Annotated in this window: 55 protein-coding genes (2 of these 55 running past the window's edge); 33 read left to right on the top strand and 22 right to left on the bottom strand. The window is 72.7% G+C overall.

The window, feature by feature from the left end; all coding sequences use genetic code 11:
• Positions 1-410, bottom strand: the start of a protein-coding gene (ctaC, locus tag Sco07f_RS04615) for an aa3-type cytochrome oxidase subunit II (RefSeq protein WP_108987013.1). It extends 550 nt beyond the left edge of the window; the window shows 410 of its 960 coding nt (coding positions 1-410); its start codon is at positions 408-410; the stop codon falls past the left edge of the window.
• 327 nt (positions 411-737) lie between these two features.
• Between ctaC and Sco07f_RS04610 the strand changes: the two genes are divergently transcribed.
• Positions 738-2,120 (top strand): cysteine desulfurase/sulfurtransferase TusA family protein, encoded by a 1,383-nt coding sequence (locus Sco07f_RS04610; RefSeq protein WP_108987012.1) that lies wholly within the window; start codon positions 738-740, stop codon positions 2,118-2,120.
• 96 nt (positions 2,121-2,216) lie between these two features.
• Here Sco07f_RS04610 and Sco07f_RS04605 read toward each other — a convergent pair whose 3' ends face one another.
• Positions 2,217-3,191: a carbohydrate kinase family protein gene (locus Sco07f_RS04605; RefSeq protein WP_007448776.1), complete on the bottom strand. Its 975-nt coding sequence runs from the start codon at positions 3,189-3,191 to the stop codon at positions 2,217-2,219.
• Positions 3,192-3,323: 132 nt separating this feature from the next.
• Between Sco07f_RS04605 and Sco07f_RS04600 the strand changes: the two genes are divergently transcribed.
• Both Sco07f_RS04600 and Sco07f_RS04595 read left to right on the top strand, forming a co-directional pair.
• Entirely contained in the window at positions 3,324-3,533 is a 210-nt protein-coding gene (locus Sco07f_RS04600) for a hypothetical protein (protein WP_007448786.1), read from the top strand.
• A 153-nt stretch (positions 3,534-3,686) separates the two neighbouring features.
• Positions 3,687-5,249, top strand: coding sequence for a hypothetical protein (locus tag Sco07f_RS04595; protein ID WP_108987011.1), 1,563 nt, complete (start codon positions 3,687-3,689; stop codon positions 5,247-5,249).
• A 117-nt stretch (positions 5,250-5,366) separates the two neighbouring features.
• On the opposite strand, the gene Sco07f_RS04590 is transcribed toward Sco07f_RS04595, so the two are convergent.
• Positions 5,367-5,723 (bottom strand): HesB/IscA family protein, encoded by a 357-nt coding sequence (locus tag Sco07f_RS04590; protein ID WP_007448690.1) that lies wholly within the window; start codon positions 5,721-5,723, stop codon positions 5,367-5,369.
• A gap of 360 nt (positions 5,724-6,083) precedes the next feature.
• On the opposite strand from Sco07f_RS04590, the gene nadA reads away from it, so the two are divergent.
• On the top strand, positions 6,084-7,268 hold the full coding sequence (gene nadA / locus Sco07f_RS04585; protein ID WP_007448701.1) for a quinolinate synthase NadA: 1,185 nt from the start codon (positions 6,084-6,086) through the stop codon (positions 7,266-7,268).
• A 183-nt stretch (positions 7,269-7,451) separates the two neighbouring features.
• On the opposite strand, the gene Sco07f_RS39700 is transcribed toward nadA, so the two are convergent.
• Positions 7,452-7,589, bottom strand: coding sequence for a hypothetical protein (locus Sco07f_RS39700; RefSeq protein WP_159106923.1), 138 nt, complete (start codon positions 7,587-7,589; stop codon positions 7,452-7,454).
• A 72-nt stretch (positions 7,590-7,661) separates the two neighbouring features.
• Here Sco07f_RS39700 and Sco07f_RS04580 point away from each other — a divergent pair, with 72 nt between their 5' ends.
• Positions 7,662-8,219 (top strand): hypothetical protein, encoded by a 558-nt coding sequence (locus Sco07f_RS04580; protein WP_007448702.1) that lies wholly within the window; start codon positions 7,662-7,664, stop codon positions 8,217-8,219.
• Between the two features lie 16 nt (positions 8,220-8,235).
• Here the strand turns inward: Sco07f_RS04580 and Sco07f_RS04575 are convergent, their stop codons facing one another.
• From Sco07f_RS04575 to Sco07f_RS04540, 8 genes are all read right to left on the bottom strand, one after another.
• Entirely contained in the window at positions 8,236-8,943 is a 708-nt protein-coding gene (locus Sco07f_RS04575) for a hypothetical protein (protein ID WP_108987010.1), read from the bottom strand.
• Positions 8,936-9,538 (bottom strand): hypothetical protein, encoded by a 603-nt coding sequence (locus Sco07f_RS04570; protein WP_108987009.1) that lies wholly within the window; start codon positions 9,536-9,538, stop codon positions 8,936-8,938. The genes Sco07f_RS04575 and Sco07f_RS04570 overlap by 8 nt, the downstream gene beginning before the upstream one ends.
• Entirely contained in the window at positions 9,516-9,953 is a 438-nt protein-coding gene (locus Sco07f_RS04565; protein WP_007448719.1) for a hypothetical protein, read from the bottom strand. The genes Sco07f_RS04570 and Sco07f_RS04565 overlap by 23 nt, the downstream gene beginning before the upstream one ends.
• Positions 9,954-10,188: 235 nt before the next feature.
• The gene (locus Sco07f_RS04560) at positions 10,189-13,314 is read right to left on the bottom strand and encodes an efflux RND transporter permease subunit (protein ID WP_108987008.1); all 3,126 of its coding nucleotides are present in this window, start codon (positions 13,312-13,314) and stop codon (positions 10,189-10,191) included.
• Positions 13,315-13,494: 180 nt separating this feature from the next.
• Complete coding sequence (locus Sco07f_RS04555; RefSeq protein ID WP_007448721.1) at positions 13,495-14,178, bottom strand: response regulator; 684 nt, start codon at positions 14,176-14,178, stop codon at positions 13,495-13,497.
• Complete coding sequence (locus tag Sco07f_RS04550; RefSeq protein WP_007448722.1) at positions 14,175-15,416, bottom strand: sensor histidine kinase; 1,242 nt, start codon at positions 15,414-15,416, stop codon at positions 14,175-14,177. Before Sco07f_RS04550 ends, Sco07f_RS04555 begins: the two co-directional genes overlap by 4 nt.
• A 194-nt stretch (positions 15,417-15,610) precedes the next feature.
• Positions 15,611-15,895: a PspA-associated protein PspAA gene (pspAA, locus tag Sco07f_RS04545; RefSeq protein WP_007448724.1), complete on the bottom strand. Its 285-nt coding sequence runs from the start codon at positions 15,893-15,895 to the stop codon at positions 15,611-15,613.
• Positions 15,896-15,929: 34 nt separating this feature from the next.
• Positions 15,930-16,727, bottom strand: a complete 798-nt coding sequence (locus Sco07f_RS04540; protein WP_256975177.1) for a PspA/IM30 family protein — start codon at positions 16,725-16,727, stop codon at positions 15,930-15,932.
• Positions 16,728-17,011: 284 nt separating this feature from the next.
• Between Sco07f_RS04540 and Sco07f_RS04535 the strand changes: the two genes are divergently transcribed.
• The 3 genes from Sco07f_RS04535 (at position 17,012) to Sco07f_RS04525 (ending at position 19,600) form a co-directional block, all read left to right on the top strand.
• Positions 17,012-17,650 (top strand): DUF3043 domain-containing protein, encoded by a 639-nt coding sequence (locus Sco07f_RS04535; RefSeq protein WP_063739970.1) that lies wholly within the window; start codon positions 17,012-17,014, stop codon positions 17,648-17,650.
• A gap of 83 nt (positions 17,651-17,733) precedes the next feature.
• Entirely contained in the window at positions 17,734-18,435 is a 702-nt protein-coding gene (locus Sco07f_RS04530; protein WP_042826003.1) for a class I SAM-dependent methyltransferase, read from the top strand.
• A gap of 76 nt (positions 18,436-18,511) precedes the next feature.
• Positions 18,512-19,600: a S1C family serine protease gene (locus Sco07f_RS04525; protein ID WP_108987007.1), complete on the top strand. Its 1,089-nt coding sequence runs from the start codon at positions 18,512-18,514 to the stop codon at positions 19,598-19,600.
• 43 nt (positions 19,601-19,643) lie between these two features.
• Here Sco07f_RS04525 and Sco07f_RS04520 read toward each other — a convergent pair whose 3' ends face one another.
• The gene (locus Sco07f_RS04520; RefSeq protein ID WP_007448727.1) at positions 19,644-19,880 is read right to left on the bottom strand and encodes a hypothetical protein; all 237 of its coding nucleotides are present in this window, start codon (positions 19,878-19,880) and stop codon (positions 19,644-19,646) included.
• A 171-nt stretch (positions 19,881-20,051) separates the two neighbouring features.
• Between Sco07f_RS04520 and Sco07f_RS04515 the strand changes: the two genes are divergently transcribed.
• Positions 20,052-21,251: a bifunctional adenosylcobinamide kinase/adenosylcobinamide-phosphate guanylyltransferase gene (locus tag Sco07f_RS04515; protein ID WP_108987006.1), complete on the top strand. Its 1,200-nt coding sequence runs from the start codon at positions 20,052-20,054 to the stop codon at positions 21,249-21,251.
• 26 nt (positions 21,252-21,277) lie between these two features.
• Here the strand turns inward: Sco07f_RS04515 and Sco07f_RS04510 are convergent, their stop codons facing one another.
• Positions 21,278-22,006, bottom strand: coding sequence for a class I SAM-dependent methyltransferase (locus Sco07f_RS04510; RefSeq protein ID WP_042825999.1), 729 nt, complete (start codon positions 22,004-22,006; stop codon positions 21,278-21,280).
• Positions 22,007-22,166: 160 nt separating this feature from the next.
• On the opposite strand from Sco07f_RS04510, the gene cobT reads away from it, so the two are divergent.
• Complete coding sequence (gene cobT / locus Sco07f_RS04505) at positions 22,167-23,240, top strand: nicotinate-nucleotide--dimethylbenzimidazole phosphoribosyltransferase (RefSeq protein WP_108987005.1); 1,074 nt, start codon at positions 22,167-22,169, stop codon at positions 23,238-23,240.
• A gap of 207 nt (positions 23,241-23,447) precedes the next feature.
• Here the strand turns inward: cobT and Sco07f_RS04500 are convergent, their stop codons facing one another.
• Positions 23,448-24,188, bottom strand: coding sequence for a hypothetical protein (locus Sco07f_RS04500; RefSeq protein WP_108987004.1), 741 nt, complete (start codon positions 24,186-24,188; stop codon positions 23,448-23,450).
• 71 nt (positions 24,189-24,259) lie between these two features.
• Here Sco07f_RS04500 and Sco07f_RS04495 point away from each other — a divergent pair, with 71 nt between their 5' ends.
• Positions 24,260-25,042 (top strand): adenosylcobinamide-GDP ribazoletransferase, encoded by a 783-nt coding sequence (locus Sco07f_RS04495; protein WP_108987003.1) that lies wholly within the window; start codon positions 24,260-24,262, stop codon positions 25,040-25,042.
• Between the two features lie 30 nt (positions 25,043-25,072).
• Here the strand turns inward: Sco07f_RS04495 and Sco07f_RS04490 are convergent, their stop codons facing one another.
• Complete coding sequence (locus Sco07f_RS04490; protein ID WP_007448820.1) at positions 25,073-25,885, bottom strand: endo alpha-1,4 polygalactosaminidase; 813 nt, start codon at positions 25,883-25,885, stop codon at positions 25,073-25,075.
• A gap of 250 nt (positions 25,886-26,135) precedes the next feature.
• Between Sco07f_RS04490 and Sco07f_RS04485 the strand changes: the two genes are divergently transcribed.
• The 7 genes from Sco07f_RS04485 (at position 26,136) to Sco07f_RS04455 (ending at position 36,832) form a co-directional block, all read left to right on the top strand.
• Positions 26,136-27,674 (top strand): leucyl aminopeptidase, encoded by a 1,539-nt coding sequence (locus Sco07f_RS04485; protein ID WP_108987002.1) that lies wholly within the window; start codon positions 26,136-26,138, stop codon positions 27,672-27,674.
• Between the two features lie 301 nt (positions 27,675-27,975).
• Positions 27,976-29,364, top strand: coding sequence for a dihydrolipoyl dehydrogenase (lpdA, locus tag Sco07f_RS04480; RefSeq protein ID WP_007448824.1), 1,389 nt, complete (start codon positions 27,976-27,978; stop codon positions 29,362-29,364).
• A gap of 62 nt (positions 29,365-29,426) precedes the next feature.
• A complete protein-coding gene (gene sucB, locus Sco07f_RS04475; RefSeq protein WP_108987001.1) occupies positions 29,427-31,208 on the top strand; it encodes a 2-oxoglutarate dehydrogenase, E2 component, dihydrolipoamide succinyltransferase in 1,782 nt (593 codons plus the stop codon).
• A 210-nt stretch (positions 31,209-31,418) separates the two neighbouring features.
• The gene (locus tag Sco07f_RS04470; RefSeq protein ID WP_108987000.1) at positions 31,419-32,045 is read left to right on the top strand and encodes a GntR family transcriptional regulator; all 627 of its coding nucleotides are present in this window, start codon (positions 31,419-31,421) and stop codon (positions 32,043-32,045) included.
• 324 nt (positions 32,046-32,369) lie between these two features.
• Positions 32,370-35,069 carry a pyruvate dehydrogenase (acetyl-transferring), homodimeric type gene (gene aceE, locus Sco07f_RS04465; RefSeq protein ID WP_087791303.1) on the top strand — a complete coding sequence of 900 codons (2,700 nt, stop codon included), beginning with the start codon at positions 32,370-32,372 and terminating at the stop codon, positions 35,067-35,069.
• 71 nt (positions 35,070-35,140) lie between these two features.
• Positions 35,141-36,115: a helix-turn-helix transcriptional regulator gene (locus Sco07f_RS04460; RefSeq protein ID WP_042826013.1), complete on the top strand. Its 975-nt coding sequence runs from the start codon at positions 35,141-35,143 to the stop codon at positions 36,113-36,115.
• A 195-nt stretch (positions 36,116-36,310) separates the two neighbouring features.
• Positions 36,311-36,832 (top strand): DUF4240 domain-containing protein, encoded by a 522-nt coding sequence (locus Sco07f_RS04455; RefSeq protein WP_007448798.1) that lies wholly within the window; start codon positions 36,311-36,313, stop codon positions 36,830-36,832.
• Between the two features lie 16 nt (positions 36,833-36,848).
• Here Sco07f_RS04455 and Sco07f_RS04450 read toward each other — a convergent pair whose 3' ends face one another.
• A complete protein-coding gene (locus Sco07f_RS04450) occupies positions 36,849-37,736 on the bottom strand; it encodes a peptidoglycan recognition protein family protein (RefSeq protein WP_054103307.1) in 888 nt (295 codons plus the stop codon).
• A 147-nt stretch (positions 37,737-37,883) separates the two neighbouring features.
• Between Sco07f_RS04450 and Sco07f_RS04445 the strand changes: the two genes are divergently transcribed.
• On the top strand, positions 37,884-39,068 hold the full coding sequence (locus Sco07f_RS04445; RefSeq protein ID WP_054103306.1) for a MarP family serine protease: 1,185 nt from the start codon (positions 37,884-37,886) through the stop codon (positions 39,066-39,068).
• Here Sco07f_RS04445 and Sco07f_RS04440 read toward each other — a convergent pair.
• Positions 39,058-39,573 (bottom strand): GNAT family N-acetyltransferase, encoded by a 516-nt coding sequence (locus Sco07f_RS04440; RefSeq protein WP_054103420.1) that lies wholly within the window; start codon positions 39,571-39,573, stop codon positions 39,058-39,060. The two genes, Sco07f_RS04445 and Sco07f_RS04440, sit on opposite strands and share 11 nt — an antisense overlap.
• A 72-nt stretch (positions 39,574-39,645) precedes the next feature.
• Between Sco07f_RS04440 and Sco07f_RS04435 the strand changes: the two genes are divergently transcribed.
• Both Sco07f_RS04435 and Sco07f_RS04430 read left to right on the top strand, forming a co-directional pair.
• The gene (locus Sco07f_RS04435) at positions 39,646-40,563 is read left to right on the top strand and encodes a TIGR01777 family oxidoreductase (RefSeq protein ID WP_007448840.1); all 918 of its coding nucleotides are present in this window, start codon (positions 39,646-39,648) and stop codon (positions 40,561-40,563) included.
• Positions 40,564-40,837: 274 nt separating this feature from the next.
• Positions 40,838-42,241, top strand: a complete 1,404-nt coding sequence (locus Sco07f_RS04430) for an NAD(P)/FAD-dependent oxidoreductase (RefSeq protein ID WP_087791299.1) — start codon at positions 40,838-40,840, stop codon at positions 42,239-42,241.
• 15 nt (positions 42,242-42,256) lie between these two features.
• Here Sco07f_RS04430 and Sco07f_RS04425 read toward each other — a convergent pair whose 3' ends face one another.
• Positions 42,257-43,723, bottom strand: coding sequence for an NsdA family TPR-like regulatory protein (locus Sco07f_RS04425; protein ID WP_007388360.1), 1,467 nt, complete (start codon positions 43,721-43,723; stop codon positions 42,257-42,259).
• A gap of 234 nt (positions 43,724-43,957) precedes the next feature.
• Between Sco07f_RS04425 and lipB the strand changes: the two genes are divergently transcribed.
• The 4 genes from lipB to Sco07f_RS04405 all read left to right on the top strand — a co-directional run bounded on the left by lipB (position 43,958) and on the right by Sco07f_RS04405 (position 47,126).
• On the top strand, positions 43,958-44,755 hold the full coding sequence (lipB, locus tag Sco07f_RS04420) for a lipoyl(octanoyl) transferase LipB (protein ID WP_087791295.1): 798 nt from the start codon (positions 43,958-43,960) through the stop codon (positions 44,753-44,755).
• Between the two features lie 155 nt (positions 44,756-44,910).
• Positions 44,911-45,864: a lipoyl synthase gene (gene lipA / locus Sco07f_RS04415; protein ID WP_007388367.1), complete on the top strand. Its 954-nt coding sequence runs from the start codon at positions 44,911-44,913 to the stop codon at positions 45,862-45,864.
• 244 nt (positions 45,865-46,108) lie between these two features.
• Positions 46,109-46,339 carry an SCO2195 family GlnR-regulated protein gene (locus Sco07f_RS04410; protein WP_007388368.1) on the top strand — a complete coding sequence of 77 codons (231 nt, stop codon included), beginning with the start codon at positions 46,109-46,111 and terminating at the stop codon, positions 46,337-46,339.
• A gap of 82 nt (positions 46,340-46,421) precedes the next feature.
• Positions 46,422-47,126: a DUF4191 domain-containing protein gene (locus tag Sco07f_RS04405; RefSeq protein WP_007388369.1), complete on the top strand. Its 705-nt coding sequence runs from the start codon at positions 46,422-46,424 to the stop codon at positions 47,124-47,126.
• Positions 47,127-47,252: 126 nt separating this feature from the next.
• Here the strand turns inward: Sco07f_RS04405 and Sco07f_RS04400 are convergent, their stop codons facing one another.
• Positions 47,253-47,720, bottom strand: a complete 468-nt coding sequence (locus tag Sco07f_RS04400; protein ID WP_054103302.1) for an RDD family protein — start codon at positions 47,718-47,720, stop codon at positions 47,253-47,255.
• Between the two features lie 220 nt (positions 47,721-47,940).
• Here Sco07f_RS04400 and glnA point away from each other — a divergent pair, with 220 nt between their 5' ends.
• Both glnA and Sco07f_RS04390 read left to right on the top strand, forming a co-directional pair.
• A complete protein-coding gene (glnA, locus tag Sco07f_RS04395) occupies positions 47,941-49,350 on the top strand; it encodes a type I glutamate--ammonia ligase (protein WP_007388370.1) in 1,410 nt (469 codons plus the stop codon).
• Positions 49,351-49,551: 201 nt separating this feature from the next.
• Positions 49,552-49,812: an SCO2583/SCO2584 N-terminal domain-containing protein gene (locus tag Sco07f_RS04390; protein ID WP_007388371.1), complete on the top strand. Its 261-nt coding sequence runs from the start codon at positions 49,552-49,554 to the stop codon at positions 49,810-49,812.
• A 57-nt stretch (positions 49,813-49,869) separates the two neighbouring features.
• Here the strand turns inward: Sco07f_RS04390 and Sco07f_RS04385 are convergent, their stop codons facing one another.
• Entirely contained in the window at positions 49,870-50,709 is an 840-nt protein-coding gene (locus tag Sco07f_RS04385) for an SDR family oxidoreductase (protein ID WP_108986999.1), read from the bottom strand.
• Positions 50,710-50,802: 93 nt separating this feature from the next.
• Here Sco07f_RS04385 and Sco07f_RS04380 point away from each other — a divergent pair, with 93 nt between their 5' ends.
• From Sco07f_RS04380 to Sco07f_RS04365, 4 genes are all read left to right on the top strand, one after another.
• Positions 50,803-51,171 (top strand): winged helix-turn-helix transcriptional regulator, encoded by a 369-nt coding sequence (locus Sco07f_RS04380; RefSeq protein WP_007388372.1) that lies wholly within the window; start codon positions 50,803-50,805, stop codon positions 51,169-51,171.
• 62 nt (positions 51,172-51,233) lie between these two features.
• Positions 51,234-52,148, top strand: a complete 915-nt coding sequence (gene htpX, locus Sco07f_RS04375) for a zinc metalloprotease HtpX (RefSeq protein ID WP_007388373.1) — start codon at positions 51,234-51,236, stop codon at positions 52,146-52,148.
• A gap of 36 nt (positions 52,149-52,184) precedes the next feature.
• Positions 52,185-52,763: a PspA-associated protein PspAB gene (gene pspAB / locus Sco07f_RS04370; protein ID WP_108986998.1), complete on the top strand. Its 579-nt coding sequence runs from the start codon at positions 52,185-52,187 to the stop codon at positions 52,761-52,763.
• A 112-nt stretch (positions 52,764-52,875) separates the two neighbouring features.
• Positions 52,876-54,063, top strand: coding sequence for a winged helix DNA-binding domain-containing protein (locus Sco07f_RS04365; RefSeq protein ID WP_108986997.1), 1,188 nt, complete (start codon positions 52,876-52,878; stop codon positions 54,061-54,063).
• A gap of 61 nt (positions 54,064-54,124) precedes the next feature.
• Here Sco07f_RS04365 and Sco07f_RS04360 read toward each other — a convergent pair whose 3' ends face one another.
• A complete protein-coding gene (locus tag Sco07f_RS04360; protein ID WP_007388365.1) occupies positions 54,125-54,433 on the bottom strand; it encodes a hypothetical protein in 309 nt (102 codons plus the stop codon).
• Between the two features lie 174 nt (positions 54,434-54,607).
• Between Sco07f_RS04360 and Sco07f_RS04355 the strand changes: the two genes are divergently transcribed.
• Together Sco07f_RS04355 and Sco07f_RS04350 are read left to right on the top strand one after the other, a co-directional pair.
• Entirely contained in the window at positions 54,608-54,967 is a 360-nt protein-coding gene (locus Sco07f_RS04355; RefSeq protein ID WP_007388376.1) for an arsenate reductase family protein, read from the top strand.
• 58 nt (positions 54,968-55,025) lie between these two features.
• Positions 55,026-55,816: the 5' portion of a hypothetical protein gene (locus Sco07f_RS04350; protein ID WP_244941981.1), read on the top strand. The gene runs 103 nt beyond the window's last position; 791 of the gene's 894 nt are visible here — the first part of the coding sequence; the start codon lies at positions 55,026-55,028; its stop codon lies beyond the right edge, outside the window.

The raw sequence follows: 55,816 nt of genomic DNA, 5'->3' as shown, positions 1-55,816 counted from the left end.
TCGGGCTTCTTGTTGAGGCTCATGAGATCGGACTCGTCACGAGCGGTGAAGTAGAACAACACCGAGACGATGACGAGCGGAACCATGGTGTACAGCGCCTCGATGGGCAGGTTGTACCTGGTCTGCGGAGGGACCTCGACCTTGGTGCGGCTGCGCCGGTGGAAGAAGACACTCCACAGGATCAGGCCCCACACCAGCACGCCGGTGGCCAGCGCGGCAGCCCAGGAGCCCTGCCACAGGGAGAGGATCCGCGGAGCCTCTTCCGTGGTTGGGGTGGGCATACCGAGGCGGGGGAAGTCCTCGTATGTGCAACCGGTGGCGGTCGCCAGGACCAGGCCCGCGGTCAGTGCCTGCAGCAGCTTCCGCCGCATCGGGCGCCGCGGCGAGCGGTCGGAGCCGTTGGGACTCACGTAGCGCCTTCCCGAGAGTCTCGCCCGCGCGGTTGGCTGCGGCCTGCCTTCTCGCTGGTCGGTCGCCGCCCTGCGTCGGGCAGGGGTTTGATGTTTATGCGGACCAAACCCTAGCCGACGCCCTCCGGGGGGTCGCGGGGAGGGTGGCATACGCGCCGGGGGTCACTCTTTAAGGGTGGGATGGGGGCGCCTACGGGGACGGGAGCAGGGGTTGTTCGGCGGCTGACGGTGCGTCGTGGCTGTTCGCGCCCGCGCGGCGGAGCCGCACATGTCACAGCCCCGCGCCCCTTGGCGGCGCTTCTCCGCCCCGCGTCATAGCGTTGCCGTGTGGCCTACTTCGATGCTGCTTCCGCTGCTCCCCTTCATCCCGTTGCCCGGCAGGCGCTGTTGGCGTCTCTTGACGAGGGGTGGGCCGATCCTGCCCGGCTCTATCGGGAAGGGCGGCGGGCGCGGTTGTTGCTGGATGCCGCTCGGGAGGCGGCGGCCGAGTGCGTGGGGTGTCGGCCGGACGAGTTGGTGTTCACTCCTTCGGGGACGCGTGCGGTGCATTCAGGGGTGGCGGGGGCGCTGGCCGGGCGGCGGCGCGTCGGACGCCACCTGATCGTGTCAGCCGTCGAACACTCCTCCGTCCTGCATGCGGCCGAGGTGCACGAGGCGGACGGCGGGAGTCTCACGCAGGTGGGCGTGGACCGGACGGGCGCGGTGGATCCGGCGGCGTACGCGGCCGCCCTGCGTGAGGGCACGGCGCTGGCGTGTCTCCAGTCGGCCAACCACGAGGTGGGCACCGAGCAGCCGGTGACGGAGGTGGCGGAGGTCTGCCGGGCGGCGGGTGTGCCGCTGCTGGTGGACGCGGCCCAGTCGCTGGCCTGGGGGCGGGTCGAGGGCGGCTGGTCGTTGCTCGCGGGCAGCGCCCACAAGTGGGGCGGCCCCTCGGGGGTGGGGCTGCTCGCCGTGCGCAAGGGTGTCCGGTTCGCACCGCAAGGGCCCGGGGACGAGCGGGAGTCGGGGCGGGCGCCCGGTTTCGAGAACCTGCCGGCGATCGTGGCCGCGGCGGCGTCGCTGCGGGCGGTGCGGGCCGAGGCGGCGGCGGAGGCGGCCCGGCTGCGGGAGCTGACGGAGCGGATCCGGGCCCGGGTGCCGGCCCTGGTGCCGGACGTGGAGGTGGTCGGCGATCCGGCGCGCCGGCTGCCCGGGGTGGTCACCTTCTCGTGTCTCTATGTCGACGGGGAGACTTTGCTGCACGAGCTGGACCGTGCCGGTTTCTCCGTGTCGTCCGGATCGTCCTGCACGAGCAGCACGCTGACGCCGAGCCACGTCCTGAGGGCGATGGGCGTCCTCAGCGAGGGCAACGTCCGGGTCTCGCTGCCGCCGGGGACGGCGGCGGAAGACGTCGAGCGGTTCCTGGAGGTGCTGCCGGGCACGGTGGCCGCGGTGCGCGAGAAGCTGGGGGCGCCGGCCGCGACGGAGACCGTCCGCGCGGCCGGCCCCGACCTCGTCGTGGACGCGCTGGGCCGGCGCTGCCCCATTCCGGTGATCGAACTGGCCAAGGTCATCGGCGACGTCCCCGTCGGCGGCACCGTCCGCGTCCTTTCCGACGACGAGGCGGCCCGCCTGGACATCCCGGCGTGGTGCGAGATGCGGGGCCAGGAGTACGTGGGCGAGGAACCGGCGGAAAAGGGAACGGCTTACCTGGTCCGCCGGATCAGGTAAGCAACCTCAGGGGCGCGGGGAACTGCGCCACCAGCCCCCCACGCACCCGCACACGACAGCGCTCCTCGCGAGGCAGACGAATAGTCGCCCCCGCGTTCAGCCCAGGTGCGCCTGGACCTCCCCCGCGGCCTCGTCCCCGTACGCCTTCGTGAACCGCTCCATGAAGTGCCCGCGCCGCAGCTGGTACTCCTGCGTCCCCACCGTCTCGATGACGAGCGTCGCCAGCATGCACCCGACCTGCGCGGCCCGCTCGAGCGGGACCCCCCACGCCAGTCCCGACAGGAACCCCGCGCGGAAGGCGTCGCCCACGCCCGTGGGGTCGGCCTTGCGCTCCTCGTCGGGGACGCCGACCTCGATGGTCGCCTCGCCGGCCCGCTCGATGCGCACGCCCCGCGCGCCGAGGGTGGTGACGCGGTGGCCGACGCGGCCGAGGATCTCCTCGTCCGTCCAGCCGGTCTTGGTCTCGATGAGCCCCTTCTCGTACTCGTTGGAGAAGAGGTAGGTCGCCCCGTCCAGCAGTATGCGGATCTCGTCGCCGTTCATCCGGGCGATCTGCTGGGAGAAGTCGGCGGCGAAGGGGATGGACCGGGTCCGGCACTCCTCGGTGTGCCGGAGCATCGCCTCCGGGTCGTCCGCGCCGATGGAGACCAGGTCGAGGCCGCCCACGCGGTCGGCGACGGTCTTCAGCTCGATGAGGCGGGCCTCGCTCATCGCGCCGGTGTAGAAGGAGCCGATCTGGTTGTGGTCGGCGTCGGTGGTGCAGACGAAGCGCGCGGTGTGCAGGGTCTCGGAGATGCGGACCGAGCCGGTGTCGACGCCGTGCCGGTCCAGCCAGGCGCGGTACTCGTCGAAGTCCGAGCCGGCCGCGCCGACCAGGATCGGCCGGGTGCCGAGCTGCCCCATGCCGAAGGCGATGTTCGCGGCTACGCCGCCCCGGCGTACGTCCAGCTGGTCGACCAGGAAGGAGAGCGAGACCGTGTGCAGCTGGTCCGCGACGAGCTGGTCGGCGAAACGACCGGGAAAGGTCATGAGGTGGTCGGTGGCGATGGAGCCGGTGACTGCGATGCGCACGGCGTGGACTCTCTCCTGAGGGGAGGCGGGTTGACGGTTCACGCTACCCGGCGGCGCCGCCAGGCTGAAGCAGGCGAAACTACCCGGTAGTACAACTTTCTTCGCGGTGCGGGGCGTGCCTACGGTTCTGTTATGACGAACCTGAGGACCGCCGACCCCGCCCCGGCCGACCTGGACGGCGACCTGGCGTCGCTGCGCGGCGACTGCGCCCGGATGGCCCCGCGCTGGTCGGCACCGGCCGGCGCCGCGACGCGACCGGTGCCGCTCGCCCTGATGCACGGCGTCCGGGTGCCGCCGGCCTCGGCCCGGCTGCTGGAGGCGATGTCGGACTACGGCGACTGAGCGCCGCCCGACGGCTCGGGGGCTGTTCGGGTGGCTCGGAGGCGTTCGGGTGCTTCCGGGGGCCGTTCGGGTGGCGTGTGGCGTCGTCGGGAACCGGATCCCGGCCCACCACGTCCCATCGCTGTCCCCAGTAGCAGCTGAAGGAGCGATGCGGTGAACACCGAGCGACCCGACAACGACGACGCCGTCGCCGCCGACGAGGCCGGCACCGGGCGTCCCGCGCGGCGCCGCCCCCGGGCGGCCGGGATCGCGTCGGTCGCCGCCGCCGTGCTGCTCATGGGTGGCGGCGGCGCCTACCTGGCCACGTCCGCCGCCGGGGACGACACGGACGGCGGTACGGCGTCCGGGGCGGACCCGGCTCCGGGCGGCGACACTCCTCCGCCCCTCCCCCTCGACGACCACGGCGGGGCGTCCGAGGGCGGCTCGAACGGCATCGCGCCCGGCGAGCCCAACCCGTACGGCGTCACCTACCGCGCCGACGGGCCGCTCCCCGAGGGACCCGGCTCGGCGCCGGTGTACCGGGCGAAGGGCGACGTCACCGAGGCCGAGGTGGCGCGACTGGCGGAGGCACTGGGGCTGGAGAGCGCGCCCCGGGTCCAGGGCGGGGCCTGGAAGGTGGGCAACGCGCAGGACGGTTCCGGGCCGCTGCTCACGGTGGACCGGCAGGCGCCGGGCACCTGGTCCTTCCACCGCTACACGCCCCGCACGGACAACTGCAAGAAGGGGCCCGAGTGCAAGGTGCCGTCCGCCGACGGGAACCCGGTGGACGAGGCGGCCGCGAAGAAGGCGGCGGCGCCGGTGCTGAAGGCGCTGGGCCAGGACGACGCCAAGCTGGACGCGAGCCAGGTCATGGGCGCCCGGCGGGCGGTGAACGCGGAACCGGAGGTGGGCGGGCTGCCCACGTACGGCTGGACGACCGGGGTGGTCGTCAGCGCGCAGGGCGAGGTGGTCGGCGGCAGCGGCCAGGTGAAGGTGCCGGTCAAGGGGGACACGTACCCCGTCCTGGACGCCGGGAAGACGCTCGCGCTGCTGAACGCGCCGGGCGCCGGTACCGGGGCCGGGGACGCGGGTGGCATCGGCGGCTGTGCGAGTCCCGTACCGCATCAGGACGGGGCGGACCTGCCCTGCGCGCCGCCGACCGGCGAGCCGGAGCAGTCCGGGGCGGGGAAGAAGCAGGTCGCCACCGTCGAGGACGCGGTGTTCGGGCTGGCCGCGCATCCGGTGCGGGGGCGGCAGACGCTGGTGCCGTCCTGGCTGTTCGAGGTGCGGGCGCCGGGCGCGGACGACGCCGTCACGGTCACGTACCCGGCGGTCGACCCGAAGTACCTGACGACGGCGGCCCCGGCCTCGCCCGCCTCCCCCTCCTCCCCTGCCTCCCCCGCTCCGTCCGACGGGCGGACCGCGAAGCCCGGGGAGCCTCGTGACGTAAGGGTGAGCGGTTACACGGCCGCCGACGGCGAGCTGACCGTGCACTTCACGGGCGGGGTGTGCTCCGACTACGACGCGAAGGCGAAGGAGAGCGACGGGAAGGTGACCGTCACGGTGACCGAGACCCCGCACCCGGACAAGGTCTGCATCCTGATCGCCAAGGAGTACGAGCGCACGGTGCGGCTCGACAAGCCGCTCGGCGACCGGACGGTCGTCGGCTCGGACGGCCGGGACGTCCCGGCGCACAAGCCGGGCGCACGGCTGCCGGCTCCGTCCGGGGGCCGGTGACACCCACGGCGTCCCCGGCAGAGCGAAGGGCGGTGGTCCGGGGACGAATCCCGGGCCACCGCCCTTGTCGCGCACACGGCCGCCGCGCGGCGCCCGCGCGGCTCGGCCTGCCGGCGGTCAGCTGAAGGAGTCGCCGCAGGCGCAGGAGCCCGTCGCGTTCGGGTTGTCGATCGTGAAGCCCTGCTTCTCGATCGTGTCCACGAAGTCGATGGTGGCGCCGCCGAGGTAGGGGGCGCTCATGCGGTCGGTGGTGACCTTGACGCCGCCGAAGTCCTTCACCACGTCGCCGTCGAGCGAGCGCTCGTCGAAGAAGAGCTGGTAACGCAGGCCGGAGCAGCCGCCGGGCTGGACGGCGACGCGCAGGGCCAGGTCGTCGCGGCCTTCCTGGTCGAGCAGGGCCTTGACCTTGGACGCGGCGGCGTCGGTCAGGACGATGCCGTCGGTGACGGTAGTGGTCTCGTCCGATACGGACATCTACATCTCTCCCGGGTTGTACGGAGACTGCTTGCCGACGGATTCAACCGACGGAGCCGCGGATTCATTCCGGGCGGGACCGAGTCTTTGCCCTCGGTGCCTCCCATGCTCGCACACGCCCCCGCCGGCGGTCAGGGGCTGTGGACGACGACCGCGGACAGCCGGCCCGGGCCGCGGCCGCGGCCGAACGGGCCGGACCACCGGGATGCCACCGGGATGCCACCGGGATGCCACCGGGATGCCACCGGGATTCACGTCACACGGACACTATGGCCATCGTCAAAGTGACGTGAACCGGTTATGATATATAGCGTCAGTTCGACGAAAAAGGGTCGACGCAAAGTAGAAAGGGTGCGTGTCGTGACCACCGCCCAAGCCCAGGAGCTCGACGTTCAGCCGACGCCCCTCGCCCTGCTGCTGCTCGGCCGTGAGGCCGACCCGAGGAGCGAGCGCGGTGTGGAGTGCCCCGGCGATCTGCCCTCGCCCTCCGACCCGGACCTGGTCGCGCGCGCCCGCGCGGCCAAGGAGAAGCTCGGCGACAAGGTCTTCGTGCTCGGTCACCACTACCAGCGCGACGAGGTCATCCAGTTCGCCGACGTCACGGGCGACTCCTTCAAGCTGGCCAAGGACGCGGCGGCGCGCCCGGAGGCCGAGTACATCGTCTTCTGCGGTGTGCACTTCATGGCGGAGTCGGCCGACATCCTGACCTCGGACGACCAGAAGGTCGTCCTGCCCGACCTGGCGGCCGGCTGCTCCATGGCGGACATGGCCACCGCCGAGCAGGTCGCCGAGTGCTGGGACGTGCTGACCGAGGCCGGGATCGCCGAGCAGGTGGTGCCCGTGTCGTACATGAACTCGTCGGCGGACATCAAGGCGTTCACCGGCAAGCACGGCGGCACCATCTGCACCTCCTCCAACGCCGAGCGGGCCCTGAACTGGGCCTTCGAGCAGGGCGAGAAGGTCCTCTTCCTGCCCGACCAGCACCTCGGCCGCAACACCGCGGTGCGGGACCTGGGCATGTCGCTGGAGGACTGCGTCGTCTACAACCCGCACCGGCCGAACGGCGGGCTGACGGCGGAGGAACTGCGCGACGCGAAGATGATCCTGTGGCGGGGTCACTGCTCGGTGCACGGCCGCTTCAGCCTCGACTCGGTCAACGACGTCCGCGAGCGCATACCGGGCGTGAACGTCCTGGTGCACCCCGAGTGCAAGCACGAGGTCGTCGCCGCCGCGGACTACGTCGGCTCGACCGAGTACATCATCAAGGCCCTGGAGGCGGCCCCGGCCGGCTCCAAGTGGGCCATCGGCACCGAGCTGAACCTGGTCCGCCGCCTGGCGAACCGTTTCGCCGCCGAGGACAAGGAGATCGTCTTCCTCGACAAGACGGTCTGCTTCTGCTCGACCATGAACCGCATCGACCTCCCGCACCTGGTCTGGGCCCTGGAGTCCCTGGCCGAGGGCACCCTGGTCAACCGCATCGAGGTCGACAAGGAGACCGAGGCGTTCGCGAAGCTGGCCCTGGAGCGGATGCTGGCGCTGCCGTAACCGGTCACCGCGCGCGTGGACCCGGCCCGGCCACCACTCCGGTGGCCGGGCGGTCTCACACCGGAAGCCATGCGGGCCACCGCCGGGGCACGTTGTCCGGCGGGCAGAAGGTGACCGGATAGCCGTCGGGCGCGTGCCAGAGGGCCATCAACGGCCACAGCAGCACCGCTGCGCCGGCAGTGGTCAGGAGCAGCGCCCTGTGTCGCAGTCGTGCCAGGCGTTGCTCAGCAGCACCGAGGCCGCGAAGCCGGACACCAGGAAGACGCCCCAGCCGATGCCCCAGGCGGCGGCACTGTATGGCGCCCGCTCACTTTCGCTCACGCGACGCGATCGTAGGACCGGCCGCCGGCACTTTGACCGAGCCGGCGGCCCCGGTCGTGGAACGCTGCCCCCATGTCCAATTCGTATGCCCGGCCCATCCTGAGAACGGCCGACCTCGGGGCCGCCCTGCACGTCGTGCAGCGGTTGCTGGCCATCGCCGACACGAGTGAGCTCGAGGTGGACTTCGAGGCGACGGTTTCCTCGGCACCCACCCTGACCGCCCTGTTGGACCTGCTCCCGGACCCGGACTGGTGGGCCGAGGGCGACCGGGACGGCTCGTCGGCCACGGACGACGACCCCTTCGCCCATCTCCCCGTGCGGCTCCAGGGCTGGGCGCTCCCGCCGGTCCTCGCCGGTCCGCTCGTCACGGCCACGGGCGGCGCCGCCGCGGCGGTGCGGTGGGACTTCGCCGGCTGGCCGGAGGCACCCGAAGCGGGCCTGGGGGTCGGCGGCTCCGGAGGCGCGTTCGTGACGCTGTGCCTCAACCTCCACGACCTGGACCTCGAGGAGCCGGCCACCGACCACACGGTGTTCGTGCACGTCAAGCAGTTCGAGGCCGAGCGTGCCCCCTGGCTGGCGGCCCAGGTGGGCCTGCGGACGATCGGCGACCTGGTGATGGCCCCGCACTGACCGCCGCCCCCGCACCTCAGCCGAGGGCCGCGGACCCGCCCGCCACCCAGGCCTGCCAGACACGGGGCGTGTTCGGCAGGTCGGGGCGGTCGAGGAGCCACAGCACATAGCCGGCCTGGCAACGGGCCCAGGGACTGTCCGCATCGGCCGCGCGGGCGAGCCTGCCCCGCAGACCGGCGCCGTCGACGGCCCTGGCGACCCGCACGTACTCGCGGTCCTTGCAGCGGTACGGCCGGAGGACGACGATCTCGACCAGGTCGACCAGCTTCGCCCTGACCGACTCCTCGTGATCGGCGCGGGCCAGGTCCCGGACAAGCCCCTGCTTCGTCCCCCACGCCTTCGCGCACCGCGTCCACTCCGCCGGGTACCTCGCTTCCCACTCCAGGAAGAGCAGGGCGTAGGGCAGTCCGGGCCAGGCCGCCAGGTCCCCACCCGGAGGGCAGTCCCACAACGCCTCGGGCAGCGAGGCGCTCTGCGCCCGCCGGTGCCTGCGGCGCGCCTCGGCGAAGGCCGTCTCCCGGTACTGCTCCTCCGCACCCAGCGGACGCGTCAGCCACCACATCTCGTTGACCCGGCAGAGCGCCTCCGCGACGTGCCGCCGTGCGGCGACCAGACGGGCGAGCGCCGCGTCCCGCACCGCCGGATCCTCCGATGTCAGCCCGAACGCCCAGCCCAGACGCTCGTCCCACCCACGGGAGTCGTCCGCCTCCGCGCCCTCAGTCACCCCGGCGCTCCGGGTTGACGGCGTCGAAGACGATCACCTTCCGGCCGAAGTCGGCGTGGAACGCGGCGGAGTAGCGCCCTCGCGTGACGACGGCCGTGAAGTCCGCACTCGTCTGCCACCGCGTGCTCTGCGGCACCCGGGCCCGCAGGAGGCTCGACACCACCGGTGCCCCCGGACCGTCCTGCCACTCGTACTCCTCGCTCAGCCGCGACGCGTCGGCGTCGGTCAGCCGGACGACCCCGGACATCCGAACGTCCGTGGGCCCGGGCGCCGACGGCCTGCCGCTGCCGAGGACCTCCCCCGTCCATTCCGCACCGGCGACGTCCCCCAGCTCCGGGAACCGCTGCCGCACCGGCCCCTCGTCCCGCCTGATGCCGGGAGCAGCGCTCACCGCCGCCTCCGGTTCCCGGGACCCAGCGCCGTCCGCCGCCCCCGGGTGCCGGCCGCACCCCGCCAGGGCGACGACGGCGACGGCCAGGGCGGCCTGCCGGAGGGCGGAGCGGCCGTCACTCAGGAGTCCCGTCGCCGACGGCTCGCGCGCGATCCGTGCGCCCGGCCCGCCCGCGCCACCGTCAGGCGGCAGACCGGCGACCACGGGTCCTGCCGTGCAACTTCAGGTAGAAGGTGCGCAACGACTCCCGGGAACTGCCCTCCGCGAAGCAGTTGCGGACCTTGCCCAGCGGGTTCCACACTCGCCCGTCCGGCATCCGCACTCCGGCCGGCTGCCCGAAATACACCCGCTGGTCCGCGTCGAAGTCGATCCACGTGGCACCTGCGCGCCGTACGAGCACCTCGCCCACGTACGCCCCCAGATCGAGCAGCACCTCACCGACCCGGGTCTCCTCCACACCGTCCCGGCGCAGTCCTTCGACCAGGAAGTCGACGACACGCAGGCTGGCCACGGAGTAGTCCAGCGGAAGCCTGCCGCGCCGGGTGGCGCCACTGACGAAGGCCGCTGCCCTGGTCCGCATCTCCTGAGCACTCGGCGCGCGTTCACTCACGTCGGCCATGGGTCCGGTCCCCTCCGCTCGGTCATGTGGCGGAGGCCCACCCCTCCTCCACACCACCAAGCGGATGCCGCTCCGCAGCCGTCACGGTTTCAGGATGTGCGTAATCCCATACGCCTTCTCACACTTCCCCTACAACCTTTCGCGGAGTTGTACGTCCGCGCGGCCGGTCGGGCCGGACGGGGAAGGGGTGCTCCCGCCCATCGGCGGGAGCACCCCTTCCCCGTGTCCGCGTCGCTCAGACCTGTGCCGGCTCCGGCTCGTCCGACGCCTCCGGCTGCGGCGGCGCTTCACCGCCGCCCTTCTTCGCGGCCCGCTTCTTCGCGCGGCGCTCCTTGCGGAGCTCCAGCATCGCGTAGAGGGTCGGGACCAGGAGGAGGGTCAGCAGGGTCGACGTGATCAGACCGCCGATGACGACCACGGCCAGGGGCTGGGCGATGAAGCCGCCCTCGCCGGTGACGCCCAGCGCCATCGGGAGGAGGGCGAAGATCGTCGCCAGGGCCGTCATGAGGATCGGGCGCAGGCGGTGGCGGCCGCCCTCGATCACGGCCTCGACGACGCCGTAGCCCTGCTTGCGGTACTGGTTGATCAGGTCGATCAGCACGATGGCGTTGGTGACCACGATGCCGATCAGCATCAGCATGCCGATCATCGCCGGGACGCCCATCGGGGTGCCCGTGGCGATCAGCAGGCCGATCGCGCCGGTCGCCGCGAACGGGATGGACACCAGCAGGATCAGCGGCTGGGCCAGCGACCGGAAGGTGCCGACCAGCAGCATGAAGACGATGGCGATCGCCGCGAGCATGGCCAGGCCCAGGTTGACGAAGGCCTCGTCCTGGTCCGCGGTGACGCCGCCGATCTCGGCCGTGGCACCGGCCGGCAGGTCCAGGCCGTCGATCTTCGACTGGAGGTCCGCGCCGACCGCGCCGGTGTTGTCGCCGGTCGGCTTGGCGGTGACGGTCGCCGCGCGCTGCCCGTCGATGCGGGTCATGGAGACCGGACCGTCCACCAGCTGCACGGTGGCGATGTCACCGAGCTTGACCGGGCCCAGGTTCAGGGCCTTCAGCTCGGCCATCGTGGTGGCCGGCTGGGCCGACTTGATGACGACGTCCCGCTCGGTGTCGTCCAGGGTCGCCTTGGCCGCCGGGGTGCCGCGCACCGCCTGGGCGACGGCCGCGCCGAGCGTCTGGTCGGTGAACCCGGCGTCGGCGGCCTTCGCGTTGGCCTTGACCGAGATGCGCGGGACGCTCTGCGCCAGGTCGCTGGTGACGTCGGTGACGTCGTCGAGGCCGGCGACGGTCTTGCGGACCTGCTCGGCGGCGTCGCGCAGCACCTCCGCGTCGGCCGCCTTGACGACGACGCTCAGGTCCTGGCTGCCGAAGCCGTCCCCGGCGGCGATCGTGGTGGTGCCGATGCCGTCGCCGAGCTTCGCCAGCCCGTCCTCGATGTGGTCCTGGACGTCCTCGGCGTTCGCCGAGTCCTCCAGCATGAGCTGGTACGAGGCCTGGTTGGTGTCCGTGCCGCCGCCGAAGGCGGCCATGAAGCCGGACGAGCCGATCGTGACCTGGTAGTCCTTGACGCCCTCGGTCTCGCCGAGCAGCTTCTCGACCTTCTTGGCCTGCTCGTCGGTCGCGCCGAGGCTGGTGCCGGGCTTCAGCTCCTGCTTGACGCTGAGGACCTTCTGCTCGCCCTGGTCGAAGAAGTTGGTCTTGAGCAGCGGCGCCATGCCGAAGGTGCCGACCAGGACCACGATCGCGATGGCCACGCTGGTGAGGCGGCGGCGGGTGGCGAAGCGCAGGACGGGCACGTAGAAGCGCTGGAGGCGGCTCTTGGCCTCCTTCTCCTCGGCGAGGCGACGGGCCTCGGCCGCGTCCTCGGGGGTTCCCTTCGGCGGCCGCAGGAACCAGTACGACAGCACCGGGACGACCGTCAGCGACACCAGCAGGGACGCGAGGAGCGCCGCGGTGACGGTGAGGCTGAAGGAGCCGAACAGCTCGCCGACCATGCCGCCGACCAGGCCGATCGGCAGGAACACGGCGACCGTGGTGAGGGTGGAGGAGGTGACCGCTCCGGCGACCTCGCGGACGGCGCCCAGGATGGCGTCCTTGCGCTCCTCGCCGTAGCCGAGGTGCCGCTTGATGTTCTCCAGGACCACGATCGAGTCGTCGACGACGCGGCCGATGGCGATGGTCAGCGCGCCCAGCGTCAGCATGTTGAGCGACAGGTCGCGCGTCCACAGGACGATCAGGGCCAGCACCACCGACAGCGGGATGGAGACCGCGGTGACCAGGGTGGAGCGGATCGACGCCAGGAAGACCAGGATGACCAGCACGGCGAAGAGCAGTCCGAGCCCGCCCTCCGTGGTCAGGCCGGAGATGGCCTTGGAGACCGCCGGGCCCTGGTCGCTGACGACCGTGAGGGTCGCGCCGGAGCCGAGCTGCTCGCGCAGGTCGGGGAGCTTGTCCTCGACGGCGTTGGAGATGGAGACCGCGCTGCCGTCGTGGTCCATCGTCACGGCGACCGCGAGGGACGGCTTGCCGTTGGTGCGGGTGAGGGAGTCGGCCTTGGCCTCCTCCTCCTTGACGGTGGCGACGTCGCCGAGGCGGACCGGCTCGTCGACGCCCTCGCCGGTGATCATCAGGTCCTGGATCTGCTTGACCGAGGTGAAGCCGCCGCCGACCTGGACGGTGCGGTTGGCGCCCGCCTCGTCGAAGGAACCGGCGGGGACGGTCGCGCCGCCCGCCTGGAGGGACTGGGCGAGCGTCTGCGGGTTCACCTTGGCCGCGGCCAGCTTCGCCGGGTCCGGCGTGACGGTGACCTGGACGTCGCGGACGCCGTCGACCACGACCTGGGCGACGCCGTCGATGTCCTTCAGTTCGGAGACGACCGTCTTGTCCAGCTGGTCGGCCAGCGCCTGCTGGTCCTTGTCCGAGGTGACGGCGAGGACGACGGTCGGGATGTCGTCCGTCGAGCCGGAGATGACCTGCGGGTCCACGCCGTCCGGGAGCTGGGCGCGGGCCCGGTTCACGGCCTGCTGGACGTCGGCGACGAGCTGCTGGGTGTTCGGGCCGTAGTCGAAGGACGCCATGATGACGGCGTTGCCCTCACTGGCTGTGGAGGTGACGCCCGAGATCCCGTCGACGGCCTCGAGGTTGTCCTCGATCGGCTCGACGACCTGCTTCTCGACCACGTCCGGCGAGGCGCCCTGGTACGGGGCCAGCACCGACACCATGGGCAGTTCGATGGTGGGCAGCAGCTGCTGCTTGAGCTGGGGGATGGCGATCGCGCCGAAGACGAGCGCGACGATCGACATCAGGCCTATCAGGGCCCGTTGCGCGAGGCTGAATCTCGACAGCCAGGACATGGATCAGGGTCTCTCTTCTGTGGCCGAGCGGGGGACGGGGCACATGGCAGCGCCGGGCGCGGGCGGCACAGGTGAGCGCCCACTCCACCACCCTGAGCCATGCGCGACCCCGGTTCCCTAGGCCCCAGGTCCATTTCCTTATGCGGCGCATACTCCCGCCGCAGTACACGCGGGCGGAGGTCACTCCACCCTTGGACGTACCAGCCCGGATTCGTACGCGATGACGACCAGCTGGGCGCGGTCGCGGGCGCCCAGCTTGGCCATGGCCCGGTTGACGTGGGTCTTCACGGTGAGCGGGCTGACCTCGAGCCGTTCGGCGATCTCGTCGTTGGAGTGCCCGCCGGCCACCTGGACCAGCACCTCGCGCTCGCGCACGGTCAGCGACTCGAGACGCTGGGCGCGGGCCGGGTCGCGGTCCTCGTCGTCCGTGCCCTGCTGGGCGAGGAAGCGGGCGATCAGCCCCTTGGTGGCGGTCGGCGACAGCAGCGCCTCGCCACCGGCCGCGACCCGGATCGCGTTGAGCAGTTCGTCGGGTTCGGAGCCCTTGCCGAGGAAGCCGGAGGCCCCCGCGCGCAGCGACTGCACCACGTAGTCGTCGACCTCGAAGGTGGTCAGTATGACCACGCGGACATGGGCGAGCGACGGGTCGGCGCTGATCATGCGGGTGGCGGCGAGACCGTCGGTGCCGGGCATCCGGATGTCCATCAGCACCACGTCGGCCCGCCGTTCGGCGGCCAGCCGGGCCGCCTCCGCGCCGTCGGACGCCTCCCCCACCACCTCCATGTCGGGCTCGGAGTCGACCAGCACCTTGAAGGCGCTGCGCAGCAGCGCCTGGTCGTCGGCGAGCAGGACACGGATCGTCATACGGGGTCCCCCGTGGCTTCGGTGGCGGCGTCGGTGCGGCTCTTGACCGGAAGGATCGCATGCACGCGGAAACCGCCGCCGTAGCGGGGACCGGTGGTGAGGGTGCCGCGCACGGCGGTGACCCGCTCGCGCATGCCGAGCAGCCCGTGCCCGCCGCCCTCGGCGGGGGCGTCGGGGGCCTCGCCGTCGGCGAGGCCGTCGTCGAGGACGGTCACCTCGATGTCCGGCCCGACCCGTACGACGCTGACCTCGGCCTTCGCCTGCCGTCCCGCGTGCTTCTGCACATTGGTCAGGGCCTCCTGGATGATGCGGTACGCGGCCAGGTCGACGGCGGCGGGCAGTTCGGTGCCCTGGTCGGTGCGGGCCAGCTCGACGCGCAGTCCGGCGTGCTGGAAGGTGCCCACGAGTTCGTCGAGGCGGGCCAGGCCCGGGGCGGGCTCGGTCGGTGCCTCCGGGTCGCCGGACTGGCGGAGCAGCCCGACGGTGGCCCGCAGTTCGTCCAGCGCGCTGCGGCTGGCCTCCCGTACGTGGGCGAGCGCCTCCTTGGCCTGGTCGGGCCGCTTGTCCATGACGTGCGAGGCGACGCCGGCCTGCACGTTGACCAGGGCGATGTGGTGGGCGACGACGTCGTGCAGGTCGCGGGCGATGCGCAGCCGCTCCTCGGCCACGCGGCGGCGGGCCTCCTCCTCGCGGGTGCGCTCGGCCTTCTCGGCCCGGTCCCGGATGGCCTGCACGAAGGCCCGGCGGCTGCGGACGGCGTCCCCGGCGGTGGCGCCGATGCCGGTCCAGGCGAAGACGGCGAGGTTCTCCTGCGCGTACCAGGGCAGGGAGCCGGCCAGCATGGCGGCGCCGGTGAGCACGGTCATGGTGAGCAGGCCGACCCGCCAGGTGGTGGGCCGGTCGGTGGAGGCGGCGACGGTGTAGAGGGCGATGACGGCCGCCATGACGACGGGGGCGCGCGGGTCACCGGTGACGCTCTCGACGACGGAGACGCCGCCGGTGACGGCGAGGACCGCCATCGGTGCCCGGCGCCGGAAGGCCAGCGCGGCGGCGCCGGCGGTCATGAGGGCGAGGCTGAGCACGTCGGGAGTGCGCAGGTCCCAGTTGACGCCCTCCGGGCCGTGCGGGTCCACGAAGGAGCCGGCGACCATGCAGATCAGGACGGCAGCGGCAAGGGCGGCGTCCATCGTGGAGGGGTGGGCGCCGTAGACGCAGCGGGCTCTGGCGAGGGTGCTCACGGTTTTTCACGGTAGCTGGAGTGGAGGTGTCTCATGAGCGGGCCCGCGTTCAGTGGGCGTCGACTGGAGGGCTGCGCCCCCAGACCCCCTGCTTCGACCTGAACGGCCTCGTCCTCGAACGCCGGACGGGCTGATTGTTCTCGGCCTGCGTCACCAAGGCGCCGTACGACGCAGCGCAGGGGCACCCGCATGCGTCAGGTGCCGCCCGGAATGAGCCCGTCGTCGCTCAGCAGCTCCCGTACCTCCTCCAGGGTCGCGTCCGGGGACGGGAGGATGAGGTCGGAGGGCTCCAGGGCGTCGTCGGGGAGGGGGTCGCCCAGTTCGCGGACCTTGGCCAGGAGGGCCTGGAGGGTCGCGCGGAAGCCGGGGCCGTCGCCGTTCTCCATCTCGGCGAGGAGTTCGTCGTCCAGCTCGTTCAGCTGGGTGAGCCGGCCGTCGGCCAGCTTCAGCTGTCCCTCCCCCATGATCCGTACGATCATGTCGGCCCTCCTAGGCGACTACTGCTGTAGGCGGCTACTGCTTGTCGAAGCGCGGGGTGTCCTGCGGCTGCTGCTGGGACTGCGACGGGGCCTGGCCCTCGCCCTGGCCGCCCTCGATGGCCTGGCGGTCCGAGGTGGAGCCCCCGGAAAGCTCGGCCTTCATGCGCTGAAGTTCCAGCTCTACATCCGTACCACCGGAGAGCCGGTCCAGCTCGGCCTGGATGTCGTCCTTGTGCATACCGGACTGGTCGTCGAGGGCGCCGGAGGCGAGCAGCTCGTCGATGGCACCGGCCCGGGCCTGGAGCTGGGCGGTCTTGTCCTCGGCCCGCTGGATGGCCAGGCCGACGTCGCCCATCTCCTCGGAGATGCCGGAGAACGCCTCGCCGATGCGGGTCTGCGCCTGGGCCGCCGTGTAGGTGGCCTTGATGGTCTCCTTCTTCGTGCGGAAGGCGTCCACCTTGGCCTGGAGGCGCTGGGCCGCAAGGGTGAGCTTCTCCTCCTCGCCCTGGAGGGTGGCGTGCTGCGTCTCCAGGTCGGTGACCTGCTGCTGGAGCGCGGCGCGCCGGGAGAGCGCCTCGCGGGCCAGGTCCTCGCGGCCCAGCGCCAGCGCCTTGCGGCCCTGGTCCTCCAGCTTGCCCGACTGGGACTGGAGCTGATTGAGCTGCAGCTCCAGTCGCTTGCGGCTGGTGGCCACGTCGGCGACGCCGCGGCGCACCTTCTGCAGCAGCTCCAGCTGTTTCTGGTACGAGTAATCGAGGGTCTCGCGCGGGTCCTCGGCCCGGTCAAGGGCCTTGTTGGCCTTCGCGCGGAAGATCATCCCCATACGCTTCATGACACCGCTCATGGGCTTCGCGCGCCCCCTTCTGACCGACTCCAGCTCCAGCGACTGCAACAGAACCCACAGTACGGGCCCTGCATCCATTACCGCACTGTTCGGGGACGGATGCGCTCATCCCCAAGGACGACTGTGCCCGTTCCCCGTCAGGCGCAGGGAGTAGGTACTTCCCGGGGTTGTCCGGAAAGTCCGGGTGTCCTGGGACGTACGCACCATCCGCTCCGTACATCCGCTCTGTCCACTTACAGACGTCCGGCGTTGCCGGATCGTTCCCCACCGGACTGGGGTCCACACCCCGGCACCCCGTACCCTTGGGTTTTGTGTTCCGTAGCCGTGCCAAGGATGAGAAGGCCCAGAGCGCCGTCAGTGCGCCGGTGACCGACTCCAAGCAGCCCCGTGACCCGCAGGCCCCCAAGGGAAGGCCCACGCCCAAGCGCAGTGCGGCCCAGTCCCAGCGCCGCAGCGTCGCCAGTACGCCGATGACGCGCAAGGACGCCGCCAAGCGGCAGCGCGAGGAGCGGCGGACCGCGATGGCCCGGCAGCGCGAGGCGCTGGCCAAGGGCGACGAGCGGTACCTGCCGGCCCGCGACAAGGGCCCGGTCCGCAAGTTCGCCCGTGACTTCATCGACTCGCGGTTCAACATCGCGGAGTACTTCCTGCCGATGGCCGTGGTCATCCTCGTGCTGAGCATGATCCGGGTGGCCTCGCTGCAGAACATCGCGCTGCTGCTGTGGCTGGTCGTGATCGTGCTGATCGTGCTGGACTCGATCGTCACCGGCTTCCGGCTGAAGAAGCGGCTCGCCGAGCGCTTCCCGGACGAGCGCAGGCGCGGCGCGGTCGCCTACGCCCTGATGCGTTCCCTCCAGATGCGCCGTCTCCGGCTGCCGAAGCCGCAGGTCAAGCGCGGGGAGCGGCCCTGAGCACGACGCCGTTCGCCGGGGGCGCGGCCGAGGCCTGGACAGCGGGGCTGTCCGGGCTTCGCAATGTCGTACGGCAGGAGATGGTGGCCCGGCAGCTGGACGAGCAGATAGCCGGACGCTTCGCCGTGGGCAGGCGGCTGCGCGTGCTCGACGTCGGGATGGGCCAGGGCACCCAGGCGCTGCGGCTGGCGCGGGCCGGGCACCAGGTGACCGGGGTGGAGCGCGACGCGACGATGATCGCCGCGGCCCGGGACGCGCTGGCCGGCCAGCCGGAGGGCATCCGGGAGCGGATGCGGATCGTCGAGGGCGACGGCCGGGACACCGGCGTGCACTTCCTGCCGGGCAGCTTCGACGTGGTGCTCTGCCACGGCGTCCTCATGTACATCGAGGAGCCCGATCCCCTGCTCGCGGGCCTGGCCCGGATGCTCGCGCCCGGCGGCCTGCTGTCGCTCGTGGTGCGCAACGGCGACGCGCTCGCGCTGCGCCCCGGTCAGCACGGTGACTGGGCGGGCGCGCTGGCCTCCTTCGACACCGTGAACTACCGCAACCGCCTGGGCCTCGACGTCCGCGCGGACCGGCTGGCGACGCTCACGGCGAAGCTCGCGGGCATCGGCGCCCCGCTGCACACCTGGTACGGCGTACGGATCTTCACGGACACGGCACCCGACGGCGCCCCGGTCCCCGCCGACCTGGACACCCTGCTGGCCGCCGAGGAACGGGCCGGCCGGACCGACCCGTACCGCGCGGTCGCGGCCCTGCTCCACCTGTGCGGCGTACGGGGCTAGCCGGTGCGCCCGGCCCCGGCGCCCGTTCGGGTGATCACCGGGGGCCGGACGGCGGGGGCGCGGTGAGACTCGGGCCATGGACACTTCCCGCGCCCGTCTGCCCCGGCTGCTCGCTCCGATCGCCGTCCTGGCGTGCTCCGTGCTGCTGTCGAGCGGCTGTTCCGGCGCCGGTTCGGGGACCGGGCCAGGCTCGGGGAGCGCACGGGAGGGCGACACGGCGCAGGCGGCGGCGCCGCACGCGGCCAGTGATCTCCAGGCCGACTACGAGCGGGTGATCAAGGACGTACTGCCGTCGGTGGTGCAGATCCAGGCGGGCGACTCGCTGGGGTCGGGGGTCGTGTACGACGACAAGGGCCACGTCGTCACCAACGCGCACGTGGTCGGGGACGAGAAGTCCTTCCGGGTGACGACCGCCCGCACCGAGGGGGCGCTGGGCGCGAAGCTCGTCTCCTCCTACCCGGAGCAGGACCTGGCCGTGATCAAGCTGGACAAGGTGCCCGACGGCATGAAGGCGGCCCGCTTCGCGGACTCCGCGAAGGTCGAGGTCGGGCAGATCGTGCTGGCGATGGGTTCGCCGCTCGGCCTGTCCTCCAGCGTGACGCAGGGCATCGTGTCGGCGATCGGCCGGACCGTCACGGAGGGCGGCAGCGGGGGCGGCACGGGCGCGACCATCGCCAACATGGTGCAGACGTCGGCGGCCATCAACCCCGGCAACAGCGGGGGCGCCCTGGTGAACCTGGACGGGCAGGTGATCGGCATCCCGACGCTGGCGGCGACCGACCCGGGCCTCGGCGACAGCGCGGCGCCCGGCATCGGGTTCGCGATCCCGGCGTCGATGGTGACGACGGTGGCGGATCAGATCGTCAAGGACGGCCGGGTCACCGACTCGGGCCGGGCCGCGCTGGGCATCACCGCCCGGACGGTCGTCGACGGCAGCTACCGGCCGGCCGGTGCGGCCGTCGTCGAGGTGAGCGACGGCGGGGCCGCCGACGACGCGGGACTGCGGCCCGGGGACGTCATCGTGAAACTCGGGAACACGGACATCACCACCATCACCTCGCTGTCCGAGGCACTGGCGTCGATGCGGCCGGGCGACCGGACCAAGGTGACGTACACCCGCGACGGCGACGAGCACACCGCCGAGGTGACGCTGGGCGAGCAGTGACGGGGAGTGAACCGTCCCCGCCCGCCCCGGGGCGACGGCCCCCTCAGGCGTCGGACTCGGCCTCGGCCTCCGCCTCCTCGGCGTGCAGGCTCATCGGGCCGTAGATCTCCGTGGAGTCCTCGAAGAGCCGCACCTGGTCGGTGCCGCCCCCCTGGAGGTCCTTCCAGTGCTCCCCGATCCAGGACTCGGCGTCCCCTTGCGTGGTGAACTCCTCGGGCTGCACCGCGGGCTGGACCTCCGTCCCGTCGGCCGTCTCGAACCGCCACGTCCATGCCGCCATGTACGCCTCCAAGATGTGTGCACATGCAGAGCGGAAGCCGGATCTTGGTCCGGCCCCCGCCCGCAGCCTATGCGCTGACGCGGGCGCACCGTAGAAGGCCTGGACGTGCGGGGTGCGCTCGTGTGGGGGCTCGGGCGCGCATGTCGCCGGGCGACCGGCGAAAATCGGTGCGTGGACGTGACTCTGCTCGGCACCGGTGCCCCCGCGGGACTGCCCCGCCCCGACTGTCCCTGTGCGGCCTGTGCCGCGGCGCAGGGCGACGACGCGCGCGCGGCGACCGCGCTGCTGGTGGACGGGGCGCTGCTGCTCGACCTGACGCCGGGCGCCGCGTTCGCCGCCGCGAGGGCCGGGCACTCCCTGGCCGGCGTGCGGCAGGTGCTGCTCTCGCACCCGCACGACGGTCCCGCCGTGGAGGTGCCGGCCGGGCTGCCGCAGCCGGGCCGGGTGCCGGACGGGCGGGAGCTGGCACTGCTGACCGGGCACCGGGTGCGGGCGGTGGCGCTCGACGCGCCGGGCACCGGGTACGCCGTGACGGGACCGGACGGCGGACGGATCCTGTACGTGCCGCCGGGCGGGGCCCCCGCCGGTCTGGAGGGGCCGGCCGAGCCGTACGACCTGGTCGTCGCGGACGTCGTGGGGCGGCCGGACGCGCTGGCGAGGCTGCGGGCGGTGGGTGCGGCGGGCCCGACGACGGACGTCGTCGCCGTCCACCTGGACCACGACGTGCCGCCGGGCCGGGAACTGGCGCGGCGGCTCGCGGCGGCCGGCGCGCGGGCGGTGCCGGACGGCACGACGCTGGCGGTGGGCTCGTACGAGGACGTACCCGACGTACCGCGGCGCACCCTCGTCCTGGGCGGCGCGCGGTCGGGCAAGTCGGTGGAGGCGGAACGCCGCCTCGAGCCCTTCCCCGACGTCCTCTACGTCGCCACCGGCGGCTCCCGGAACGGCGACGCCGAATGGGCGGCCCGGGTCGGCGCGCACCGGGAACGCCGCCCGGGCTCGTGGCGGACCGCCGAGACCTGCGACCTGGTGCCCCTGCTGGCGGACGAGGGCCCGCCCCTCCTCGTCGACTGTCTGTCCCTGTGGCTGACGGACGCGATGGACGCGGTCGGCGCGTGGGACGACGCGGAGTGGGCCGACGGCGGCGAACGGGCGCTCAGGGACCGGGTGCGGGAGCTGACGGAGGCGGTCCGCGCCACCCGGCGCACTCTGGTGGCGGTGTCGAACGAGGTCGGTTCGGGCATCGTCCCGGCCACGGCGTCCGGCCGCCGCTACCGCGACGAACTGGGCCGCCTCAACGCGGCTTTCGCGGCCGAGTGCGAGCAGGTGCTGCTGGTGGTGGCGGGCCAGGCGCTGGTGCTGCGGGGCTGAGGCGCCTCGGGCAGGTCTACGGGAGCTCAGGCGTCCTTGCGCGCGATGACGCGGTGGACGCGGGTCCCGGTGAGGACCGTGCAGCCCTGGGCCACGAGTTCGGCGTTCAGCCCGACGGGGTGCACGGGGAACAGGCGGCGCGGGTCGGCCACGTCGACGAGCAGGTGCCCGCCGGGCCGCAGCGCCCCGAGCGCGGCCCGCAGTTCGGCGCGCGGGTCCGGGACGCGTTCCAGGTACTGGAAGAGGCTGACGACGTCGTAGCGCCCCCGCAGCCGCGCCGCGATGTGCCGGTCCGTCAGCCGCCCGACGAACGCCTCCTCCACCCGCTCCACGGCGCGGGCCCGCAGCACGCGGTGGGTGGGGTCCAGGCCGTCGAACGAGGTGTACGGGAAGTGCGTACGGGCGGTCAGCGGGAAGTCGGCGTCCCCGGTGCCGACGTCCAGCCAGCTCTCGGGCTCGGGACAGCGGCGGGACATCGCGCGGGCGGCCAGGCCGTGCCGCAGCCGGACGCCGGCCCGGACCAGGGAGCGCTCCGGGCCGGGCGTGAGCGGCGGGTTGCGGAAGACGTGCCGGCAGTCCGCGCACCGCTCGATCTGCGACCGGTGGGGGGCGCCCTGCCGCGGCCCGTCACCGCGCAGCCGGGCCCTCAGCCGCCGCGAGCCGCACCAGGGGCAGTCCTGGCGGTACGGCCCGTACGACGGGACGGGAGGCACCGGCGGGACGGGAGGCACCGAGGGGGCGGAGGGTCCGGACACGGGCGGCTCCCGACACGAGACGAGGGCGTACGCGAGGACGTACGACATTCCAGGCAAAACGTTACGTAGGTGATCGCCTTCCGGGGTGCAACGACGCAGCCCGGGCGCGCTGCCCACGGGCCCTCCTCGGGGTTCGGCCGGGGCCGGTACTGTTCGGCGAATGAGCTCGCTGAATCTCGACGACTTCACCGACCTGATCGAGCGCCCCGACGGCGGGATCCGCCGCGACGCCGAGGCGCGCCGGGAGCGTCAGGCCGTTCCGCCCGGATCGCTGGGCCGCCTGGACGACCTGGGCGAGTGGCTGGCGGCCGCGCAGTCCGCGGTTCCGGTACGGCCGGTCGTACGGCCCCGGGTGGTGCTCTTCGCCGGTGACCACAAGATCGCCGAGCTGGGCGTCTCGGCGCGGCCCGCGGGCGGCGCCGGTGAGCTGGTGCGCCAGGTGCTGGAGGGCGGCCGGCCGGTGTCGGTGCTCGCCCGGCGCCTGGACGTGCCCGTGCGCGTCGTCGACATGGCCCTGGACTGCGACCCGGAGACGCTGCCGGCCGAGGTGGCGGGACACCGGGTGCGGCGCGGCGGCGGACGCATCGACGTCGAGGACGCGCTGACCCTCGAGGAGGCGGAGGCGGCCTTCCGGGCCGGGATGGCGGTGGCCGACGAGGAGGCCGACTCGGGCACGGACCTGGTGGTGCTCGGCGACGTGAGCGTGGGCGGTACGACGGCGGCGGGCGTCCTGGTGGCGGCACTGTGCGGGACGGACGCGTCGGTCGTCACCGGCCGGGGCGGGGTGGCCATCGACGACCTGGCCTGGATGCGCAAGTGCGCGGCGATCCGGGACGGGCTGCGGCGCGCGCGGCCCGTCCTCGGCGACCAGTTGCAGCTCCTCGCCACGGTCGGCGGCGCGGACCTCACGGCCATGACGGGCTTCCTGCTGCAGAGCGCGGTGCGGAAGCTGCCGGTGATCCTGGACGGCGTCGTGACGGCCGCGTGCGCGCTGGTCGGGCAGCGGGTCGCCTTCCGGGCGCCGGACTGGTGGCTGGCGGCGCACGACAGCGGGGAGCCGGGGCAGGCGAAGGCGCTGGACCGGATGGCGCTGGAGCCGCTGCTGTCGCAGGGCGTGAAGGTGGGCGAGGGAGCGGGCGGGTTGCTGGCCCTGCCTCTGGTGCAGGCGGCGGCGTCCTTGGCGGCGGAGCTGCCGGAGGTCTCCGACGGTGAGGCGACGGTCGGGGACGAGTGAACGCGGTTCGGTGACCCGGGTTCGGTGACCGGGGCTCCTTGGTTGCCCGGCGTAGGTGTGGGCCCGGGGTCGGTCGCGCGCCCGGCGCTACTGGGTGCCGCTGCGCCCACCCGTGCCGCCCTGGGGGTACCTCCCAGGCCGTTCAGGCACTGGGGGAGGCACGACTGCCCGCAGCTCAGGGGGGCGGGCGACTGCCCTCAGCTACTGTCACCTTGGGTCTGGGCGGCCGCCGATCCAGTCCTGGAAGGTGCGGCGGGGGCCGGACCAGCGGCGGTCGTGGCGGTAGGCGCGGAGCCGGGCCTTCGCCCGGGCGCGGGGGCGGCGGGCGTAGCAGCGGCGGGCCCACAGGGAGCCGGGGCGGGCCAGGCGGACCGCGCCGATCAGGGCGATCACCGGCACGATGACCCCGAAGACCGCCAGCCGCGCCTTGCCCTTGGCCAGGGCGAGGAGGGAGAACAGGAAGTTGCCGGCGACCGTCGCGATGACGTTCGTGCGGTCCTGCAACTCGTCCTGGGACACGCCGTCGACGCCGAAGGGCGTGAAGCCCGCGAGGACCAGCCCGACCAGGGCCGCGGTGAGCACCACGACCTCCACGCTCTTGCGCCCCGCCTCGGTCCAGTAGACGTCGTCGAGGTGCAGGATCAGCGCGAACTCGTCCAGGACGAGCCCCGCCCCCATCCCGAAGACCACCGCCGCCAGGGCGGAACCGAACCCGTGGCGGCCCCCGGCGACGGCGCCGAAGCCGCCGACGACGGTGAGGACGACCCCGGGGACCACGTGGTGGATGTGCACCCCGCCCGCCTTGACGTTCCCGAAGGGGCCCTTGCCCGCCCGGATCAGACGGGTGACGACCCGGGTGATCACGAACGTCAGGACGAACGCCGTCAGCGCGAGGAGCAGCGGCAGCTTGCCCGGTTCCACGATGTTGCGCTGCCACCAATCTCCCATATGCGCACGTTACGGTGATACGTCCACCGGGGCCCGTCAGCGGCCCGCCGACCGCCGGGTAGTCTGCGCCGGTGCTCAGGACCCTCTCCCCCGACGGCCTCCGGTTCGCCTTCGGGACTCTCACCGTGCTCCCGGTCAAGGTGACCCGCTGGGACCGGGACGCCGCCCGCGGCGGCATGCTGTGGGCGCCGCTGGCCGGGCTGACGGTGGGCGTCCTCGCCGCGGGCGCCGGACTGCTGCTGCTCGCCCTGGGCGCGGGGAACCTGCTCGCCGCGGTCGCGACGGCCGCCGTGCCCGCCGTGCTCACGCGCGGGCTCCACCTGGACGGACTGGCCGACACCGCCGACGGTCTGGGGAGCGGCAAACCCGCCGAGGACGCCCTGCGGATCATGAAGCAGTCGGACATCGGACCGTTCGGCGTGCTCACCCTCCTGTTCACGCTCCTGGCCCAGGTGGCCGCCCTCGCGCAGGCCTACGACGGCTCGTGGGCGCGGGGCGCGCTCGCCGCCGTGGTGTCGGCGACCGCCGCCCGGCTGGCGCTCACGACGGCGGCCCGTGCCGGGGTGCCCGCCGCCCGGCCGGAGGGCCTGGGCGCGGCGGTCGCCGGAGTCGTCCCGGCCGGCCGGGCGCTGACCGCGGCGGCGGCCGTCACCCTGGCCGGCGCGGCGGCGGGCGCCTGCCTGGGCCCGTACGACGCCCTGCGCACGGCGCTCGCCGTCGTGTGCGCGGTCGCCCTCGCCGAACTGCTGCTGCGGCACTGCGTCCGCCGCTTCGGCGGCGTCACCGGCGACGTCTTCGGCGGGGTGGCGGAGACGGCGGCCACGACCGCGCTGGTGGTCCTGGTCCTGGGCTGACGCCCGCGGTTCAGGGTGCGGCCCGGGGGCTCAGCAGGCCTCCCGCCATGCGTCCAGCTCGTACTTCTTCAGCATCGAACTGAGCCGCAGCTCACGGGAGTCGGCGCAGAAGCGTTTCGTCGGCAGCTCGTACTCGACGTGGAAGACGGCCTTGTCCGCGTCGATGAACGGCTGGTTGTCGGCGCACTCGCCGTACTGGGCGCACTGCTCGTTGACGGCGAAGTCGAAGTCGTCCACCAAGTCCGGGATCTGGTCCAGGTCGTTCTTCAGGCCGACGGCCATGCCGCGGTCGTGGGCGAGCTTCGCGATCAGCCGGTTGTAGCGGAGCTGGTCGTCACCGGTGAGCGGGAAGCCGGTGTCGTTCTTGTAGCCGTCCATGTTGTCCGGCTCGACCGCGTCGAAGCCCTTGTCGCGGCACATGTCGAGGCGCTCAGCCATCAGCGGCTCCAGGACGTCGGTCGCGCGGATGTCGAGCCACCGTTCGCCCTCCCAGCCGTTGCCCTTGCCCAGGACCGCCGCCGGGAACGCGTCGGCGTCGGGCCGGAAGTCCTCCCAGGCGCCGGTGGAGACGTAGCAGATGACCTTGCGTCCGTCCTCGTGCAGGCCCGCGACCGTGGCCCTGCCGTGGTCGAAGCCGTCGATGTCGTAGACCGGTACGTCGACGGACGTGTCCAGTTTGCCGCTCAGCTGCCACTGCCAGGCGGTGCCCGGAGCCGGCCGCCAGCGGCCGGCTGCCTCGCCGCCGTCACCTCCGTCACCGCCGGTACCGCCCTCGCCGGGGGCCGGCGTGCAGCCCGCGAGCAGCAGCAGGAAGAGGGCTGTCGACAGGACCGGGCGTCTCACGGGGGGTGCTCCAGAGGGGGATTGGAGTGACGGCGTACTCCCGGAATGATCTCCCATCCACGGCTCGGCGGGGAAACCGCGGCCCCGCGGGAGGGAGTGCGGCCGGGGGCGAGCGTAGGCTCGTGCCGAGTGTTCGCCTGCCCAGGCGAGGACCGCATCGCAGGAGGGATCTAGGGTCGGATGTCGGGCCCGGTCGACCCACCCGCATTCGGCCACACCAGACTTCATACGGAAGCGAGAATTCACCACCGTGACTGCTCTCACTCTCTCCACCGCCGCGGCGCCCGGCCTCCGGGCCGACGCGATCGTGATCGGTGTCGCCAAGGGCGCGAACGGCCCGTCCGTCGCACCGGGCGCCGAGGCCGTGGACAAGGCGTACGACGGCCGGCTGGCCGGCGTCCTGGAGACCCTCGGAGCCTCCGGCGCCGAGGGCGAGGTGACGAAGTTGCCCGCTCCGTCCGGCTTCAAGGCGCCCGTCGTGGTGGCGGTGGGCCTCGGTGCCGAGCCCGATAAGGACGCCGGCTTCGACCCCGAGGCGCTGCGCCGGGCCGCCGGTGCGGCCGCCCGCGCCCTGGCCGGCGCCAAGAAGGCCGCCTTCGCCCTGCCGCTCGCCGAGGCCGCCGACGCCGGTGTCGTCGCCGAGGGCGTGCTGCTCGGCGCGTACTCCTTCGACGCGTACAAGGAGTCCGCGAAGGAGACGAAGGGCGCCAAGGCCAAGGCCAACGGCAAGGACCCGCTGGCGGAGGCCGCGCTGCTCGGCGGCAAGCCCCGCGACAAGGCGTACAAGGCGGCGATCGAGCGTGCCGCGGCCGTCGCCGAGGAGCTGAACCGCGCCCGCGACCTGGTCAACACCCCGCCGAACGACCTGAACCCGGAGGCGTTCGCGGCGGTCGCGCAGGCCGCGGCCAAGGAGCACGGCATCAAGGTGCAGGTGCTCGACGAGAAGGCGCTCACCAAGGGCGGCTACGGCGGCATCCTCGGCGTCGGTGCCGGTTCGGCGTCGGGCCCGCGGCTGGTGAAGCTCTCGTACACCTCGCCCAAGGCCAAGAAGTCCCTCTCCTTCGTCGGCAAGGGCATCACCTACGACTCGGGCGGCATCTCGCTGAAGCCGGCCGGGCACAACGAGACGATGAAGTGCGACATGGCCGGCGCCGCCGCCGTGTTCGCCGCGGTCGTCGCCGCCGCGCGGCTCGGCCTCGAGGTCAACGTGACCGGCTGGCTGGCGCTGGCCGAGAACATGCCGTCGGGCTCCGCGACGCGCCCGGGTGACGTGCTGCGGATGTACAGCGGCAAGACGGTGGAGGTGCTCAACACCGACGCCGAGGGCCGGCTCGTGCTCGCCGACGCGCTGTGGGCGGCCTCGCAGGACAAGCCGGACGCGATCATCGACGTGGCGACGCTGACGGGCGCGATGATGCTGGCGCTGGGCAGCCGGACGTACGGGATCATGGCGAACGACGACGCGTTCCGCGCCGCGGTGCACGAGGCGGCGGAGGAGTCCGGCGAGCCGGCGTGGCCGATGCCGCTGCCGGAGCACCTGCGCAAGGGCATGGACTCGCCGACCGCGGACATCGCGAACATGGGCGAGCGGATGGGCGGCGGCCTGGTGGCCGGTCTGTTCCTGCGGGAGTTCGTCGGCGAGGGCATCACCTGGGCGCACCTGGACATCGCGGGGCCGGCCTTCAACGAGGGCGGGCCGTTCGGGTACACGCCGAAGGGCGGTACGGGGACGGCGGTGCGGACGCTGGTGCGGGTCGCCGAGCGGGTTGCCCTCGGCGATCTCGGCTGACGTACGCCTGAGCACTCGGGGGTGCGGGTGATTGCGCGGCTGCGGGTCCGTCGTGGCTCGTCGCGCAGTTCCCCGCGCCCCTGGGCCGGCTGTCCTTGGCGTCGGGCAGAGAAGAACCGTGCTCACGTGAACGTGGGGTGTCTCACACCCCGGCCCCACGTCTCGTTCGTCTCTCACAAGTGCGAAGATGGAGCCCGGCAGGACAGGGCCCACCCAAGGGCCGAGAACAATGAGCGGCCGGACACCAGCCGCCGACCGGTCACTGGAGACCGGCGTGGCGCACATGCATGGAGGACGTGACGTGGCGAACGACGCCAGCACCGTTTTCGACCTAGTGATCCTCGGCGGTGGCAGCGGTGGTTACGCCGCGGCGCTGCGCGGGGCGCAGCTGGGCCTGGACGTCGCCCTGATCGAGAAGAACAAGCTCGGCGGCACCTGCCTGCACAACGGCTGCATTCCCACCAAGGCCCTGCTCCACGCGGGCGAGGTCGCCGACCAGTCCCGCGAGAGCGAGCAGTTCGGCGTCAAGACGTCCTTCGAGGGCGTCGACATGGCCGGCGTGCACAAGTACAAGGACGAGGTGATCGCCGGCCTGTACAAGGGCCTGCAGGGCCTGGTCGCCTCCCGCAAGGTCACCTACATCGAGGGTGAGGGCCGGCTCTCCTCCCCCACCTCCGTCGACGTCAACGGCCAGCGTGTCGAGGGCCGCCACGTCCTGCTCGCGACCGGCTCCGTGCCGAAGACGCTGCCGGGCCTGGAGATCGACGGCAACCGGATCATCTCCTCGGACCACGCCCTCACGCTGGACCGCGTGCCGAAGTCCGCGATCGTGCTGGGCGGCGGCGTCATCGGCGTCGAGTTCGCCTCCGCGTGGAAGTCCTTCGGTTCCGAGGTCACGGTCATCGAGGGCCTCAAGCACCTCGTCCCGGTCGAGGACGAGAACAGCTCCAAGCTCCTGGAGCGCGCCTTCCGCAAGCGGGGCATCAAGTTCAACCTGGGCACCTTCTTCCAGAAGGCCGAGTACACCCAGGACGGCGTCAAGGTCACCCTCGCCGACGGCAAGGAGTTCGAGGCCGAGGTCCTGCTCGTCGCCATCGGCCGCGGCCCCGTCTCGCAGGGCCTGGGCTACGAGGAGAACGGCGTCGCGACGGACCGCGGCTTCGTCCTCGTGGACGAGTACATGCGGACCAACGTCCCGACCGTCTCCGCCGTGGGCGACCTCGTCCCCACCCTCCAGCTCGCGCACGTCGGCTTCGCCGAGGGCATCCTGGTGGCGGAGCGGCTCGCCGGCCTGAAGCCGGTCCCGGTCGACTACGACGGCGTGCCGCGGGTGACGTACTGCCACCCGGAGGTCGCCTCCGTCGGTCTGACCGAGGCCAAGGCGAAGGAGGTCTACGGCGCGGACAAGGTCGTCGCCCTGAAGTACAACCTCGCCGGCAACGGCAAGAGCAAGATCCTCAAGACCGCGGGCGAGATCAAGCTCGTCCAGGTCAAGGACGGTGCCGTGGTCGGCGTCCACATGGTCGGCGACCGCATGGGCGAGCAGGTCGGCGAGGCGCAGCTGATCTACAACTGGGAGGCGCTGCCCGCCGAGGTCGCGCAGCTCATCCACGCGCACCCGACGCAGAACGAGGCGATGGGCGAGGCCCACCTCGCGCTGGCCGGCAAGCCGCTGCACTCCCACGACTGACCCCTCGGTCACTGGGCGCGACGACACAGACTTCCGCAATTTCGTAAGGAGCAACCGAAACCATGGCGGTTTCCGTAACCCTTCCGGCGCTCGGCGAGAGCGTCACCGAGGGCACCGTCACCCGTTGGCTGAAGGCCGAGGGTGAGCGCGTCGAGGCCGACGAGCCGTTGCTCGAGGTCTCGACCGACAAGGTCGACACCGAGATCCCGGCGCCCGCCTCCGGCGTGCTGTCCTCCATCAAGGTCGCCGAGGACGAGACCGTCGAGGTCGGCGCCGAGCTGGCGCTGATCGACGACGGTTCCGGCGCCCCCGCCGCCGCGCCGGCCCCGCAGGCCGAGCAGGTCGCCGAGCCGGCTCCCGAGCCCGCCCCGGCCGCCCCCTCCACGGAGCAGGCCGCCCCGGCGCCCGCTCCCACCGCCGACGCCGCTGCCGGCCAGAGCGGTGGCGGCGCCGCCGAGGGCACGGACGTGGTCCTGCCCGCGCTCGGCGAGTCCGTCACCGAGGGCACCGTCACCCGCTGGCTGAAGTCGGTCGGTGACAGCGTCGAGGAGGACGAGCCGCTGCTCGAGGTCTCGACCGACAAGGTCGACACCGAGATCCCGGCGCCCGCCTCCGGCACACTGCTGGAGATCGTGGTCGGCGAGGACGAGACGGCCGAGGTCGGCGCCAAGCTCGCCGTCATCGGTGCGGCGGGTGCGGCCCCGGCTGCCGCCCCCGCCCAGGAGGCCCCGGCCGCCCCGGCCCAGCCCGAGCCCACCCCGGCTCCAGCGGCTCCGGCCCCGGCCCCCGCGCAGGCCGCCCCGGCTCCGGCTCCGGCCGCGCCGGCCCCCGCCCCGCAGGCTCCGGCCCCGCAGCCCGCCGCGCCGGCCCCGGCCGCCGCTCCGGCTGCACCGGCCGCCGCCCAGCCGGTGGACGACGGCGCCTACGTCACCCCGCTGGTGCGCAAGCTCGCCGCCGAGAACGGCGTCGACCTGTCCACCGTCAAGGGCACCGGCGTCGGCGGTCGTATCCGCAAGCAGGACGTCGTCGCCGCCGCGGAGGCCGCGAAGGCCGCCGCCCCGGCTCCGGCTGCCGCCCCCGCCGCGCCCGCCGCGAAGAAGGCCCCCGTCCTGGAGGCCTCCCCGCTGCGTGGCCAGACCGTCAAGATGCCGCGCATCCGCAAGGTCATCGGCGACAACATGGTCAAGGCGCTGCACGAGCAGGCGCAGCTGTCGTCGGTCGTCGAGGTCGACGTCACCCGTCTGATGAAGCTGCGCGCCCGCGCCAAGGACGCGTTCGCGGCGCGCGAGGGCGTCAAGCTCTCGCCGATGCCGTTCTTCGTCAAGGCCGCGGCCCAGGCGCTGAAGGCGCACGCGCCGGTCAACGCCAAGATCAACGAGGCCGAGGGGACCATCACCTACTTCGACACCGAGAACATCGGTATCGCGGTGGACTCCGAGAAGGGCCTGATGACCCCGGTCATCAAGAACGCCGGTGACCTGAACCTGGCCGGCATCGCCAAGGCGACCGCCGACCTGGCGGGCAAGGTGCGGGCCAGCAGGATCAGCCCGGACGAGCTGGCCGGCGCCACCTTCACCATCTCCAACACCGGTTCGCGCGGCGCGCTGTTCGACACGATCATCGTGCCGCCGGGCCAGGTCGCCATCCTCGGCATCGGTGCCACGGTCAAGCGTCCGGCCGTCATCGAGACGGAGGACGGCCCGGTCATCGGCGTCCGCGACATGACGTACCTGACCCTGTCCTACGACCACCGTCTGGTGGACGGCGCCGACGCCGCCCGCTACCTGACGGCGGTCAAGGCGATCCTGGAGGCGGGCGAGTTCGAGGTCGAGCTCGGCCTGTAATTCCCCCCGCCAGTGGGCCTCTGCGATGCCCCCGCCCGGAACTTCCCGGGCGGGGGCATCGCCGTGTTCCGGCCGGGGCACGCTGTGTAAGTCTCGTCTCACCTGCGTAAAAGCGCCCCCATGCGCCCTTCCCGCCCGTCGTGACGGCCGTATTGTCTAAGCGTCAGCCGCCCCAGAGGTCCGAAAGGCGACCCTCCCGAAGGAGCTCTCATGACCGCGCCCGTCGTCCACTCGCTGCGCGAACAGATCCGCGAGCACATCCTGGAAGGGATCATCAGCGGACGCTGGCAGCCGGGCGAGCGGATCGTGGAGCGGCGGATCGCCACCGAGCTGGAGGTCAGCCAGACGCCGGTCCGCGAGGCACTGCGGGAGCTGGAGTCGCTGCGGCTGATCGAGTCGGCGCCGAACAAGGGCGTACGGGTGCGGAACCTGACCGCCGCCGACCTGGAGGAGAGCTACCCGGTCCGGGCCGGCCTGGAGGCGATCGCGGCGGAGCTGGCGGCGGACCGGCTGGCGGCGGACTGCTCGGCGCTGGAACCGCATGTCGCCGCCCTGTACGCGGCCGACCGGGCGTCCGACGGGACCGGTCAGGTGCGGCACACGGTGGGCTTCCACCGGGAGCTGGTGCGGGCGGCGGGCAACTCGGTGCTGCTGCACACGTGGGAAGGGCTGGGGATCGAGGTGTTCACGGCGCTGTCGATACGGTGGCTGGGGACGGTGCAGCAGTCGTACGCGGAGGAGCACGACGAGCTGGTGGCCGCGTTCCGCCGCCGGGACCCCCGCATCCCGGAGATCGTCAAGGCCCACGTCCTGGGCTGCGCCCCGCGCCCTTCATAGGGACGCGGGGAACTGCGCGATCAGCCACAAAGCACCCGTCGGACGCCACTCGGCCGAACCCCCCGGGCTCATCCGCGCCCGACCCCTCTCACCTGCACAAACCCCCAACTTCAAGGTCACCCCGTGCCACCGCCGGAGGCACCCCGTGCCGACTTTCTCGTGATCAAGAGGTTTTGCCCCTCAACCCTTTGATCGATCATCGATCAGCGAGTTACAGTCACGTTTGGACTCCCACCGGAGCCCAGCCCTGTCCTGCCAAAGACCTAGGGCACCCCCGAACCCTTGCCGATGAGGGAACCCCCTTCGACTGAGGAAGGCGGCGACATGACGACCGACCCCAAAGCCATCCAGCCGAGCGAGCTCGACCAGCTCCCGGACCGCGACCCGGAGGAGACCGCCGAATGGCAGGCCTCCCTGGACGCCGTCACCAAGGCGGCCGGGCCGCACCGTGCCGCGTACCTGATGCGCCGCACACTGGAGCGCGCCGAGGGCGCCGGCCTCGCACTGCCGAAGCTCCTCGAGACGGACTACGTCAACACCATCCCCACCTCCGCCGAGCCCGCCGTGGACGGCGACGAGGCGCTGGAGCAGCGGATCACCGCCTGGAACCGCTGGAACGCGGCGGCGATGGTGACCCGCGGCAGCAAGCACGGCGTCGGCGGCCACATCGCCACCTTCGCCTCCGCCGCCTGGCTCTACGAGACCGGCTTCAACCACTTCTTCAAGGGCAAGGAGGGTGACGGCTCCGGCGACCAGCTCTACATCCAGGGCCACGCCTCCCCCGGCATCTACGCCCGCGCCTTCCTCGACGGCCGCCTCAACGAGGAGCAGCTGGACAACTTCCGCCGCGAGGCCGGCGGCAACGGTCTGCCGTCCTACCCGCACCCGCGCCGGCTTCCCTGGCTGTGGGAGTTCCCCACCGTCTCCATGGGCCTCGGCCCGATCTCCGCGATCTACCAGGCGCGGTTCAACCGCTACCTGACCAGCCGCGGCATCAAGGACCTGACCAACTCCCACGTGTGGGCGTTCCTCGGTGACGGCGAGATGGACGAGCCGGAGTCCACCACCGCGCTCACCCTCGCCTCCCGTGAGGGCCTGGACAACCTGACCTTCGTCATCAACTGCAACCTGCAGCGCCTCGACGGTCCGGTCCGCGCCAACTTCAAGATCGTGCAGGAGCTGGAGGCCCAGTTCCGCGGCGCCGGCTGGAACGTGATCAAGTCGCTGTGGGGCACGGCGTGGGACGAGCTGTTCCAGCTCGACACCACCGGCGCGCTCGTACGCCGCCTGCGCGAGGTACCGGACGCCCAGGTCCAGACGTACCAGACGCGCGACGCGGCCTACATCCGCGAGGACTTCTTCAACAAGGACCCGCAGCTCGCCGAGATGGCGAAGCTGCTGTCCGACGACAAGATCCTCGACTGCTTCCACTTCTCGCGCGGCGGTCACGAGTCCCGCAAGGTCTACGCGGCCTACCGGTCCGCGCTCGCCCACAAGGGCGCGCCGACCGTGATCCTCGCCCAGACGGTCAAGGGCCACACCCTCGGCACCGGCTTCGCGTCCAAGAACGCCAACCACCAGATGAAGAAGCTCTCGGTGGACGAGTTCAAGGACATGCGCGACCTGCTCGGCCTGCCGATCGCGGACAGCGCCTTCGTCGACGGCGTGGTCCCCTACGCCCACCCGGGTGCCGACTCCCCCGAGGTCCGCTACCTCCAGGAGCGCCGCGCCGCCCTCGGCGGTCCGGCCCCGGCCCGCCGCGTGCACCCGGTCGCCCCGCTGCCCGCGCCCGCCGACAAGGCGTTCGCGGCCTTCGACAAGGGCTCCGGCTCGCAGAGCGTGGCCACCACGATGGCCTTCGTCCGCCTGGTCAAGGACCTGGTCCGCGACAAGGAGACCGGCAAGCGCTGGGTGCCGATCGTCCCCGACGAGGCGCGCACCTTCGGCATGGAGTCGCTGTTCCCGTCGCTGGGCATCTACTCGCCCAAGGGCCAGACGTACGAGCCGGTCGACCGCGACCAGCTGATGTACTACAAGGAGGCCAAGAACGGCCAGATCCTCAACGAGGGGATCACCGAGGCCGGTTCGATGGCCGACTTCATCGCCGCTTCGACGTCGTACGCGACGCACGGCGAGACGATGATCCCGTTCTACATCTTCTACTCGATGTTCGGCTGGCAGCGCACGGCCGACCAGATGTGGCAGCTCGGCGACCAGCTCGGCCGCGGCTTCCTGGTGGGTGCCACCGCCGGCCGCACCACGCTGACCGGCGAGGGCCTCCAGCACGCGGACGGCCACTCCCCGGCCATCGCGGCGACCAACCCGGCCGCGCTGTCGTACGACCCGGCGTTCGCGTACGAGATCGCGGCGATCGTCAAGGACGGTCTGCGCCGCATGTACGGCGAGGCGGCCCCGGGCGAGGACCCGAACGTCTTCTACTACCTGACGGTCTACAACGAGCCGATGCCGCAGCCGGCCAAGCCGTCCGGTGTCGACGAGGGCATCGTCAAGGGCCTGTACCGCTTCAACACGGCGGAGACGGCGGGCCTGACCCCGGCCGCGAACGCCCCGCGCATCCAGCTGCTCGGTTCCGGCACGGCGATCCACTGGACGCTCAAGGCGCAGCGGCTGCTCGCCGAGGAGTGGGGCGTGGCCGCCGACGTGTGGTCGGCGACCTCCTGGACGGAGCTGCGCCGGGACGCCATGGACGCCGACGCGGCGCTGCTGCGCGGCGAGGAGCGGGTGCCGTACGTGCGCCGGGCGCTCCAGGGCGCCGAGGGCCCGGTCCTCGCGGTCTCCGACTACATGCGGCAGGTCCCGGACCAGATCGCGCAGTGGGTGGAGCAGGACTACTCGTCGCTCGGTGCCGACGGCTTCGGCCTGTCGGACACCCGTGACGCCGCCCGCCGCCACTTCGGCGTCGACGCCGAGTCCATCGTGGTCGCGGCCCTGGCCCAGCTCGCCAGGCGCGGCGAGGTCAAGGCGACGACCGTGAAGGAGGCGCGCGAGCGCTACGGCCTGTGAGCACGAGGCTGATGTGAGTGGAGGCCCCCGCCGCGGCGGGGGCCTTCCGCGTCCTCCTGCATCATGTGGGGATGCGTGCTGCCCGCCTCATCAAGATGGTGCTGCTCCTCCAGTCCCGCCCGGCCATGACCGCGGCCGAGCTGGCCCGGGAGCTGGAGGTGTCGGAGCGCACCGTGACCCGGGACGCGCAGGCGCTGTCGGAGGCGGGCGTGCCGGTGTACGCGGAGCGGGGGCGGGCCGGGGGCTACCGCCTGGTCGGCGGCTACCGCACCCGGCTCACCGGGCTGGCCCGGGGCGAGGCGGAGGCGCTGTTCCTGTCGGGGGTCCCCGGGGCGCTGCGCGAGATGGGCCTGGAGGACGCGGCCTCGGCGGCCCGCCTGAAGGTGTCGGCGGCCCTGCTCCCCTCCCTGCGGGACGCCTCCCGTACGGCCGCCCAGCGGTTCCACCTGGACGCGCCCAGCTGGTTCCGCGAGCCCGAGACGCCCGAGCTGCTGCCGGCGGTGGCGGAGGCGGTCTGGGACGACCGGCGCGTCGCCGCGCGCTACCGGCGCGGGGAGGAGGAGGTGGTGCGGGAGCTGGAGCCGTACGGGCTCGTGCTGAAGGCCGGCGTCTGGTACCTGTGCGCGCGGGCGGCGGGCGGCGGGTCCTTCCGGGTGTACCGCATCGACCGGTTCACGGCGGTGGAGGCGGGCGGGGAGCGCTTCGAGCGGGACGGGGACTTCGACCTGCCCGCGTTCTGGGCGGAGCGGGCCGAGCAGTTCGCGCGGTCGATTCTGCGGGCGGAGGTCGTGGTGCGGCTGTCGGCCGCCGGCGTCCGGAGGCTGACGTACGCCGTCGACGCGGCGGCCGCCCGGGAGGCGCTGGAGGCCGCCGGGGCGCCGGACGCGGAGGGCTGGGTGACGGTGACGCTGGCAGTGGAGTCGGAGGACGTCGCGCACGAGCAGCTTCGGTTGCTCGGGCCGGAGGTGGAGGTGCTGGCGCCGGCGACGCTGCGGGGGCGCTTCGCGCGGGATGCGGGGCGGTTGGCGGGGTTGTACGGGGGGTGAGCCGGCGGGGGGCGTGGGCCGGCGTTGCAGGGGTGCCCTGCGTGGGTGTGGGCACGGGGCGGGTCGCGAGCGGCAGCGGCAGCGGCAGCGGCAGCGGCAGCGGCAGCGGCAGCGGCAGCGGCAGCGGCAGCACGTATAACGATCCGTCGTACTCCGCGTGCGGCGTTCTCGTCCAGGGTCGATGCTGGAGCCGTGATGGACGAGACGGAGTTCTGGGAGTTGATCGACGCCGCCCGGCAGCGGGCCGACGGTGATCCCGAGGACCAGGCCGACCTGCTCGTGGAGCGGCTGCTCGGCATGGACCCGGACCTGGTGCTCGACTTCGCCCGCCACTTCGAGGCCCGCTACAACCGCGCCTGCGCCTGGGACCTGTGGGGCGCGGCGTGGGTGCTGCTCGGCGGGGCGAGCGACGACGCCTTCGACTTCTTCCGTTGCTGGCTGATCGGCCAGGGCCGTGAGGTGTACGAGGGCGCGGTGCACGACCCCGACTCGCTCGCCGAGCTGCTGGACGACTTCGACGAGGAGCTGGACGGCGACGGCGAGGAGCTGGGCTACGCGGCCGACGAGGCCTACGAACAGCTCACCGGCTCCGTCGCTCCCGACCTGGGCATCGCGCCCGCGCCCGCCGAACCGCTGGGTACGCCGGTCGACCTGGAGAACGACCGGGCCCTCGCCGAGCGCCTGCCCCGCCTGTGGGCGAGGTTCGGGCCGGACTGAGGCGCTCCGGGCTCGGTCAGGCGCGGCCCTGGAGACGGGCCGCCGTGTCCCTGATGTCGCCGAGGCGGGCGGTGAGGGCGGCTCCCGGGCAACTGGTCGCATAGCCGTCGTCGTGGCCCGCGACGGCGGGCAGCGTGGCGGTGGCGCCCGCGGCGAACCGGCTGAGGCCGTTGCTGGAGACCAGGACGGCCTTCCCGCGCGGGTCGGTGCCGCTCTCACCGAGTTTCCAGGCGGTCACGGCGGCGATCGCGTCGGTCAGCTCGTCGGGCACGGGCACCCCGGCGGTGTAGGTGCCGAGGGCGGCGATCCCGGTGGTGCGGTGGTTGAAGCCCTGGGTGTGGGCGCCGGTGACGGCACGGTCGATGCCCCCGGCGCGGCCCTCGTAGACGGTGCCGCAGCGGTCGACGACGAAGTTGTAGCCGATGTCGTCCCAGTCCCGGGCGCCGGTCTGGCCCTGGTACACGCCGCGCAGGATGGCCGGCACGTCGGCGCAGTCGTAGTCGTTGGGCGTGTCCGTGTGGTGGACGAAGACGGCGACGACCTTGTCGTCGTAGCGGGGGGCGGGCTGGGCGCGGGCGGCGTCGCCCAGCCAGACCGACCGGGGCACGATGTCGGGCCGGGGCGCGGCGTACCGGTCGGTGGCGGCGGCCGGGGCGGCGTCGGCGGACTGCGCGTCGGCCGCCCGTTGCACGCCGTTCGCGCACAGGAAGAGCGCGGCGACGGCGGCCAGCCCGGGCAGGGCGCCGAGCAGCGCCCGGGCCGGGGCCGGGACACCGGCGGCGCCGGGTATGCGGGAGGTACGGCGCTCCCGGGCCCGGCGCGGTCCTCGGAAGACTGGCATGGTCCTACTGTCCGGCGGATCCGCTCTGTCCGCGATGTGTGGTGTGCCACCCGGTGGAACCATCGTCCCGGTGCACGGCGTTCCACGGTAGACCGCACACGTTCGCTCGCACGGACGCCCCCTCTTCGGACGGTTGTGCGCTTCAGGCTGATCATCGGCCCGGTACCGCACGTACTGAGGGTCCCGGGGTCCGGCAGAAAGGCGGTTCGCGTGGACCTGCTCGACATCGTGCTGGCGCTGGTGGTGCTGGCCTACGCGGCGTCCGGTTACCGGCGCGGGCTGGTGGCGGGCTGTGTGTCGCTGGCCGGCTTCGTGGGCGGTGCGGTGCTCGGCGTGTGGGTGCTGCCGTGGGTGATGGACCTGGTCGCGCGGGGCTCGACCGGGGCGACGGTGGTCGCGGTGGTCACGGTGCTGCTCCCGGCGATGGTGGGCCACGAGCTGGCGGGGCGGCTCGCGCTGCGGCTGCGCCGGGAACTGGACGCCGGTCCGCTCAGGGTGGCCGACGGGGTCGGCGGGGCGGTGGCGAACTCGGCGGCGGCGCTGATCGTGGCGTGGGTGGCGGCGAGCGTCCTCGCGGCGTCCTCGTCCTCGCTGCTCACCTCGGCGATCCGGGACTCGAGCGTGCTGGGCGCGGTGCAGCGGGTGATGCCGGACACCACCCCGGCGTGGTTCTCCCGGGCGACGACCGCGCTGGCCGACGCCGGGTTCCCGCAGGTCTTCAACCCGTTCGAGAACGAGTCGGCCGCCGAGGTCGCCGAGCCCTCGGGCGACAGCGTCACGCCCGCGGCGACCCGCGCGGCCAAGCTCAGCACGGTGAAGGTGGAGGGCGTCGCCGGCGCCCAGGGCCGGGAGGGCAGCGGCTTCGTGTACGCGCCGGAGCACGTGATGACCAACGCCCACGTGGTGGCCGGCATCGACGATCCGACCGTCCGGGTCGGCGGCGTGGGCCCCACGTACGAGGCGCGGGTGGTGCTGTTCGACCCGGACAAGGACGTGGCCGTGCTGTACGTCCCCGATCTGCGGGCGCCGGTGCTGCGGTTCGAGGAGGGCGCCTCGCGGGGCGACGCGGCGGTGGTCGCGGGCTATCCGCAGGACGGGGCGCTGGACCTGCGGGCGGCGACGGTGGCGAACCGGATCCGCGCCACCGGCCAGAACATCTACAACGACGAGAACGTCACCCGGGAGATCTACTCGGTCCGTTCCACGGTCCGCCCCGGCAACTCGGGCGGACCCCTGCTGACCACCGACGGCCGGGTGTACGGCGTGGTGTTCGCCCGTTCCACCTCCGACGCGGAGACCGGCTACGTGCTGACGGCCGCCGAGGTGGCCCCCCAGGCGCGCGAGGCCGCGGACGCCACGCGGGCGGTGGACACGGGCGAGCCCGTCACGTCGTGAGCGCGGCCCCGGCCGGGCCGGTCAGCATCTGCCCCATCATCACGTCGTCGACGTACCGGCCGTCGAGGTGGAACTCCTCGGGCTGTACGCCCTCGACGACGAAGCCCTCGGACTCGTAGAGCTTCCGGGCGGCCGTGTTGTGGCCGAGGACGCGCAGGGTGATCCGGCGGAAGCCTCCCTGCCGGGCCTCCTCGACGGCGGCCCGGACCAGGGCCCGCCCCACGCCGTGTCCCCGGGCCGCGTCCGCGACGGCGAGGCCGCGGATCTGGCGGACGTGGGTGTTGGAGGCCAGCGGGGTGGGGAAGCCGAGCCGGACGTAGCCGACGACGGCGCCGTCGAGTTCGGCGACCAGGTGGGCGTCGGGCCCGCAGGTGTCGTGGAAGAAGGGGTCGTCCGGCCCCGGCGGGGGCGAGACGGCGTGCAGGTGGGACCAGGTCTCGAGGTCGATCCGGCGCAGCGGTTCCTCGTCCTCGGACCTGGCGGGGCGTATGTGCGGAGCTGGCATGACGGTCACTGTACGACGCGGTGACGGCGATCGTTCCGTGGTTTTTCCCGGGCCACCCGGCAGGATGGGCCCATGAACGACGGACGCTTGGGCAGGGGACGTTCCCGCATCGCGGTGGCCGGCGCGTCCGGTCTCATCGGCAGCGCGCTGGCGCGGTCCCTGACCGCGGACGGCCACGAGGTGGTGCGCCTGGTGCGGCACGCGCCCGGGGGCGCGGACGAGGTCCGCTGGGACCCCGAGAACGGGCGGGTGGACGCGGCCGGGCTGGAGGGCTGCGACGCCGTGGTCAACCTGGCCGGGGCCGGGGTGGGCGACCGCCGCTGGACCGACGCGTACAAGACCCTCGTCCGCAGCAGCCGGGTGCACGGCACGACGGCGCTCGCGGAGGCCGTCGCCTCGATGGACCGGCCGCCGCGCGTCTTCGTGAACGGCAGCGCGATGGGCTACTACGGGGAGACCGGCGACCGGCCCGTGGACGAGAGCGCGCCCGCCGGGGAGGGCTTCCTGCCGGGCCTGTGCGTGGAGTGGGAGGCCGCGGCGGCCCCGGCCCGGGAGGCGGGCGTGCGGACGGTGTTCACGCGCACCGGACTGGTCGTCGCGCGCGGGGGCGGTGCCTGGGGCCGGCTCTTCCCGCTCTTCCGGGCGGGACTCGGCGGGCGGCTGGGCGACGGGTCGCAGTACTGGTCCTTCGTGGCGCTGCACGACGAGGTGGCGGCGATCCGGCACCTCATGGACCGGGACGACCTGTCCGGCCCGTTCAACCTGACCGCCCCGCGGCCGGTGACGAACCGTGAGGTCACGGTGGCCATGGGCCGTGTACTGCACCGTCCGGCGCCGTTCGCGGTGCCCGCGCCGGTCCTGCGGGCGGTGCTCGGCGAGATGGCGGGCGACGTCCTGGGCAGCGCCCGGGTCCTCCCGGCCCGCCTCCTGGAATCGGGCTTCCGCTTCGCGTTCCCGGAGATCGACGGGGCGATCCGGGCGGCGCTGTAGCGACAGCCGCGTCACGGCCGGCGCGCTTCCGAGTCGCGTGCGAACCACGGCCGGAACACGACCAGTCGCGGCCGAAGCACGACCGACCACGACCGAATCGCGTCCGATTGACTGCCACATCGCACTCGTATGCGACCGTCGTGCGACCGTGTACCGCCTCCGTGCGACTCCCCCTGACCGTTCCGGACCCTAACCTCGTGTCGAACTCGGGTATTCCTCAAGCCTGTTGGGGGCATGACGTCTCCAGCGGCCGCGCAACCTCGAGGAGGGGCACGTGCTTGAGCCCGCGTACCAGGCGGACGTCGTCGTCGTGGGGGCCGGGATCGCCGGACTCGCCGCGGCGGAACGGCTGACCAGCGCAGGAGTGACGACCACGGTCCTGGAGGCCGCCCATACGGTCGGCGGCCGGATGGCCACCGAGAAGGTCGACGGTTTCCGGCTCGACAGAATCGGACAGCTGCTGTCCACGGCGTATCCCGAACTGCGCCGCACCCCCGGGCTCGACGGCCTCGCGCTGCTGCCCTTCGCCCCCGGGGTCCTGCTGCACAGCGAGGGCCGTCACCATCGCGCGGGAGCGCCGGCGGGCGTACGGAGCGCACGGGGCGCACTCCATGCGGTGCGCGCCCTCGCGAGCGCCCCCCGCTCGATGCCCGCCCCCCGGCGCACGGTCGGCGCGCCCGGCGCGCCCGGCAGGCCGGCCGCCGCGCCCCGCACCCGTGCCGGTGCCCCGCTCGGCACCGCCGTCGACCAGGCCCGGCTCGGTGCCGCGCTGGCCCGGCTCGCCCACACCCCGGCCGAGCGGCTGCTGGCCCGGCCGGAGCTGCCCGCCGCCACGGCACTGGCGGCCCGCGGGCTGCCCGCCCGCACGATCGACGGCTTCCTGCGTCCGCTGCTCGCCGCCCTGCTGTACGACCCGGACCTCACCACGTCCAGCCGGTGCGCGGACCTCGCGCTGCGCGCTTTCGCGGGCGGGCGCCTCGCCCTGCCGGAGGGCGGCGCGGAGGCCCTGCCGGAGCACATGGCGCGGTCGCTGCCGCCGGGCACGGTGCACACCGGGGTGCGCGTCACCTCGGTGGCGACCAACGCCGTGACCACCGCGGAGCACGGCGTGATCCGGTGCCGGGCCGTCCTCGTGGCGACCGACGCCCGCGCGGCGGCCGAGCTGCTGCCGGGACTGCGGGTGCCGGACTTCCACCCGGTGACGGTGGTCCACCACACCACCGACGAACCGCCGACGACCGGCGCGTCCCTGCTGCTCGACGCCGACCGCGGCGGCCCGGTCGCCCACACGGCGCAGATCAGCCGGGTGGACCCGTCCCGCGCGCCCGCCGGGCGCACCCTCGTCTCGTCGACGGTCCTCGGCCCTCCCCCGCCCGACCTCGACACCGCCGTACGCATCCACCTGTCCCGCCTCTACGGCACCCCGACCACCCGCTGGGAGACCCTCGCCGTGCACCACACGCCCGAGGCGGTGCCCGCGATGCGCCCGCCGCACGACCCCCGCAGGCCGGTACGGCTGCTGGCGGGCCTGTACGTGTGCGGCGACCACCGCGACACCAGCACCGTCCAGGGCGCACTGCACTCGGGCCACCGGGCCTCGGCGGCGATCCTGACCGACCTGGGGGCGGGCCGGCCGATGCACACGGCGGAGGCGGTGGGACCGGCGCGGGCGGCGTAGGCCCGGTGACCGGCGCTACCCCAGGGCGGCCACCTTGTCCCGGTACCCCCGGACCGGGGCCGCGTCCCGGTACGGCTCCAGGCGGCGCTCGAAGTCGCGGACGTACTCCGCGGCGCGCACCGAGCGCATCTCGGCCGCCTGCCCCGCCGCCTCCGCGGCCAGCTGGCAGGCCTGGTCGAGCTCGCCGAGGCCGAGCCGGGCGGTGGCGAGGACGACCCGGCAGAACAGCCGGCTGCGGGCGTAGACGGGGGCGCGCAGTTGCAGCGAGCGTTCCGCGTGCTGGGCGGCGGCGCGGAACTGCTGGAGGTCGCGGTGGCAGTGCCCGAACTCGTCGGCGAGCTGCGCCTCGTCGAAGAAGCGCGCCCAGTGCGGCACCTCGTCGCCGGGCCGGGCGGCCTCCATCGCGCGCTCGGCCCGCACCAGCGCCGCCGTGCACGCCCGCACCTCCCCGAGGACGCCGTGCGCCCGTGCCTCGGCGGCGTGCAGCAGCGTCTGCACGACCGGCGGCGCGGAGGTCCCCACGCCCTGCTGCGCCACCCGCGCGAGCTGCACGGCCTCGCGCCCGTGGCCCAGGTAGACGGCCTGCCGGCTCATGGTGACCAGCACGTACGAGCCGTACGCCCGGTCCGCCGCCGCCTGCGACAGCCGCAGCGCCTGCACGAAGTACCGCTGGGCGAGACCGTGCGCGGCGATGTCGTACGAGGTCCAGCCCGCGAGCCGGGTGAGGTCGGCCGCGGCGGCGAAGAGGCGGCGGCCGGTCTGCTCGCCGTAGGTGCCGCGCAGCATCGGCTCCAGCTCGTGCTCCAGGTAGCGCACCAGGGCCTGGCGGGCGTGTCCGCCGCCGTACCGGTCGTCGAGGCTGCGGAACAGCTCGCCGACCGAGCGCAGCGCGGCGAGGTCGCCGCCGCTGACCTTCTGGCCCGGGCCGCGCTCGGCCGGGGCCGCCCGGCGCCTGGACGGGTCGAGCGGTACGGCGAGCCTCGGGGTCGCGGGGCGGCCCTGCGCGGGGATGCGGACGGGTACCTCGGTGCGGGCCACCTTCTCGTCGGCGCGGCCGATCAGCCAGTCGCGGCTGGGCACGACGAGCCCGGCCGGAGTGAAGGCGATCTTCCGCAGCTCGGCGTGGCTGCCGGAGTCCTTGCGCCACAGCCCGCCGATGATGTCGACCGCCTCCTCCGGACTGCCGGCGAACTCCAGACCCGCGTAGACGGGCGCGCAGGCGTCCAGGCCGAGGTCCTGGGCGGTCAGGCGGCGGCCCAGGCGCCGGGTGAAGACCTCGGCGATCAGGGCCGGGGTGGTGCCGCGGGGCTGCTGACCGCGCAGCCACCGGGTGACAGACGTTTTGTCATATCGCAGGTCAAGGCCGTGTTCGAGTCCGAGCTGGTCGACGCGACGCGCGAGACCCGCGTTCGAGAACCCCGCTTCGGCGATGAGCGCGGCGAGCTGGCGGTTGGGGGTGCGCTGCGCGGGTCGTTCCGTCATGGTGCGGTGCGGTCTCCTGCCTTCCGGGCGTTCGATTGCCCGGAGCGCCTGTGAGCAGCCCTTATGGCCTCGTGAACGGCGCGAATGTAGCGGAGAGTAAGCACCCGATCGCACAATTCGCCCTGCATTCATCCGATCGTGTGAGAATTGCCCGCCCGGCTGACGACGCGCGGGCGGTCGTACAGTGGCGTGGGCACGCTTCGTGCCTTACGACCTTGCAGGGAGGCACGTGCCGTGAGTGAGCTGCGCTTCGTCCGGATGGGCTTCGGTGCCGAACGCGTCGAGTACCAGGAGGCGTGGGACGAACAGCGCCGGGTGCACGCCGCGCGGTTCGCCGACGAGGTCCCCGACACCGTGCTGCTCCTCGAACACCCGCCGGTCTACACGGCCGGCCGGCGCACCGAGGAGAGCGAGCGTCCGCTGGACGGCACGCCGGTGATCGACGTGGACCGCGGCGGCAAGATCACCTGGCACGGCCCGGGCCAGCTGGTGGGCTACCCCATCCAGAAGCTGCCGCGCCCGGTCGACGTGGTGGCCCACGTCCGCCGCCTGGAGGAGGCCCTGATCCGCACCTGCGCGGAGTTCGGCCTCGAGACCTCCCGGGTGGAGGGCCGCAGCGGCGTCTGGGTCCTCGGCGATCCGGTCGAGCGGCGCCCCGTCCTCGGCGGCCTCTCCCTGGACTTCGACCCCCGCCTGACCGACGACGAGTTCGACCCCCGCCTCAACGGCCCCGAGTACGCCCCGTCCAACGCGGGCCAGCGCCGCGAGGACCGCAAGATCGCCGCCATCGGCATCCGGGTCGCCAAGGGCGTCACGATGCACGGCTTCGCGCTGAACGTGAACCCCGACAACAAGTGGTTCGACAAGATCATCCCGTGCGGCATCCGGGACGCGGGCGTCGCCTCCCTGGCGAACGAACTCGGCCGCGACGTGACCATCGAGGAGGTCCTCCCGGTGGCCGAACGCCACCTCCGCGACATCCTGGAGAACGCGGACCTGAAGCCCCGGGTCATCGAGAAGACGCCGGCATAAAAACAGCCCGTCCGGCGTTTGGGGACACGGCCCGTTCAGGGCCGGTGCGGGGGCCTGGGGGCGGCAGCCCCCAGAGGCCAGCACCCTCGCCGGGCATTCAAATCATCGGGCGTACGCTTAAGAACGCCGAAGAATCAATCGCTAGGGAGCCGGTCGTGTCCGCAGTCGCACCCGACGGACGCAAGATGCTGCGCCTCGAGGTCCGCAACAGCCAGACCCCCATCGAGCGCAAGCCCGAGTGGATCAAGACCCGGGCGAAAATGGGTCCCGAGTACACCAAGATGCAGAACCTGGTGAAGGGCGAGGGCCTGCACACGGTCTGCCAGGAAGCCGGCTGTCCCAACATCTACGAGTGCTGGGAGGACCGCGAGGCGACCTTCCTCATCGGCGGCGACCAGTGCACCCGGCGCTGCGACTTCTGCCAGATCGACACGGGCAAGCCCGAGGCACTCGACCGCGACGAGCCGCGCCGCGTCGGCGAGTCCGTGGTCACGATGGACCTGAACTACGCCACCATCACCGGCGTCGCCCGCGACGACCTCCCCGACGGCGGCGCCTGGCTGTACGCGGAGACGGTGCGCCAGATCCACCAGCAGACCGCGGAGCGCGCGGACGGCCGCACCAAGGTCGAGCTGCTGGCCCCCGACTTCAACGCGGTGCCGGAGCTGCTGCGGGAGGTCTTCGACTCCCGCCCCGAGGTCTTCGCGCACAACGTCGAGACGGTCCCGCGGATCTTCAAGCGCATCCGCCCCGGCTTCCGCTACGAGCGCTCCCTGAAGGTCATCACGGACGCCCGCGACTACGGCCTGGTCACCAAGTCGAACCTGATCCTCGGCATGGGCGAGACCCGCGAGGAGATCAGCGAGGCGCTGAAGGAGCTGCACGAGGCCGGCTGCGAGCTGATCACGATCACGCAGTACCTGCGCCCGTCCGTGCGCCACCACCCCGTGGAGCGCTGGGTCAAGCCGCACGAGTTCGTGGAGCTGAAGGAGGAGGCCGAGCAGATCGGTTTCTCCGGCGTGATGTCGGGCCCGCTGGTGCGGTCCTCGTACCGGGCGGGACGGCTCTACGGCATGGCCATGGAGCAGCGCCGGTCCGCCACCGTGTGAATTCTCGCACAAGTCACTACTCGCCAGTAATGGCCGAGATGCCGCGGCCTCGACCGTCCTCGCTGATGAGGGCACCGGTCGGGGCCGCGCATCCGTTCCGGGGCACGGCAACGCGGCTTCATGTGCGTTTGACCGGCGGGTCACGCCCTGGTAACACCAATCAGTGACCCTGGAATCACAGCACGTACACCACCGCGTACACCCGTCTCCGTACCCGGAGCCGTACCGAGGGGGGACCTCCACGATGCAGGCCGCGCCCGTTCGCGCCACCGCCGTCCGTGCCACCACCGTCCGCGCCACCGCCATCCCGTCGTTCACCACCGCCCTGCGGGCCGTCGAGTCGCTGCTGATGAGCGGCGGCCAGCGCACCGCCCGGCGCAACGCGTGGAACTCGGTCCTCGAGGACCGCCGCCGCGCCAAGGACCGGATCGAGACGGAGCAGGCACTGCGGCAGTCCGTCGCCGGCCGCCCCTGAACCCGGCTCCCGACCGCCCCGCCTCCCCGCCCGCCGGACACTGCCGTCGTCGGCGCTTTCGGGGGCACGTAGACTTCGTGCCATGGCGAGGAAGGAACCCGCAGCGGACGCTGCGAACCCCGGGCGACTGAAGCAGATCGCTCTGACCTACAAGATGACCCGCAAGGCCGACAAGAAGATCGGTCTTGTGCTCGCGGGTGTCGGCATCGTCGTCTTCGGTGTCCTCCTCGGGATCGGTTTCTTGATCGGTCACCCCATCTATCTCGGCATCCTGGGCCTGCTGCTCGCCTTCCTCGCGACGGCGATCGTCTTCGGGCGCCGGGCCGAGCGGGCGGCCTTCGGCCAGATGGAGGGACAGCCGGGCGCCGCGGCGGCGGTACTGGACAACGTGGGCCGGGGCTGGACGACGACCCCCGCGGTGGCGATGAACCGCAACCAGGACGTGGTGCACCGCGCGGTCGGCAAGGCCGGCATCGTGCTGATCGCGGAGGGCAACCCGAACCGGGTGAAGTCCCTGCTCGCGGCCGAGAAGAAGAAGATGAACCGCATCGTCGCCGACGTCCCCGTGCACGACCTGGTCGTGGGCACCGGCGAGGGCCAGGTCGAGCTGAAGAAGCTGCGCACGACCATGCTCAAGCTCCCCCGCGTCCTGAGCGGCCCGCAGGTCACCGTGACCAACGACCGGCTGCGCGCCCTGGGCGACCTGATGAGCAACATGCCGCTGCCCAAGGGCCCGATGCCGAAGGGCATGCGGATGCCCCGCGGCGGCAACCCCAGGCAGCGCTGACCCGCAGCACTCCGAGACGCCGGTACGGCGACGGGGGCGGCCCGATCCACTCGGGCCGCCCCCGTCGTCGTACCGGCGTCGTCGTGCCGGCATGTCGTCCCGGCATGTCGTACCGGTGCGTGCGAGTCAGACGCGGACTTCCACGGTGCGAGCCAGCCGGTCGTGCAGGCCCCGGCCGTCGCGGTCCCAGATCAGCGCCGGGAGGGCGAGGCACAGCAGGACCGAGCGCAGCAGGGCGCGCAGCGGGCTGGGCCGCCCCGTGGCGAGGTCCACGACCCGGAGGCCGAAGAGGCGCTTGCCGGGGGTGAAGCCGATCGTGCCGACGGTCAGCACGCTCAGCACGAAGAAGATCAGCAGGGCCCAGTTGCTCGCCGTCTGCCCGTAGCTGCCCGTGATCAGGCCGTATGCGATCAGGGAGCACAGGGCCCAGTCGACGGCCAGCGCGCCGAGCCGCCTGCCCGGACGGGCGATCGAGCCCGGTCCCTCCTCGGGCAGACCGAGCTGCTCGCCGCGGTATCCGAGATCGGCGCCGGACTCTTCGATGGCCGCGCGGGGGCCGGAGAGCCACGAGCCGATTGCTTGCCTGTTGTCCACCCGACCACGGTACTGCGCCCGTATACGGACCGGGGACGGTGGGGTGTGACGCGCCCCGAACCGGCCTAGGCTGGGAAGGGAGCCGGTTAACTTCTGCGAAACAAATGGGTCACGCCCGAGAAATCACCCGTCCCTAGGGTCGAGGAAGCGTGTGCCACCCGCACTGGCCTCACGAACGATCTACCAACCCGGCGGGACGGTCGGGAGTAGGAGGAGCTGGATGTTCCAGAACGCCGACGACGTCAAGAAGTTCATCGCGGACGAGGACGTCAAGTTCGTCGATGTCCGGTTCTGCGACCTGCCGGGCGTCATGCAGCACTTCACGCTGCCCGCCGAGGCGTTCGACCCCGACGACGAGCAGGCCTTCGACGGATCCTCGATCCGTGGCTTCCAGGCCATCCACGAGTCGGACATGTCCCTGCGCCCCGACCTGTCCACCGCGCGCGTCGACCCGTTCCGCCGGGACAAGACCCTCAACATCAACTTCTTCATCCACGACCCGATCACGGGCGAGCAGTACTCCCGCGACCCGCGGAACGTGGCGAAGAAGGCCGAGGCGTACCTGGCCTCCACGGGCATCGCCGACACGGCCTACTTCGGCCCGGAGGCGGAGTTCTACGTCTTCGACTCGGTGCGCTTCAAGACCGCCGAGAACGAGTCCTTCTACCACATCGACTCCGAGGCCGGCGCCTGGAACACCGGTGCCCTGGAGGACAACCGCGGTTACAAGGTCCGCTACAAGGGCGGCTACTTCCCGGTCCCGCCGGTCGACCACTTCGCCGACCTGCGCGCCGAGATGTCCCTGGAGCTCCAGCGGTCCGGCCTCCAGCTGGAGCGCCTGCACCACGAGGTGGGCACCGCCGGCCAGGCCGAGATCAACTACAAGTTCAACACGCTGCTCGCCGCCGCCGACGACCTGATGCTCTTCAAGTACATCGTCAAGAACGTGGCCTGGCGCAACGGCAAGACGGCGACCTTCATGCCGAAGCCGATCTTCGGTGACAACGGCTCGGGCATGCACGTCCACCAGTCGCTGTGGACGGGCGGCGAGCCGCTCTTCTACGACGAGCAGGGCTACGCCGGCCTGTCGGACACCGCCCGCTACTACATCGGCGGCATCCTCAAGCACGCCCCGTCGCTGCTGGCCTTCACCAACCCGACGGTGAACTCCTACCACCGCCTGGTGCCGGGCTTCGAGGCGCCGGTCAACCTGGTGTACTCGCAGCGCAACCGCTCCGCCGCGATGCGCATCCCGATCACGGGCTCGAACCCGAAGGCCAAGCGCGTCGAGTTCCGCGCCCCGGACGCCTCCGGCAACCCGTACCTGGCGTTCTCCGCCCTGCTCCTCGCGGGCCTGGACGGCATCAAGAACAAGATCGAGCCGGCCGAGCCGATCGACAAGGACCTCTACGAGCTGGCTCCCGAGGAGCACGCCAACGTGGCGCAGGTCCCGACCTCCCTCGGCGCGGTCCTCGACCGCCTGGAGGCCGACCACGAGTTCCTCCTCCAGGGCGACGTGTTCACGCCGGACCTGATCGAGACGTGGATCGACTTCAAGCGCGCCAACGAGATCGCCCCGCTCCAGCTGCGTCCGCACCCGCACGAGTTCGAGATGTACTTCGACGTGTGAGCGAGACGTCCGACCGAGACGTGTGACCGACCGGGCCCGGCCCGCGACGTCCGGCGCCCCCGCCCCTCCCCTTGCGGAGGGCGGGGGCGCCGTCGTGCGTGGCCCGTGCGTGGCCGAAAACACTTCACAGGCCGCGGGCGTGCCGGGATCATGTCCACTAAGACGGTTGTTCGAGTCAGGGGGACGGGGAGAGTGCCGGAGATGCCGGAACGGGACGACGAGGAGCGCGAGTACGACCTGAGGTGGGCCGACGGTGCCGAGCACAAGGAGCCCTCGGCGCGGGCCCGGATGCTCGCCGCGCGCTGGAAGGAGAACCCTCCCGGGCCGGTCCCCTTCCGCGCCGACCCCGAGCACGTGCGCTCCGCGCGCCGGTCGTCGTGGGTGTCCACGGCCGTGGTGCTGGGCTGCGTGGCCGCCGTGATCGTACTGCTCGGATACGTCAACTTCCGGGCGCCCTACTAAGGCCGGCCGGCGCCACCGACCGGTACGCCGCACCCCGGCCGTCCGGTCCCGGCGGCCTCAGCGAAACGTGTCGACGTTGCGGGCGGCCCAGTCGGCGAAGGGACGGGGGGCGCGGCCGAGGACACGCTCGACGTCGGGGCTGACGCGCAGCTCGGCCGGGCTCGGGTTGCCGAGGATGTCGAGGGTGTCGTCCGCGAGTTCCGCGGGCATGCTCCGGGCCATGGCCGCCCTGGCCTCCTCGCGGGTCAGCTCCCGGAAGGCCACGGGCGAGCCCAGCGCGGCGGCGAGGGCCTCCGTCTGTCCGCGCGGAGTGATCACCTCGGGGCCGGTCAGCTCGTAGGAACCGCCGGTGTGCCGGTCCTCCAGCAGACAGGCCGCGGCCACCGCGGCGATGTCCGCCGGGTCGACGACCGGCACTCCGACGTCGCCGAAGGGCGCCGCGACGAGCCGTTGCGCGCGGACGGACTCGGCCCACCACAGGGCGTTGGAGGCGAACCCGCCCGGCCGCAGGACGGCCCACTCCAGGCCGGAGTCCCGCAGCGTGTCCTCCAGTTCCCGCATCGCGATCCGTGTGGCGCCGAAGGGCCTGGTCACCACGCCGAGCGTGGAGAGCAGGACGACGCGGCGGACCCCGCTGCCCGCCGCTTCGGCGATGATGCCGGCCGGGTCGGCACCCGTGGCGTGCAGGTCGCCGGAGAGCAGCAGGAACAGCGACTTCGCCCCGGCCAGCGCGGGCCGCAGGCCGGCCGGCTCGGCGAGGTCGGCCACCACGTGTCGGACACCGTCCGGCACCGCCGCCCGGTGCCGCGACACCGCCGTCACCTGCTCCCCCGTCTCCGCCAGCGCCCGCGTCAGCGGTCGGCCGATGTTCCCGGTCGCACCGGTTACCACGATCATGATCAGCTCCCTCTCGGATGCCCTCTGTGGATCTTCACGCTAGGAGCGCGGGCTTACTTTTGGTAAGGGCATACCTGAAGGTAAGCTCATGACATGACGGAAGGCTCGCAGCAAGGACGGGACGAGACCCGTGCGCGGTATGACGTGTTTCACACCGACTGCCTGGCGCGCGACGTGGTCGACCACGTGACCAGCCGGTGGGGCATCTGGGTGCTGATCTCCCTGCGCCGCAACGACCTCCGGTTCTACGAGCTGCGCGAGAGCATCCAGGGCATCAGCGAGAAGATGCTCGCCCAGACCCTGCGCGTGCTGGTCGAGGACGGTCTGGTCTGGCGGGAGGTCGAGCCGACGACGCCGCCCCGGGTCACGTACGGGCTGAGCGAGTTCGGCCGGGACATCGGCGAACCGCTGACGGAGCTGTTCGACCGCATCACCCGGCGGCTGTCGCCCGGCACCCGGTAGCGTCCGGGACGCCGGGTGCACACTGGACAGCGGGACGAGTGTGCGACTGCGAGGTGATGCAGATGCAGAGCCGCTTCCGGAGTGACCGGCGGTTGACCGTGCGCATGGGGATCACGCTGTTCCTGCTCGGTCTGCTGTACGTGGGGTTCGTCGCCGCGCTGATCGCGGTGCTGAAGTCCTGGGTACTGGTCGTGGTGATCGTGGCGCTGGTGCTGGGGGCGCAGTACTGGTTCTCCGACCGGATCGCGCTGTTCGCGATGCGCGGCCGGGTCGTGGAGCGGGACGAGTATCCGGAGCTGCACGGAGTGGTGGACCGGCTGGCGGCGATGGCCGACATGCCGAAGCCGGTGGTCGCGGTCTCGGAGATGGAGATGCCGAACGCGTTCGCGACCGGCCGCAACCCGGACAACGCGGTGGTCTGCGTCACCAGCGGGCTGCTGCGGCGGCTGGAGCCCGCTGAGCTGGAGGGCGTGCTCGCGCACGAGCTGTCGCACGTGGCGCACAAGGACGTCGCGGTGATCACGGTGGCGTCGTTCCTGGGCGTGATCGCGGGACTGATCGTGCGGTTCGCCTTCTACTCGCAGCTCTTCGGCGGGCGCCGGGACCAGAACACGATGGCCGCGCTGGCCGTGGTGATGGGCGTCTCGGCCGCCGTGTACGCGCTCAGCTTCCTGCTGATCCGGGCCCTGTCCCGGTACCGGGAGCTGGCGGCCGACCGGGCCGCGGCCCTGCTCACCGGGCGCCCGTCGGCCCTGGCGGCGGCCCTCACGAAGGTCACCGGCGACATCGCCCGCATCCCGACCAAGGATCTGCGCACCGCGCAGGCCTTCAACGCCTTCTACTTCACTCCGGCCTTCGGCAGCGACCCCGGTCTCGGCCGGTTCTTCGCCACCCACCCGACCTTGGAGCAGCGGCTCGAGCAGCTGGGCCGGATCTCCACCGAGCTGGGCGAGGCGCCGGCGCCCGGCAGGGCCTGAAACGCGGGCTGCCGCGGGAAGGACGGACACCAGAGCATGGGACTGCTAAACATCCTGCTCGGCCGGTCGAGGGCGGTGGGGCCCGATCTCGACCGGCTCTTCGCACTGCCCTCGGCGGCGGTGGGCCTGGAGGCGTCGGCCGGCTTCCGGCCGACCGGTCAGGGGGCGGTGTGCTTCGCGACGGTCGAGGGCGCCGCCTTCGAGCGCACGCACCGCGAGATCCGCGCCCTGCTGGACGCGGACGCCGGCCGGACCCCGGTGGACCTGACCCACGACTCCTACGGCTACTCCTGGCTCGTCTCGCACCGCTCCCCGGACGAGCTGCCCCTCCTGGTGAACGACCTGCACGCGGTGAACAGCACCTTGGAGGCGGGCGGCTTCGGCCCGCGGCTGCTGTGTTCCCTGGCCGGTTTCACGCAGGACGACGGGCGGCGGCTCGCCCTCGTCTACCTCTACAAGCGCGGCACGTTCTACCCCTTCGCGCCCCTGCCCGGCGAACGGCGGCAGCGGGACAACGCGCTGGAACTGCGGATCCGGGCGGCACTGGCGGGCGAACTGCCGGTGGAGGGCGACCTGGGCCGCTGGTTCCCCGTGTGGGGAGCGCCCGGCCTCTGACCGCGGTGCACCCCCGGCTGTCAGTGGTGTCGGGCACGATGGCCGTACCGAGGACGCATACGGAGAACGCACACCGAGGACGTACGGGCGTACGGACGGGCGGAGGGCCTGCATGGGTGACGGCGGACGACGGCACATCGGGGCGGCGGAGCGGCGGCACCGGCTGGCCCTGCGGCAGCGGCTGGCGGTGAGCGCACGGGCGGGAAGCCCGGAGGAGGTCGCCGGATCACTGGTCGCGCTGCACGGCACGGATCCGGCGGCGGTCCACCTGGCCGTGGGCGCGCGGCTCGCGGACGCCGCGAAGACCGTGGGCGAGACGGAGCGGGCCCTGTACGAGGACGGGACGCTGGTCCGGATGCACGGCATGCGGCACACCGTGTTCGTGTTCCCCACGGAGCTGACGGCGGTCGTGCACGCCTCGACCGGCCGCACCGTGGCCGCCCGGGAGCGGGCCAGGCTGCTCAAGAACATGGCGGAGGCAGGAGCCCCGGACGCCGCCTGGCTGGCGGAGGTCGAGGAGTCGGCGCTGGCCGCGCTGGCCCGGCGCGGCCAGGCCACGGCGGCCGAACTGGCCCGCGACGAGCCGCGCCTGAAGGAGCAGTACGTCTACGCCGCCGGGAAGAGCTACGAGGGCGTGCACACCGTCTCCACCCAACTCCTGAGGGTGCTGGGCGTGGAGGGCAAGGTGGTACGCGGGCGGCCGCTGGGTTCGTGGACGTCCGGCCAATTCCGCTGGGCGCCGGCGCCCGAGCATCCCGAGCTGGACCCGGGCGAGGCGCAGGCCGAGCTGCTGCGGCGCCGGCTGGCGGCGTGCGGACCGGCGACCGAGGACGACCTCAAGTGGTGGACCGGGTGGCGGGTGACGGAGGTGCGCCGGGCCCTGACCGCGATCGGCGCCGAGGCGGTCGCACTGGACGAGGGCACGGGATACCTCGTCGCCGGAGACGCCGGCCCGGTCGCCGGGCCGGCCGAGCCGTGGGCGGCGCTGCTGCCCGCCCTGGACCCGACGGCGATGGGCTGGCAGCAGCGGGACTGGTACCTCGCGCCCGGGCTGCGGCCGAAGCTGTTCGACCGCAGCGGCAACGTCGGCCCGACGGTCTGGTGGAACGGCCGCGTGATCGGCGGCTGGGCCCAGCGCGCCGACGGAGAGATCGTCTGGCGGCTGCTGGACCGCGAGGGCACCGGCCGCGACACGGAGGCCGCGATCGGTGCCGAGGCGGAACGCCTGTCGTCCTGGGTGGGCACGACCCGGATCACACCGAGGTTCCGCACACCGTTGGAACGGGAGTTGTCGGCGTAGCGGGGCGCCCTTCGGGCCCGGCGCCGGGCGCCGCGAGAGGTCACGGCACCCGGCGCCACCGTCAGCGCGAGTACCGCATCAACGCCCGCACCATGTGGCACGTGGTGTCCGACGGCGGGTGAATCCCGATGGTCAGGGCAGCGCTCCGTATCCGCTCGTTGCGCGCCTGGTCGGCCAGGTAGACGCCGGAGTCGAGCAGGGCGATGGCGAGCCGCATCGCCTTGAGCCGGCGGTTGTGCGTGACGTACCACTCGCGGGGGCGGCCGGCCGGCAGCGGACGCTTCGCCACGGGTTCGTACGGAAGGTCGAGCAGGACGGGCCGCTTGGCGGTGGACTGGGTGGGCTTCGGCTTCAGTGCGGCAGCGGGCACGGGCATCCTCCTGTCGCGGTCAGGGCGCCGGCCGGACCGCCCGGCGACACCCTCGAACACTGCTTCTATTTTACCGCCCCCCACTGACAAAAGCCCCTGCCCACAAGGCCTTTCGGGGCCGCTGAGACGCACGGGGTGAACGGGTTTCCACGCCTTCCGGCTACCGTGTGCGGCATGGAGATCTGGATCAATCCGGCCTGTTCCAAGTGCCGCAGCGCGATCACTCTGCTCGACGCGGAGGGGGCCGACTACACCGTCCGCCGCTACCTGGAGGACGTCCCGAGCGCGGACGAGATCCGCGAGGTGCTCACCCGGCTCGGGCTCGAGCCGTGGGACATCACCCGCACCCAGGAGGCGGCGGCCAGGGAGCTGGGCCTGAAGGACTGGCCCCGTGACGAGGCGTCACGCGACCGCTGGGTCACCGCGCTCGCCGAACACCCCAAGCTGATCCAGCGCCCGATCATCACGGCCGACGACGGAACGGCCGTGGTGGGCCGCACCGATGAGGCGGTTCGGGACGCTCTGTCCCGGTAGTTCGGGGATTGTCGCGCGCCGCGACTGGGGGTGGTCCACGCTGTTACCCTGCGCGGCCATGACACACGATGATCAAGGGCCGCACCACGGGCAGCGGCACACGCCGTACGGGCAGTACCCACCGTACGGACAGCAGCAGCCGTACGGACAGCAGCAGCCCCAGCAGTACGGTCCGTACGCCGCCTCGGCGGATCCGGCCCCCTGGCCCCCCGAGCAGCACCGCGGGCGCGGCCGGCGCCTGGGGCCGGTGGTGATCGCCGTGACGGGCGTCGTCCTCGTCGCGGCCGTCGCCGGCGGCGCACTGATGTACAGCGGCGGCGACGAGGACCCGGCCGCGTCGGCCGCCGCGCCGGACACCACGGCGACCGCGACGCCCGCCGCCGCCCCCTCGGTGACCGGAACCCTGCCCTCCGACGCCCCCTCCGGCCTGCCGTCGTTGCTCGCGCGGCCGGTCATACGCCCCGAGCAGGCATTCCCGGAGGCCGCCGTACGGCTCGAGGACGGCTCCCGGTACGAACGCGTCGACCTGGCCACGACCACCGACTGCGCCCAGGGCATGTCGCAGGAGCTGGCCGCCCTGGCCGAGCAGGGCGAGGGCTGCTCGCGGCTCACCACGGCCCTGTTCACGGACGCCGAGCGGCGCTCGCAGGTGTCGGTGACGGTGGCGAGCTTCGTGCGCGCGGAGGACGCCGGGACGGTGTTCGGCATGGCCTCCATGGACCCGGTGACGTACCAGACGGTGTCGCTCGACCCGCCGCCCGAAGCCGGACTGCCGACGGTGCCGCCCGGGTCGGCCGGCGTCTTCCGGCGGCTGATGACCGTACGGTCGGTGGTGTTCGCGAACGGGCA

The sequence above is a fragment of the Streptomyces coelicoflavus genome (assembly GCF_003112555.1).
Taxonomy (GTDB): domain Bacteria; phylum Actinomycetota; class Actinomycetes; order Streptomycetales; family Streptomycetaceae; genus Streptomyces; species Streptomyces coelicoflavus.
The sequence above is the reverse complement of the archived record's forward strand: the minus strand, read 5'-3'. Positions and strand labels throughout refer to the sequence as shown.

Coding starts and splice junctions, on each gene's coding strand:
- Sco07f_RS04560 (WP_108987008.1), bottom strand. CDS start 13,314: ATGTCCTGGCTGTCGAGATTCAGCCTCGCGCAACGGGCCCTGATAGGC.
- Sco07f_RS04450 (WP_054103307.1), bottom strand. CDS start 37,736: ATGGTTCCACCGGGTGGCACACCACACATCGCGGACAGAGCGGATCCG.
- Sco07f_RS04410 (WP_007388368.1), top strand. CDS start 46,109: ATGCAGGCCGCGCCCGTTCGCGCCACCGCCGTCCGTGCCACCACCGTC.
- Sco07f_RS04520 (WP_007448727.1), bottom strand. CDS start 19,880: ATGGCGGCATGGACGTGGCGGTTCGAGACGGCCGACGGGACGGAGGTC.
- Sco07f_RS04500 (WP_108987004.1), bottom strand. CDS start 24,188: ATGGGAGATTGGTGGCAGCGCAACATCGTGGAACCGGGCAAGCTGCCG.
- Sco07f_RS04380 (WP_007388372.1), top strand. CDS start 50,803: ATGACGGAAGGCTCGCAGCAAGGACGGGACGAGACCCGTGCGCGGTAT.
- aceE (WP_087791303.1), top strand. CDS start 32,370: ATGACGACCGACCCCAAAGCCATCCAGCCGAGCGAGCTCGACCAGCTC.
- sucB (WP_108987001.1), top strand. CDS start 29,427: ATGGCGGTTTCCGTAACCCTTCCGGCGCTCGGCGAGAGCGTCACCGAG.
- Sco07f_RS04365 (WP_108986997.1), top strand. CDS start 52,876: ATGGGTGACGGCGGACGACGGCACATCGGGGCGGCGGAGCGGCGGCAC.
- glnA (WP_007388370.1), top strand. CDS start 47,941: ATGTTCCAGAACGCCGACGACGTCAAGAAGTTCATCGCGGACGAGGAC.
- Sco07f_RS04540 (WP_256975177.1), bottom strand. CDS start 16,727: ATGAAGCGTATGGGGATGATCTTCCGCGCGAAGGCCAACAAGGCCCTT.
- Sco07f_RS04355 (WP_007388376.1), top strand. CDS start 54,608: ATGGAGATCTGGATCAATCCGGCCTGTTCCAAGTGCCGCAGCGCGATC.
- Sco07f_RS04440 (WP_054103420.1), bottom strand. CDS start 39,573: ATGCCAGCTCCGCACATACGCCCCGCCAGGTCCGAGGACGAGGAACCG.
- Sco07f_RS04385 (WP_108986999.1), bottom strand. CDS start 50,709: ATGATCGTGGTAACCGGTGCGACCGGGAACATCGGCCGACCGCTGACG.
- Sco07f_RS04555 (WP_007448721.1), bottom strand. CDS start 14,178: ATGACGATCCGTGTCCTGCTCGCCGACGACCAGGCGCTGCTGCGCAGC.
- Sco07f_RS04460 (WP_042826013.1), top strand. CDS start 35,141: ATGCGTGCTGCCCGCCTCATCAAGATGGTGCTGCTCCTCCAGTCCCGC.
- htpX (WP_007388373.1), top strand. CDS start 51,234: ATGCAGAGCCGCTTCCGGAGTGACCGGCGGTTGACCGTGCGCATGGGG.
- Sco07f_RS04525 (WP_108987007.1), top strand. CDS start 18,512: ATGGACACTTCCCGCGCCCGTCTGCCCCGGCTGCTCGCTCCGATCGCC.
- Sco07f_RS04390 (WP_007388371.1), top strand. CDS start 49,552: ATGCCGGAACGGGACGACGAGGAGCGCGAGTACGACCTGAGGTGGGCC.
- Sco07f_RS04435 (WP_007448840.1), top strand. CDS start 39,646: ATGAACGACGGACGCTTGGGCAGGGGACGTTCCCGCATCGCGGTGGCC.
- Sco07f_RS04600 (WP_007448786.1), top strand. CDS start 3,324: ATGACGAACCTGAGGACCGCCGACCCCGCCCCGGCCGACCTGGACGGC.
- Sco07f_RS04580 (WP_007448702.1), top strand. CDS start 7,662: ATGTCCAATTCGTATGCCCGGCCCATCCTGAGAACGGCCGACCTCGGG.
- cobT (WP_108987005.1), top strand. CDS start 22,167: ATGAGCTCGCTGAATCTCGACGACTTCACCGACCTGATCGAGCGCCCC.
- Sco07f_RS04425 (WP_007388360.1), bottom strand. CDS start 43,723: ATGACGGAACGACCCGCGCAGCGCACCCCCAACCGCCAGCTCGCCGCG.
- Sco07f_RS04405 (WP_007388369.1), top strand. CDS start 46,422: ATGGCGAGGAAGGAACCCGCAGCGGACGCTGCGAACCCCGGGCGACTG.
- pspAB (WP_108986998.1), top strand. CDS start 52,185: ATGGGACTGCTAAACATCCTGCTCGGCCGGTCGAGGGCGGTGGGGCCC.
- pspAA (WP_007448724.1), bottom strand. CDS start 15,895: ATGATCGTACGGATCATGGGGGAGGGACAGCTGAAGCTGGCCGACGGC.
- Sco07f_RS04590 (WP_007448690.1), bottom strand. CDS start 5,723: ATGTCCGTATCGGACGAGACCACTACCGTCACCGACGGCATCGTCCTG.
- Sco07f_RS04470 (WP_108987000.1), top strand. CDS start 31,419: ATGACCGCGCCCGTCGTCCACTCGCTGCGCGAACAGATCCGCGAGCAC.
- Sco07f_RS04455 (WP_007448798.1), top strand. CDS start 36,311: ATGGACGAGACGGAGTTCTGGGAGTTGATCGACGCCGCCCGGCAGCGG.
- Sco07f_RS04565 (WP_007448719.1), bottom strand. CDS start 9,953: ATGGCCGACGTGAGTGAACGCGCGCCGAGTGCTCAGGAGATGCGGACC.